Source organism: Spirosoma fluviale (assembly GCF_900230225.1).
Taxonomy (GTDB): domain Bacteria; phylum Bacteroidota; class Bacteroidia; order Cytophagales; family Spirosomataceae; genus Spirosoma; species Spirosoma fluviale.
Map to the genome: position 1 here is coordinate 230,069 of NZ_OCNH01000005.1, position 57,542 is coordinate 287,610.

The window sequence follows — 57,542 nt, forward strand, 5'->3', positions numbered from 1 at the left end:
CAATATACCCGATACAACCAAACCCCGGGTCGTCATTATCGGTGGTGGATTTGGTGGTATGAATCTGGCCAAAAGCCTCCGCAATACCGATGTGCAGGTGGTGCTGATGGACAAGCAAAATTACAATGGCTTCTGGCCACTGCTGTATCAGGTAGCTACCGCCGGTTTGGAGCCGGACGCCATTGCCGAACCGTTTCGGAAGATGTTTGATGGGTTTGAAGACTTTCATTACCGAATGGTGCGGGTCAACAAAATAGACCCGGCAACCAAAACGGTAACGACTCTGATCGGCGATTTACACTATGATTACCTGATTATCGCCAGCGGCACAAAGTCTAACTTCTTTGGTAATAAAGATATCCAGAAATATTCGTTTCCGCTGAAGACCATCCCGGAAGCACTCAACGTACGGAGTCAGTTTCTGCAATGCTTTGAGCAGGCCAGCGTCACGACCGACCCTGCCGAACGGGAGAGTCTGCTCACCTTCGTCATTGCCGGGGCCGGTCCAACAGGTGTAGAGATGGCCGGTTCGCTGGCCGAAATGCGCAAACACGTACTTCCCAGCGATTACCCAGGGCTGGATTTCAGCCAAATGCAGATTTATATCGTCGAAGGACTTGGTAAAGTCCTGCCGCCAATGTCGGAGGAGGCTGGTAAAAAAGCCCAACGGTATCTCGAAGATCTGGGCGTCATCATCAAACTGAACACGCTGGTGGAAGGGTACGATGGCGAAACGGTCACGTTTAAAGGTGGTGAAAAGATCAGAACGCAGACACTCGTTTGGGGTGCGGGCGTAACCGGTGCGCTGATCGACGGTATTCCGGCTGAATCCGTTGAGCGGGGCCGTATTCTCGTAGATCCCATCAACCGGGTGCAGGGTCTGACGAATGTATTTGCCATTGGTGATATTGCCTTGATGAAACTGGAGGATTACCCCAAAGGGCATCCGGGCGTGGCGCAACCTGCCATTCAGCAGGGTGAGCATCTGGCAAAAAATATTCGTCGCTTGATGAAGAACGAGCCGACGGAGCCGTTTAAGTATTTCGACAAAGGATCACTGGCCATTGTGGGCCGCAGCCGTGCCGTAGCGGATTTGCCGGGAAACATTCACCTGGGAGGTTTTGTGGCCTGGATGGCGTGGCTGTTCGTCCACATCTGGTATCTGGTGGGCTTTCGAAGCAAGCTCGTTGTGTTCAGCAACTGGGTATACCGGCTGTTTACCTACGAGCGAGGCACCCGGATTATTATCCGGCCGTTTATCCGGAAAGATGACAAAGTAGGGCAGGAGATCATGGCCCAGAGTGAGTAAGGTAATTGGTATTGAACACAAAGGCACGGAGAACACAGAGAAAAACTGAAACTCCGTGCCTCTGTGTTTCTAGCTGGCGCGAGCATTGGCTCGTGCTTTTTCATAAAGTCAGTATTCAGTGACGCCAGCGAACCGGAACGGCGCTGGCCAGCAGCGCCAGTCTCTGTCACCGCGCTAGTTTACAATACTAAACGGTTTACCCTAAATTCACGTTTTAGTATCGAACAGTACCATCCTCCTCGCTAATGTACCGTATCAAGCTTCATTCTTCCTTGCTGAAAATTATCTGCTGTGCGCTGTTAACGGCTGGCTCCGCTTTTTCCCAATCCACGCCATCAACGGCAGGGCCGTCAACGCCTGTTGATACAACGAAAGGCGGCCCGCTCGATCTGGGCAAAATGTGGACGTTCGACAGTCCGCCCTCCGCGTTTTTCAAAAAGACCTATAACTTCACTGCCGACGAAAAGTGGTTCGACGAAGCTAGGCTGGCTTCGTTGCGGTTCGCCGATTATTGCTCAGCTTCGTTTGTGTCGGCTAATGGGCTGGTAATGACCAACCACCACTGCGCCCGTGAATCGGGAACGGGCGTAACCCGCAAGGGCGAAGACCTGAACGCAACCGGGTTCTTTGCCAAAACACCCGCCGAAGAACGGAAAGTGGATGGCCTGTTCGTTGACCAGCTGGTGAAACTACAGGACATCACCAAACAGGTACAGGATGCCATGAGCAGCGCCACCTCCGAACAGGCGCAGTTGCAGGCTCGTGAGCAGGCGTTTACGGCGATTAAGCAGGAGTATGGAACCAGAGAAGGCTGGAAAGGACTCGAACTGCAAACCATCACGTTTTATAACGGAGGCCGTTATGCGCTATACGGTTTCAAACGCTATACCGATGTGCGGCTGGTGTTCATGCCTGAGTTGCAACTCGGCTTCTTCGGGGGCGATTACGACAACTTTACCTATCCTCGTTATGCCCTCGACTGCTCGTTTTTTCGGGTATATGACGGAGGTAAACCCTTACAGACGACCCACTTTTTCAAGTTCAACACAAACGGCGTCCGCGATGGTGAACCCATTTTTGTGATTGGCAACCCCGGCCATACCGAGCGGCTCAAGACCGTTGCCGAACTTGAATTTGACCGGGATTTGCAGACGCCCGCTACCATTCAGATGCTCCGAAACCGATCAGCGGCTTTACAGGCTTATAATGCTACGGCGAAGAATGACAGTGTATTGAACGAAATTTTCAGCTACGAAAATAGTCTGAAAGCCTACGGTGGTCAGCTCGAAGGGCTGCGCGATGCCAGCTTACTGGCCCGTAAAGCCGTGTTTGAAAAGCAGTTTAAAGCCGCAGCCAAAGCCAAAAACCTGCCCACCGACCAGCTAAAAACCTGGGACGAACTGGCCGCAAACACCGCTCAGTTACGGGCTCTTTTCAACGACGCCAACTACCTCGGGCCCAGCGAACGCACTATGGGCGAGTTGCTCACCTTTGCCAATGTAGTCACTCAGTTTAGTGAACTGTTGGCCACCCGCCCGCAGGATGCCGAACGCGCCCGCTCGCTGATGGTTACGCCGGAGGTTAAAAGTAAGGCGCTGGACGAAGCCTATCTGGCGGCCCACCTGACCGAAGCACAGCTTGGTTTAGGTAATGATGACCCGTACGTCAAAGCCGCTTTAACCGGAGCCAATGGCCAGCGGCTAACCCCCAAAGAAGCCGCTGCATATCTGGTGAAAAATACAAAGCTAACCGACGCGGCCTTCGTGAGTGAGTTATCCACCCGGCCCAATGCCGCAGCGGCCTCTAACGATCCCATGCTGGCGCTGGCCCGGATTGGTTTTCCCCGCTATCTGACAGCAGCCCGGCAGGCTCGCCAGATTTCGCAAAAGCAGGAGGTGCTTCGCGGGCAACTGGGCCGGATGCTGTACGATGTATATGGTACAGCCGTGCCACCGGATGCTACCTTTTCGCTCCGTATCAACGATGGCGTGGTGCAATCCTATGATTACAATGGCACAAAAGCACCCATCCTGACAACCTTCGCGGGCCTGTATGACCGCAATTACTCCTTCGCCGACAAAGCACCCTGGAATCTGCCCGCCCGCTGGAAGAATCCACCGCTTGAGTTACTGAAGCAGCCTATGTGCTTTATCTCGACTAATGACATCATTGGTGGTAATTCGGGGAGTCCGATGATCAACAAAAACCTCGAAGCCGTTGGTCTTGCCTTCGACGGAAATATGGAAAGCCTGCCCGGCGAATTCATCTTCGTCCCCGACCGTAACCGAACCATTTCAGTGCATACCGGAGGCATCATTGCCGCTATGCGGTACATTTATAAAGCGGATCGGCTGGTGAGTGAACTGACAGGTGCGCCGGTGACGGCGAAACCCAAACCGGCAAAAAAATAGAGAATTATTGCGCTATTGACATTTTAGGCCGCACAAACTCCCCGAAAGTTCAGTACTTTCGGGGAGTTTGTGTTTTGCCTTTATACGATAGTAATGACTAAGTCCGACATTCCGGTGATGCCAGAATTCTTCGACCGGTATATCAATCTGGCCGACAATGACTGGCTCCTTCTTGATGCCCTCACCCAGGGCGCATCGTTTGAAACCCTGATCCCTGCCGAAACGCTCGAAAAGCTGGGTGATCTCCGCTACGCCCCCGAAAAGTGGACGGTGAAAGATATTCTACAACACATCATTGATACCGAACGCATCATGAGCTACCGGGCCATGCGCATTGCCCGCAATGACAAAACGCCCTTACCCGGCTTCGATGAGGTGATGTTCGGTGAGTTTGCCAATGGTATCAACCGGACCATCCCGGACTTGTACGAAGAATATGGTCTGCTGAGACAAGCCAACATCGCTATGTTCAAGAGCTTCGACCACGAAATGCTGGTACGTTCGGGAACCTGTTCCGATCAGCCTATTTCCGTCATCGCGTTGGGTTTCGTGCTGGTAGGCCACGCCACGCATCACGTCAATGTCATCAACGAGCGGTATCTACCGCTTCTGGCTTAATCGTACCTACGGACTTTAGTCCGTGTTTCGTGCTACTGCCATTTACGGACTAAAGTCCGTAGGTACGTAACTTTTTCACCAACAACCAAATACAACCAGCACTTCATGAGAGCAACGTTTTTACTGCTTATTACTCTAGTGGCGCAGACGGTCTGTGCCCAGCAAAAGTCGAAAGTTACGGTTACCGACCTGACCCGCATTAAACAGGTTGGCGGAATCTCGTTGTCGCCCGATGGGCAGCGGGCCGTTTACGCCCTTGCTACTATTGAACCGAACCCGGACAATAAAGAAGAATATGAGTACAAAACCCATGTCTATTTAACCGGTCTGAAACCTGGCGATAGCAAAGCCCTGACACGCGGCCCGGAGTCGGCCCGGCAGGCCGTCTGGTCGCCCGATGGACAGCGGATCGCTTTTGTGCGGACCGTGAAAGGGAAAGGCCAGATTTTTATTATGCCGCTGGATGGGGGAGAAGCCTGGCAGCTAACGAACACGACTTACGGCGCATCGACGCCCCTCTGGTCGCCGGATGGAACTCGCATTTCGTTTACATCGGGCATTACAATGGCGCAGATGCTGACCGATTCGCTGGTGAATCCCGGCAAAAACACGCCCCTCTGGTCGCTTGAGAAACCGGGCTTTGTGAACAACAACTTTATCAAGAGTGATAAGAAAATAAAGCCTAATCCGGATGGGTCGCTGGCCGAGGTGCGGGCGTATCTGGAAAAAGACGTTGAGGATAAAAAAGCGAAAGTATTCAACCGGCTCAATTTCCAGGGTGAAGCGACGACGGAACCCGACATGTCGTTTACACACATGTATGTCGTAGACGTAAAGGAGGGCGCTACGCCCAAAGCTCTGACGCGCGGGTTTTATTCCTACCAGGGCGGCAACTGGCTGCCAAACGGGCAGGGGCTTCTGGTGGTTACCGACCGCGATTCGCTCAAACACCCCGACCGGGAGCAGGATAACATGATCGTCTATATTCCGGCCGACGGATCGGCTACCCGAAAAACACTTCTGTCGGAAGCCGGTAAAAGCTATCGCTCCCCCAGTATATCGCCTGATGGGAAGCAACTGGTGTTCATGGTAACGCCTTCGGAAGGTGTCAATTTTGCTCAGCTTGGGTTGGCAACGTTAAACGGTACCGCTGTGTCGGGCATCGAACTCGTCACCTTCGACCGGGCACCCAGCAGCATGGCCTGGACAACGACGCCAGCCCCGGCAAAAGGCAAAAAAGGAACCACTGGTTATGTTCTTTACTTTAATGCGTCGGCAAACGGTGGTTCGCCCCTGTACCGGCTCGACCCCGCTACAAAGCAAGTTACGCAGCTAACCGATTTTACGGCGGGCGTCACCAGCTTCGACGTAAGCGGCAACCGCTTAGTGCTGGCAAAGACCGAAGTAGCAAACCCGTCGGAACTATACCTGACCGATGCAACGGCCAAAACACAGACAAAACTCAGCAGTCATAACGATTGGGTAGCGCAGCGGCAGTTGAGTACGCCGGAGAAACGCACGTACAAAAATTCACTTGGGCAAACGGTCGATTACTGGATCATGAAGCCATCGTTTTTCGAGGGCAACAAAAAATACCCGCTGTTGTTAAACATGCACGGTGGCCCAACGGCCATGTGGGGGCCGGGTGAGCCATCCATGTGGCATGAGTTTCAGTACATGTGTTCGCAGGGGTACGGCGTAGTGTATGCCAATCCGCGCGGATCGGGAGGGTACGGCATCAATTTCCAGCGTGCCAACATTAAAGATTGGGGCACCGGCCCGGCCGAAGATGTGCTGGCCGCGGTTACCGATGCCGCCAAAGAAACCTGGGTCGATACCAGTCGGCAGGTGATAACGGGTGGTTCGTATGCCGGTTACCTCACGGCCTGGATCGTGGGCCACGACAACCGGTTTAAGGCCGCTTTTGCCCAGCGGGGCGTGTATGACCTCACGACTTTTTTGGGTGAAGGCAATGCTTGGCGGTTAATTCCCAGCTATTTTGCCTATCCGTGGTCGGCGGAGGCTAAAGTGCTGGATGCTAACTCGCCTTATACCTTCGTGCAGAACATCAAAACGCCCCTGTTGATCAAACATGGTGAAAATGACCTTCGCACCGGGCCAATCCAGAGCGAGATGATGTATAAAAGTCTGAAAATACTGGGTCGCCCGGTTGAGTACGTCCGCATGCCGGGCGCTACGCATGAACTGAGCCGCACGGGTAACGTTCGGCAGCGGATTGACCGTCTGCTGCGGATTTACGAGTTTTTTGAGCGGTATGTAGGAGCCGATGCCCAGGCGATTACACAGAAATAACCGACTCTGACCGATAAATTCAAAAAAAAGCCGATTACTCAAAGAAACGATTTGTCGGTCGTCGGATTAAGTTAATTTGTTCATAACCAATTAACAACTCAACTTAATCCGATGAACAGACAGCTTCTTATACTTGCTTTACTTCTTGTCACAACGGTTTCATTCGGGCAAATTGCCAACGATAACACGCTCAAAGCCCAGATCGACGGAAAGGAATTTGCTACTCAACCCCGCCGGGTCAGGATCGGTAATTTCTGGTGGATAACCGCTAATACGGTTAAACCCGATAAATCGCTACGGATCTGGCTCGGTAGTTACGACAAGCGTGAAATCATTGAAACCGGTACTTACCTCGTTGTCGATGCCGATAAACCCGATACCAAAGAGAATAAGAAAAAGGTAGAGGATTTAGGCAAGTACAAGGGTATTGCGGCCATCAAGTACGTGGAGGAAACCCGCGAACCCCGCATGGAGTACCACGTTGGCAAATCGCAGAACGGCGACGAAACAATAGAGGTCAAAATGGGTGCAGATGGGTTTCTGGAAGCAAAATTCTCGACCAACCTCGTTGGAAGCTACTGGAAAGAAAAAGGTACGGCGACGGTATTTGGCGGTATGGGACGGCTGATCAACAAAATGGAAGACAAAGCCATTACCAAAGCATCCGGCTACGATTCGGACATCGACCCGGAAGGCAACGGCTATAAAAAACAGGACAAACAGGACCAGATCGTTATAAAAGACGGGATGGTTAAGTTAAAAATGAAGTAGCCGAACCTCGCAACCAACATACCCGATACATCGTTACGTCTTTAATCTGACAAACATCAGGTTAAAGACGTTTTTTATGTAGTGACGACCGTCGATGCGTCGAACCGTCCCGGTCGGCACTACACACTTTATTGAAAAAGTTAAAACGTGGAAGCCGTTTTACACGTAACTAGCGGTATGAAAAACCACAAAGAATCGCTTGAGAATGCGCCCAAGTTTCGCTACTGGAAAAGCCAGGCCGAAGCCAATGGCTTAAAGATTAACGGTGTAAAGGACTTTTATATCCGTTACCGACATAACGGCGAAGTGTTGTTTGCCATGCTCGAAGTGGACGCCGACACACCCGAAGGCGACAAAATTCCACCCGCACTCTTCCTGAAAGGCCACGCCGTTTCGGTATTGGTATGTTTAATCGACAAAGAAACCCGTCAGAAATTCGTGGTACTGGTCAAGCAGCGACGTATTGCCGACGGCTCGCAAACGTACGAACACCCGGCGGGGATGGTCGATGCCAGCGACGCCCCCGACGAAGTAGCTGCCCGTGAACTCGGCGAAGAAATTGGGCTAACCGTTTCAGCCAGTGAGTTGACGAAGCTGAACCCGAGAGTGTGGCACCCCAGCACCGGCACCAGCGACGAGGGCATGCACTTCTTCTGTCTGGAGAAAGAAATGGCTCGCGAAGAGATTATGGCGTTCCACTTGCAGAACATGGGCAATCAGTCGGAGTTTGAGCGGATCACGAGTGTAGTGGCTACGCTGCCCGAAGCGCATAAATTGATTACCAATGTGAATGGCCTGCTGCTGCATTTCCTGTATCTGCAACACATCGGGGATTATGAGACAATGAAGCTGTTATAGTGTAGGATAAACCGAAATAATATGGATGAATTTATGCAGGAGGCCATCAACCAGGCCCGAAAGAGTTTGAGCGAAGGGGGCATTCCCATTGGCTCAGCTCTGATTAAAAATGGTGAACTGGTGGCGTCGGGTCATAACAAGCGGGTGCAGGAAAATAACCCCATTCTGCATGGCGAGATGGATTGTCTGAACAATGCCGGTCGGGTGGGATCGTTTCGGGACACGGTTATTTACTCGACACTGATGCCCTGCTATATGTGCGCTGGAACCATTGTGCAGTTCAAAATACCTAAAGTTATCGTTGGTGAGTCCCGCACATTTCCGGGTGCGCGGGCTTTTATGGAGGAGCATGGCGTTGAAGTGATTGATCTCGACCTGCCCGAGTGTGTAGACATGATGAACCAGTTTATTGCCGAAAAACCAACACTCTGGAATGAAGATATTGGCGAACTGTGAGTAACGCCTGGTTACCTTCCCTTTCGTCGTCCGTCACAGGGGTCTATCGTAATGATTTACCCCTGTGCGCTATTTGTGGTATTGGTTTAGTTTACTTAGCTGTATCGGCTACCCGTCAGGATCGCTGGCGCAACGTTCTGAAATATGGCGGGAGCGCCCCGGCACCTGGCTCCTGAACGGCGGTCTGGGGGTTACGCATTATCTGGGCGATTTGACCGAAGCGGGTAATCTGGGGTATCTTCGTTTAGGGGTAGCCATAAATGGGGCTGCTGCCTATCGGTATTCCCCCCAGCTAACACTCCGGGCGGAGGGACAGATTTATTACATCCGGGGTACGCACCAAAATACCCATCTGGAATACAACAACCTCTCGTTTCTCAGCATAAACCCAGACCTATGGGTGGGTGCACAGTGGGATTTCTGGCCCGCCAGTGACCCCAATCATGTCATTATTCCCTATGCGCTGGCTGGTGTGGGGCTTACGTATATGACACCAAGGGCAGTATTTAGCGGACAGCTCGTTAGCTTGGCCCCTTTGCAAACCGAAGAGGTAAAGTACAACCGGCTACCTTTTATTGCGCGTTACGGCCTGGGTGTTCCCATTCATACAACAGAGCGGTTTCGGTTGAATGTAGAGGCTACCTATACCCACGTTTTCAGCGATTACCTGGACGATGTGAGCACGGTATATCCCGACCTGATCAAGATGGATCCGTTTGCCGCAGCCTTGTCGGACAGGCGACTTGAGCTGGGCCTGAGGCCCAATGCGCCGGGCGCCCAACGCGGTAACAGTCAGTGTCGTGATGGCTATTTTATCCTGTCGGGTAGACTTATTTTTGTAATCAATACACCTTCTTACCGAAATTATCGACGGATATTTCCCCGTTAGGGTTTTGAGGTCTTTTGCTGTAATTTTGGCCGAAACGTAACCCTGCCGAATGAGTCCTGCTATTTTTATTGATGCACTTCAACAAGAACTTCAGTCTATACAATACGGGCAAAATCCGCCCGAACTCTACAATCCAATTCGCTACATAATGAGTTTGGGAGGTAAGCGAATGCGTCCGTTACTGACGCTGATGGGCGCTTACCTTTTTACGGATGACTGGAGAAAGGCCGTTCGCCCCGCCCTGGGCGTCGAGGTTTTTCACAATTTCACGCTCATGCACGACGATATCATGGATCAGGCTCCCCTGCGCCGGGGGCAACCAACCGTGCATGAAAAATGGAACGGCAACATTGCAATTCTATCGGGCGATGTTATGCTCGTCAATGCCTACCAGCTTTTGCTGAACGTCGAAGCCGATAAGCTGGCCGTTGCGCTGGCCCGGTTTAGCCGTACAGCCGCTGAAGTCTGCGAAGGGCAGCAGATGGACATGAATTTTGAAACCCGCTGGGACGTTTCCGAAGCCGAATACATTGACATGATTCGCCTTAAAACGTCCGTTCTGCTTGGTTATGCGCTGGAATTGGGCGGCTTGATTGGTGGCGCAGACGAAGAGACTACCTTACACCTCTACGAAGGCGGAATGAACATTGGCGTTGGCTTTCAATTAAAAGATGACTTACTGGATGTATATGGCGACCCGGTCAAGTTTGGCAAACAGGTAGGCGGAGACATTATTGCCAACAAAAAAACGTTTCTGCTCATCGAGGCTCTGGCGCAGGCCAAAGGTGCTCTTCGGGATGAATTAATCGACTGGCTCACCCGTACTAAATTTGATAAAGCCGAAAAAGTGAAGGCGGTCACGGCCATTTATGACCAATTGGGTATCCGGGAGCTAACAGAATCGCGCATCAATGACTACTTCGCCCGTGGATTTACTAACTTCGACCAGATTAATGCCCGACCCGAGCGAAAAGCATTATTAATTCAATTTGCCCGCCAACTAGTCGAACGGGAAAGCTAGATAGAGGGATGGATGAGGTATGATATAGGATGTATAATCATCCAGAGTCATCCCTCCTATGTCAAACCTCATCCATCCAAAGTCACACATCCAACTATGAGTATTACCCTAATTATCATTGTTGTCACGGTTATCATTAGTGTAGCCGCCTGGAACAACTATAACCTGATGAATCAGTGGATTATGAATCCCTATCAGGTAGCCAGCCGGGGGCAGTATTACCGGCTGATCACCTCCGGATTCCTCCATGCCGATTGGGGTCATCTGTTCTTCAATATGCTCAGCCTGTATTTCTTCGGCGGTTTTATCGAGCAGGTATTTACCATGTTGTTTGAGGGAAATGGGGCCCCTTATCTGATTGGATTCTATCTGGTTGCTATTCTGGTATCGGATATTCCCAGTTTTCTGAAACACCGGAACGACCCCGGTTACAACTCGCTGGGAGCATCGGGGGGTGTATCGGCGGTGATTTTTGCGGCCATTTTATTCCGGCCGCTAACACCGATCTACCTGTATTTTATTCCCATCGGAATCCCCGGATTCATTTTTGGTGCGCTGTATCTGGCTTATTCGTACTACGAATCCCGACGTGGAGCGGGCAATGTTAACCACGACGCGCACTTTTACGGTGCCTTGTTTGGGGTTGTGTTTATGATCATTGTATACCCTGCAGTGCTTCCCAGTTTTTTTGAGCAGATTGCAGGCTGGCGACTATTCTAGCTCGGTTTATATACCGCGCAGTCGTAACGCATTGGCCAACTTATTCGTTGTATTTAACGCATGGTTCGATTTCTTAGTCAACCCTATCCAATCGATTACTCGGCCCGGTCGCAATTCCGCAAGGCTACCTTAATTGGCTTATTTGTGGGGCTGTTCTTGCTCATATTCCAGCCATTCGGGATGAACTTGTGGGAAACGCCCAATAAGGCGCTCAAGATTCTGGGTTTTGGTGCGGTGACGTTTGCGGTTACCGCCTTTAATTTTATCATTCTGCGAAGGCTGTTTCCGCGTCTATACGTAGAAGAACAATGGACGGTTGGGCGGGAAATTGTGGCGTTAATGGTCAATATTTTATTGATCGCCGTGGCGAACCGGCTCTATCTGGGCTGGCTGCTGAACGAAGAAGAAAGTAGCGGGATGAGCTGGTCAGGAATGATTCTGGTTACGTTCCTCATCGGGCTATTTCCCGTAACAGGACTTGTATTTGTCAGCTACATTACCCAGCTCAAAAAATACAGCCAGGGCGCTGCCAGCCTGCCTATTCATGTGCATAACGACGTAACGACACTCGCCCGAAATGCTCCCGCCAGTCCGGCTCCTGAGCCCGTCGATGCAACCGTTACCCTCGTGGCAGATAATGAAAAAGATAGCGTCAGCGTCGACGCAGAAGATCTCCTCTTCATTGAATCGAGTGATAACTACTGCACCGTTACGTATCTCAGGGATAAGCAGGTAGCCAAACCGTTACTGCGCAGTAGTCTTAGCCGGTTAGAGAAACAGATTACGCAACCTTACGTTGTTAGATGCCACCGTTCGTACATCGTTAACCTCAATCGGGTGGAGCGGGTAACGGGGAATGCACAGGGCTATAAACTGCATCTATTGGCCGGGCAGTTTGTGGTACCGGTAGCCCGGCAATACAACGAGACCCTTATTGCCGAGCTAAAAGCTTTGTAGAACGTCCCACCATTCGTCCCAGTGGCCGTTTTGTTTTGTCAAACGCCCCAAACTGTGTCGTAGAACCCTATTTTTTGCCTAGTGCCCGTAGGTCGCCGTACGTTTGTCTCAACGAAAAACAAACCCGGCAACGGCCATGAAAACAGTAATTCTCTCTCTACTTATTCTCCACATTGCTACCGGCATCACGGCCTTGCTGGTTGGCCTCATCCCAATGATCGCTCAGAAAGGTGGCCGCCTGCATAACCGCGCCGGACTCATCTATGTCTATTGCATGATTGCGGTAGCCGTATCAGCCTTGTTGCTATGTGTCCTACAGCCGTTTAAGATGATGCGGTTATTTCTGACGGGCATCGCCGTGTTTAGCTTCTACCTGAGCATGACCGGCTGGCGGGCCACCAAACAAAAAAAGTCGGGGCCAACCACGGGCGATAAAGGGCTTACGTTCGTAACGCTGCTGGTCAGTCTGGCCATGATCGGCTTTGGGGTTTATTTACTGATACTGAACGGAGCGTCTTTCTTCCCCATCTTATTTACCTTCTTTGGCCTGTTGACCATGACGTTTGCCGGTCGGGATGTTCAGTCCATGACACGCCCTACCGAGAAGATGCATTGGTTCTTCCAGCATTTCACCCGCATGGGCGGCTCTTACATTGCTACGTTTACGGCTGCCCTGGTAACGAACGTGTCTCGGCTGTTACCCGCCAATGCTCCCGAATGGATGGCCACTGCAAGTTGGATCGCGCCGTCACTGGTAGGTGGGATGCTCATTGGCTTTACCGTTCGATACTACAAGCTGAAATTTAGTGGTTCTAAACGCCCTGCTGTTGCTTAACCATGCGTCGACTCATTATTACTCTGTTAAGTTTAGTGACCTGTTTAAAAGTAGGTAAAAGCCAGCCGGTTTTATCGCAGGAACAGCTTCGGGCCGATCTGAACCAGATGCGTACTGTGCTGGAATCCTGGCATCCCGGCTATGCAAATTACCAATCGCAGGGTAGTCTCTATCAAAAGTTTGAAACAATTGGCCGTCAGATTGAGCAGCCCATGACGGCCCGGCAGTTTATGCGTATTGCCCGGGTAGCGTCGGCGCAATTACAATGCCTGCACACAACGATCTCGCTGCCCGCCAGTGACTATCGGTCCATAAAGCCCGCCACAACCGTCTTCCCGATCAACGTTTTCCTGACCCCTTCCAATCAACTCGTCAATCGCGACACGGGCGATACCATCCGGCAAATCAACGGACGTTCGGCCAAAGTCATTGCTGATAGCCTGCAACTCTATTTCAGTAGTGACGGTCCCAATTCATCCCTGAAACGCTGGGCGGTTAACCGACAGTTCTCATCGCTATACGCGGTCCGTTTCGGCCTGGCCGACAGCGTACAACTAACGGTTGTTTCAACCAAAGGAGACGTGAGGGATATTCGGATGGCCAGCAAAGCCAAAGCAGATTCACCACCGGCGTATCTGGCCGACCAGCCGCATCGGGTTTTGTACCGGAGTACCCATTTTGCGCTTTATACGCTTTATAACCAGCCCGATGTGGCGGTACTGCAACTGCGTTCCGTAGGCGGTTTGCTGGATCATTTCAAGCTGAACCGAGCTATCCGGTTGCTTCAGAAACAGTCGATTCGACAGTTGGTGCTTGATGTGCGCAACAATACGGGTGGGCGGATCTGGACGGCCACAAGCTTGCTGAAACGACTGCTTCCGCAACCGACAACGCTGGCGTTTGAGCGGTATCGAAGGGCCAGCGGACGGGCATCGATTGGCTTGGGCAATCAATTGTTACGAGTTGTCTATAACGCCAAACTAACCCTACGAATGCCGGTAAGCCGGACGGAGCAGCGGGTACGCTACACCTACACGATACAACCCAAACGACAGCAGTTTGCCGGCCAGTTAACGGTCTTAACCAATGGCGGGACAGCCTCTGCGGCTTCGTTAATCGCGGCCTACCTACGCGAACAGAACCGGGCTACATTTATTGGCGAAGAGACCGGAGGAAGCCGGTTTGTGAGTGCTGGTATGCAGGTGCCTACCCTTCGGCTGAGCAATTCAGGTTTACAATTCAGAGTACCCATGTTTCAGGTAATACACACAACCCGACTGCTAAACGACGGCCACGGCGTTCAGCCCGACGTAGTTGTGAACGAATATGCATCCGGTAAAGATTTGATCATGCAGAAAGCACTCGAAAGGCCTGCCCAATCGAGTAAGCTTATCACCGAATGACCGTAGCGTCAGTGGCTCATCAGTTGTTTTACCACTGGCAATGCCTGTTTGGCCCACTGCTTCATTTGCTTTCCCGAGTAATGAAGTCCGTCCGATGCGAACTGACTTTCGTCGCCGGTGGCGGAGCGGGTCAGGGGGGTGATGTCGACATACGCAATACCGGCCTTCCCACATTCTTCCTTCACCAGGGTGTTGAACTGGTCGATTTCGCGGGTAATTTTGGTCCTGTCCCGATCAGCCGCAAACGGAGAATCGCCCCAGTCTGGAATAGACAATACAAAAACATGTGCCGACTCGCCACCGGCAAACTGAGTGGCCGTTTGCAGTAATTCCCGGAATTCTGTCCGATACTGGTCCAGGCCCTGTTCCCGGTACTGATTATTGACGCCAATCAGCAGCGAAACCAGATGGTAGGTTTTCTGATTTCCGTTGATGTTGATCGCTTCCTGCAATTCGGCCGTGGTCCAGCCTGTTTTGGCAATAATATCCGGATTGGTTATAGCGAGACCTTCCTCCCGCAGCATCCCGGCCAATTGAACGCTCCATCGCTCTACTTCGAACACACTCTCGCCAATAGTATACGAATCGCCGAGGGATAAAAACGTGTATTTGGCCTCCGGCGCGGTTGGGTTAACGCTGCTCATCAGGCTTTTAACGTGCTTTTTTGATCGCGCAAATTAATTGAAAAGGGTTTCATGGCTGGAACCAGTAAATGAATGCTCAGTAAAGCGATAAGGTAAGCGCTTCCACACACAACAAAAAGGATGTTGTAGCCAGTTGCGATACTGCCTATTGCCTTATAGGAATCCAGCAGAGAACCGACCAGTAGCGGAAAGAGTAAACCCCCAATTGAGCCAGCCATACCACCTATTCCCACAACCGAACTCACGGCTTTTTGAGGGAATAAATCCGAAACGAGTGTAAACAGATTGGCGCTCCAGGCCTGATGCGCTGCAACGGCCAGTCCGAGTAACGCAATCACCTGCCAGAGATCGGTTGCAAACTGAATGGCCATAATGGGAACAATACAAAGGGCAAATACCAGCATCGACGCTTTGCGTGCCCAGTTAACGGACCATCCTTTCCCCAAGAAATAACCGGAGATATAACCGCCCCCCACGCTTCCAATAGTGGCAGACGAATAGATCAGAATGAGGGGTAAGCTGGGCTTGGTTAGATTGATCTGGAAGGTAGATGCTAAAAAGGAAGGAAGCCAGAACAGAAAAAACCACCAGACCGGATCTGTTAAAAGTTTTCCGAGGATGAAAGCCCAGGTCTGCCGACGGTTCAATAGGTCGAGCCATTTAAGCGGAGGCTCAACGGTATTCGTTGGGATAGCTTCGCTAACGTAGTCCCGTTCTTCAGGCGAGATTTTTTTGTGAAGACTCGGCTTTTCATAGTACATCCACCAGAAGATCAGCCAGATAAAGCCGATGGCTCCGGTAGCCAGAAAAGCCGCCTGCCAACCATACTGCCCCAGAATCCAGGGGACCATGAGCGGAGCAACAACGGCCCCAATGTTAGTGCCTGAGTTAAAAATGCCCGTAGCAAACGCCCGGTCCTTCTGCGGAAACCATTCGGTAACCGTTTTAATAGAGGCCGGAAAATTTCCGCCTTCGCCTAACCCCAGCAGGGCTCTGAAAACGCCGAAACCAAACGTACTGCTGGCCGCAGCATGAAGCATGGCCCCAATACTCCAGACAAAGACGGATAGACTGTATCCGATTCTGGCACCAATCCGATCAATTGCCCAGCCAAAACCAATGAAACTGAGCGCGTAGGCACCCTGAAACGCCATAACGATATGGCTGTAGTCCGTTTCAGTCCACACAAATACTTTTTCCAATGTCGGTTTAAGCAGACTGATAACCTGCCGATCCAGGTAATTAATCGTGGTAGCTACAAAAAGCAAAGCGGTCATCTGCCATCGGTAGCTGGTTGGGAATTTAGGCATTGGGAAAGTGGTGTTAAATGGTAGGGTTCTCTTCAGAAGGGCAGTGTTCGTCCTTCCAGGCTGCTTTGTTGGGCGAGGGCAATGACACGGGCAATTTGTCGTATCTCATGGGGTTTTACCATCGGCTCGGCCCCGTCGACAAGGGAAGCATGCAGGCCCTCGTAAAAGGCGCCATATGTACCGACAAGGCTTTCAATCTGTTCTGATTGCCCGTTGGCGGTGAGTGTACCCCAACGATCGGTTGGTTCGTAGCCGAATGATGGCTCGTTGGGGAGCCTATTTTTCCGTAGTTCTTCTTCCTGAACATCCAGCCCACCTTTGACGAATGAACCCGCCGTACCGTGAACGCTAAAACGAAGTTGATTCTGGTGCATCATCAGACTCGACTTGAGCGTCACTTGTTTACCCGTATAGCCAAGCCGGATGGTAAACAAGTCTTCGATCCTGCTGTTGGGCCGTACAATCCTGACCTCTGCCGAAACGGATTCTGGCTTGCCGAATAACTGGAGTGCCTGATCGATCAGGTGAGGCCCGAGGTTATAGAGACTGCCCCGTCCTTCGCCCGGCTGCTCTTTCCATGATTGATTGCGACTGTCCACCGGCATCAGCCGATCATAGCGGGCTTCATAATCAAGTACGTCTCCCAATCGACTTTCGTCAATCAATTGTTTGACCGTCAGAAAATCAGAATCCCAGCGTCGGTTCTGGTAGGCGGTAGCCATCAATCCTCTTTTTTCGGCGAGTTCGAGCAACTGATCGGTTTCGGATTCATTCGTGGCAAAGGGTTTCTCGACAACAACATGCTTATTGTGCTCCAGAGCAGCCTTTGCATACTGGAAATGAGTTTCGTTGGGTGAACAGATAAAAATCAGTTGAATGGAGTCGTCGGCAAACAGCTCGTCGGCGGTAGATACCGTGCTTAATCCGGGGTCAAAGGTGGCCACTTCATCCGGGCGGCTGGTGACTACCTTTCGTAACTCAAAACCGGGGTGTGTCGATAAGAAGGGCGCGTGGAAATAGCGGCCCGATAAACCGAACCCCACCAGACCGACCGTTATTTTTTGCTGGGATATCATACAGTTAACGCAAGCAACAGGAGTTTAGTCGTTGTCATTTACCCGTTGCTCAGCGTTAATGAAGACATTTTAAATGATCTTTTACTTAAATTCTGCATTCTGAGCCACTTTTAAATCTTTTAACAGAGCAGGCACCAGGGTGTAAGGGTCGTACGGTTTGTTTTTGACGTACAAGGTTTCAACAGGGATACAGCCCCGGTAACCACTTTTTTTCAGAATCTTCATCAGGCGGGGAATATTGGTGAAAATATCGCTGCCAATCCCAAATAGGCTGTAAAAACGGATGAAAAAAATAGGGTATATACTGGAGAGGGGATAATAAATACCTGATGAGCAATACCCCTTCCGTTTGGGCCGGTATAGACCGCTGTTGGTTTGCTGCCTATGGTAAGGTAAATGTGAAAGTTCGGAAAAAAATTAATGCCGCCCACCACCAAAGAGGGTAATGGGCGGCAGACTTTCTGCACTAACTGCGCATTGACTCTATAGTAGACATGTCCCGTTACCAGGCAAATCCATACGGCCAGGACTTACTCCTGCTCCAGCAGAAACGCCTTGATAAACGGGTCGAGGTCGCCATCGAGTACGGCTTCCGTGTTCGACGTCTGGTAACCGGTACGGTGGTCCTTCACCCGACGGTCATCGAGGACGTACGAACGGATTTGCGAACCCCACTCAATCTTTTGCTTGCTGGCTTCTACTTCGGCCCGGGCGGCATTGCGTTTCTGAACCTCAATTTCGTATAGCTTGGACTTGAGCAGTCGAATGGCCACTTCTTTGTTCTGCAATTGGCTCCGTTCCTGCTGACATTCGATAATCAGGCCGGATGGTTTGTGTTTGAGACGAACGGCCGTTTCAACTTTGTTTACGTTCTGGCCACCCGCACCCCCCGACCGGAATGTATCCCAGTCAATATCCGCCGGATTTACTTCAATGTTGATCGTATCGTCAATCAATGGATACGCATAAACGGAGGCAAATGATGTATGCCGACGGGCGTTGGAATCGAACGGCGAAATACGCACCAGCCGGTGAACGCCGTTCTCGGATTTCAAAAATCCATAGGCCAGCGGACCATCGACTTCAATCGTGGCGGATTTAATGCCCGCCGTATCGCCTTCCTGATAATCGACCTGCTTCAGTCCGTAGCCGTGTTTTTCGGCCCAGCGCATGTACATCCGGTACAGCATATCGGCCCAGTCCTGGCTTTCTGTACCACCTGCCCCAGCGTTTATTTCGAGAACGGCGCTAAGCTGGTCCTCTTCATTACCGAGCATTTTCTTGAGTTCGAGTTCTTCGAGGGTAGTAGTCACCTTGCGGCCCTCTTCGTCGACCTCTTCTTCCGTTACATCGCCCGCTTCGTAAAATTCAAACAAGGTTTCGAGGTCGCCGAACTGGCTGTTCAATTTCTCGTAGCCGGTGGTCCAGCCTTTCAGGCCGCGTACCTGTTTCATGACGCCTTCGGCACGGGCCGCATCGGTCCAAAACTCAGGTTGAAATGTTTGCTGTTCGAGTTCAGCTAGTTGTTCTTTCTTATTATCGTAGTCAAAGATACCCCCTCAGGGCCTCTACTCTGGCTCTCAAGTCGGTCAACTGGTCGGTTGTCATGAACTTGTCGTACTTGTTTGAAAAATTGGATTTTGACACAGAGATGCACCAAGGAGCACAAAGAGACACTAAGGTATTTTTCTAATCTTTCTCTGTGAGTCTCTGTGCTCCTTGGTGCATCTCTGTGTCGTACCACAAAGATAGAACAAAACAAGCTGGGGTAAGGGTTTACGTCGGGTATCAACTTTTCAGCCTACCTTTGCGTTCTCTTTTTAAGACGAGTTTATTTATTCATTCTACATTATTCATTCATTAACTAATGGCTTCACAGTACGATGTAATCGTTGTGGGTAGCGGGCCGGGCGGCTATGTGGCCGCTATCCGGGCGTCGCAGTTGGGTCTGAAAACGGCCGTCATCGAGCGCGAAAGCCTCGGCGGCATTTGTCTGAACTGGGGCTGTATCCCAACCAAAGCCCTGCTGAAATCGGCGCAGGTTTTTGAATATATCAAGCACTCGGCAGATTATGGGATCACCATTTCGGGCGAGTCGAAAGCTGATTTTGGTGCCGTCATCAAGCGGAGCCGTGGCGTTGCCGACAGCATGAGCAAAGGTGTTCAGTTCTTGATGAAAAAGAACAAGATTGATGTCATCAACGGCTTTGGTAAAGTAAAAGCAGGTAAAAAAGTAGAGGTAACGGCTGCCGATGGTACCGTTACGACCTACGATGCTAAACATATTATCATTGCTACCGGAAGCCGTGCCCGTCAATTGCCCAGCGTCCCCATTGATGGGAACAAAGTAATTGAGTACCGGAAGGCCATGACGCTCGAAAAGCGCCCTGACAGTCTGCTGGTCATTGGTTCCGGCGCTATCGGTGTTGAGTTTGCTTACGTCTACGCCAGCATGGGTACTAAAGTGACCATTATCGAGTTCATGCCCAATATAGTGCCTATCGAAGACGAAGAAATTTCGAAAGAACTGGCCAAGCAGTACAAGAAGCTCGGGGTCGATATTTATACGAAGTCTGAAGTAACCAAAGTAGACACCAGCGGCAACGGCTGCAAAGTGTTCGTAAAAACACCAGACGGAGAGAAAACTTTCGACGTCGATATTGTGCTTTCAGCCGCCGGTATTGTCGCTAACGTAGAGAATATAGGCCTGGAAGAACTGGGTATTTCGGTCGACCGGGGCAAGATTGTCACGGACGATTACTATCGCACGAATGTAGAAGGTTTCTACGCCATCGGTGACGTAACGAAAGGCCAGGCCCTGGCGCACGTAGCTTCTGCCGAAGCGATTATCTGTATCGAGAAAATTGCCGGTTTACCCCACGTTGAACCACTCAACTACAACAACATTCCAGGCTGTACGTACTGCTCTCCTGAAATTGCTTCGGTTGGCTATACTGAAAAAGCCGCGCGTGAAGCGGGTTACGAGCTGAAAGTGGGTAAGTTTCCGTTCTCGGCATCGGGTAAAGCGAAAGCTGGTGGTGTTCCGGAAGGTTTCGTGAAAGTTATTTTCGATGCCAAGTACGGCGAGTTCCTAGGCGCTCACTTCATTGGAGCGAACGTAACGGAAATGATTGCCGAAGTGGTAACGGCTCGTAAACTGGAAACAACGGGGGAGGAAATTCTCAAAGCGGTTCACCCGCACCCAACCATGTCGGAAGCCATCAAAGATGCGACCGAAGCGGCTTACGGCGAAGCCATTCACCTGTAGTAAGCTGTTCAATTAGTAACACAAAACGGCCGCGTTGACATGTCAACGCGGCCGTTTTTTATGTAGTACCGACCGTCCCGGTCGGGTGTGAAAAGATAACTCACCCGACCGGGACGGTCGGCACTACACAAAACTCCTACTTCAGTACTTTCCAGTTAAACAAACCAAGCTTGGTCAGGAAATAAAGGAAAGAAGTCCGCAACACACCGAGCCCGTAGATGGAACTACGCCGGAAGTTGATGGAGGAGGCTTCTTTAAAATATTTGGTTGGACAGGTCACTTCGCCGATTTCGTAGCCTTTGTAGAAAATCTGGGCTACCATTTCGTTGTCGAAGATGAAATCGTCGGAATTGTGGGTAAAATCCAGACTGCGGAGCACTTCCCCCGAAAAAGCCCGATACCCCGTGTGGTATTCAGACAGTTTCTGGTTCATCAAGACGTTCTGTGATAAGGTAAGAAAGCGGTTAGCGATGTATTTATACATCGGCATGCCCCCTTTCAGGGCCCCTTTTCCTAAGATTCGAGACGCGAAGACAACAGGATATAATTCATTGCCAATAATGGAAATTATAGCCGGTAAAAGCAGGGGAGTGTATTGGTAATCAGGGTGAAGCATAACTACAATGTCGGCCCCGAGTTCGAGGGCTTTGGCATAGCAGGTTTTCTGATTTCCGCCATACCCCTTGTTGCGATCATGCCGGATTATGTGCCGGATGCCCAATTGCGTAGCTACCTCAACGGTATTGTCTGGGCTGGCATCATCAACTAAAATGACATCGTCGACTAAATCGAGCGGAATTTCTCGGTAAGTACGTTCCAGCGTTAAGGCTGCCCGGTAGGCGGGCATCACGACAATTACCTTCTTATTGTTAAACATTAGAGCAAAATTAAGCGGTGGGTGTTATCTAGCCAATAAATTTGACAATTAAAGCCATTTCGTATGACATAATGGCCGTAGATTTGTTGTTTAACCGGGAGCACCATTGGGCCAAAGGCTTCATTATCTGTTCATTTTTACATCATGTTATCTAGCGAAACCATTTTTTTCCTTGCCTTTGCTGCCTTTGTTCTAATTATAATGGCGTTGGATCTGGGCGTTTTTTCCAAGCGTAAAAGCCACGTTGTTCAGTTCAAAGAAGCGGCTATCTGGAGTGCAATCTGGGTTGCCTTATCAATCGCTTTTTATTTTTTCCTGCAAAATTACGGGTATCTGGTTCATGGTATTACCGATATGGCGCGGCTTCAGGAAGTGCGCAATAAATACGCTGAGCATGTTGAGTTAATCCCCGGCAATTTTTCGGCCAGTTTAGCACGTTTTCAGGCTAACATGTCGCTGGAGTACATCACGGGTTATCTGGTGGAGTATTCGCTGTCGGCCGATAATATCTTTGTATTTATCCTGATTTTCAGCTCGTTTGGCGTTCGTGAACGGTACTATAAAAAAATTCTGGTGTGGGGTATTCTGGGTGCCATTGTTCTTCGCTTCGTTTTTATTTTCCTGGGGTCTGCTTTGATTCAGCGCTTTGAATGGATCATGTACCTGTTCGGAGCTTTTCTGGTATATACGGGTGTTCAGTTGTTTTTTCAGAAAGAGGAAGATGAGAAAATTGACCCGTCAAATCACCCGGTGGTCCGTTTTGCCAGCAAATACCTGAATGTGTATAACCGAAATGTTACCGATAATTTTTTTATTCGCCGAAAATCGGATCAAAAGCTTTTCGTAACCCCGCTATTTCTAATTGTGATTGTAGTGGCTTTTACGGACTTAGTGTTCGCCGTTGATTCCATTCCGGCTATTTTTTCGATTACGAAAGACCCCTACATTGTCTTTTTCTCGAACGTATTTGCCATTATGGGCTTACGGTCGATGTTCTTTTTCCTGTCCAGTATCATGGATCAGTTCCGTTTCCTGAAAGTAGGTCTGGCTGTATTGCTGACTTTTATTGGAGCGAAAATGCTGGCCGAGCACTGGCTGGCCGAGCAAGGGTTTAAGCCGGTCTATTCCCTGTATATCATTATTGCTATTTTGGGTATCAGTGTTTTAGCCTCCTGGCTCATCCCCGAAAAGAAAGAAGCAGGGGCGTAAACCAAGCAATTTGCAGAGTGCATGCAGAAGCCGTCGAGAGTTCTATCTCGACGGCTTTTTATCTTATTTTTTACCTATATCAATAATTGCTATAAACTTTCTGATAAAGATGTACGAGTAATCACCGTGTTTCTACTTTTGTATTAGAATTAGTCTAAATAAGAATGAAAACACTTTTCTATACATATCGACACTATATAACAGCCTTGGGTTTGCTGTGGGGAACTTTAGGAAGTCTGGTGAGCCTGGCGCAAACCAATGGAACCATTACGGGGCGGGTTCTTGCCGTCGACGCTCAACCAATGGCACAGGTAACCGTACGGCTGACCAATGGCCGTACAGGGACGTTGACGAACGAACAGGGCGAGTTTACACTCAATCATGTTCCCGCCGGTACGCACACACTGTTGATTAGCCGGATGGGGTACAGCCGCATTCGACAATCGGTGACGGTAGGCGCCGGAGAAACCGTAACCCTGACTGATATTACTCTGATGGAAAGCAGTGAGTCGCTTCAGGAAGTGACGGTCGAGGGCAAAAACTCTTACAAAGCTGATATTCCTTCTTACAGTTTGCGAGTGAAAACGCCCCTCATTGAACTGCCCCAGAACATTCAGGTTATCAATCGGCAGCTTATTGCCGATCAGCAGATCTTCGATATGCTGGAAGGTGTTTCGCGTAATGTAAGCGGGGTGACCAAACAGGAACACTGGGACAATTATGCTCGGCTGAACATGCGCGGTTCTCGCGTGGCACCCTTTAGAAACGGGATGAATGTCCAGTCGACCTGGGGGCCGCTGGCGGAAGATATGTCGATGGTCGAGCGGATTGAATTTGTAAAAGGCCCTGCAGGTTTCATGATGGCCAACGGCGAACCCAGTGGTTTTTACAATGTAGTGACCAAGAAACCAACGGGTGTCTCGAAAGGTGAAGTGAACATGACAACGGGAAGTTTCGACACTTACCGCGCCACCCTCGATCTGGACGGCAAACTCAAGCAGGACGGTAGCTTATTGTATCGGCTGAACGTAATGGGGCAGGCAAGGGGCTCGTTCCGCGATTTTGAGTACAACAACCGCTACACGGTGGCACCTGTACTAAAATACAAATTGAGCGAGCAAACGTCGATAACGGCCGAGTATACGTACCAGTATTCACAAATGTCCGCCATTGGTTCGGCTTATGTTTTCAATGCCACGGGCATGGGTAATCTTCCCCGTGCCTCAACCGCGGCCTCAGCGAACCTCGACCCAACGAACGTCCATGACCACAGCGCCTTTCTGATTCTGGAGCATCAGCTTAACCCGAACTGGAAGCTGACCGGCCAACTGGCTTATTTTAACATGAGTCAGGCAGGTAGCTCCATCTGGGCCGACTCCGCTAAAGCGGATGGCACGGTCTACCGAAATACCAGTATCTGGGACGCGGCCAACGAAGGGAAATTTGCCCAGATTTTCGTGAATGGTGATGTAAAAACAGGCGGTATCACCCACCGCATTCTGGCCGGTCTTGATTTAGGTAATAAAAAATACATGGCCGACTGGGGCCAGAGTTTCCCGCTCTATAGCAAGGAGTTCGTTTTCAACGTTAATGCACCTAATTATTACTTGCCATCTAGTCTACTGCCCAAGTTCGACCGGACGCAAAGCTTGCGAAACCGCGCCGGAGCCAATGTGCTAAGCCAATCCTACAGCGGTATCTATTTGCAGGACGAGTTACGCTTTTTGCAGGACCGCATTCGCCTGACGCTAGCTGGACGCGTAACCTCGGCAAAAGATAGCCAATATGGCTCGGGAACAAACGAAACCGTCTTCACGCCCCGTGTCGGTATTAGCGCATCGCTCACGAAACAAACCTCACTCTATGCGCTTTACGATCAGGCGTTTGTTCCCCAGGCGGGTGTCGACCGGGCTGGAAATGCCTTCAAGCCAATTACTGGCAACAACATGGAAGTTGGTCTAAAGAGAGACTGGGCTGGTGGACGCTGGAATTCGACCCTGTCGTTGTATCAGATCACGAAAAATAACGTGCTCACCACCGATCCAACCAATCCCAACTACTCCATTCAGCTCGGTCAGACGGAAACGAAAGGTATTGAATTTGACCTGCGGGGCGAATTATTGCCGGGCCTGAATCTGGTCGCCAACTACGCGTACACTGACTCAAAAATCACGAAAGACACTAGATCGGAGAATGTAGGGATGCCGGTACCGGGCTATAGCAAGCACATAACCAATGCCTGGCTTGCCTACCGCGTACGGGAGGGAAATTTGCAGGGTCTGGGCGTTTCGCTCGGGTATCAGTGGCAACTCGACCGGTATGCCTGGTTTTCAGATGCCACGTCAAAAGAGCCGACCTTACCGAATACCTTCCGGGCAGACGGTGCTATTTCGTGGCAGAACAGCCGTGTTAACATCGCGCTTAATGTCAATAATCTCTTCGATGCCTACCTGTATTCGGGAGCTTATTACCCATACGGCGGCTATTACTACTATCAGGCAGAAGCCCCGCGCAATTTCCGTTTGAGCATGGGGTATAAATTTTAATGAGTTAACTGACTAACCATGACAGCGAAAAAACTGATTGGTAAAGTACACCTCTGGCTCGGACTCTCGTCCGGGCTATTGGTGTTTGTAGTGGCCATTACGGGCTGCGTGCTGGCGTTCGAGCAGGAAATCAAGACCGTGCTGCGGCCTTATCAATTTATCGAACCGGTTGCGAATGGGGTTGTACTGCCACCCTCTCAGCTAAAAGCCATTGCCGGGAAAGTTGTGCCGGGTAAGCCTGCTAAAGCCGTCATTTACGGAGATGGGGAGCATAGTGCCATCGTGCCTTTTTATGGGGTTGCCCCGGATTCCTACTACCAGGTGTACATCAATCCATATACGGGCAAGGTGCTGCATGTACACGATGAGGAAACAGATTTCTTTCACTTCATCCTCCACGGGCATTATTACTTGTGGCTGCCCGAAACGATTGGCCAGCCGGTGGTAGCTTACGGGACGCTGGTATTTGCGGTGATGTTGATTACCGGTCTAGTGTTGTGGTGGCCCAAAAACCTAAAAAAGGCCAACCGGGAGAAAAGTTTCCGCATCAAGTGGAAAGCTAAATGGCGTCGGGTCAATTATGACCTGCACAATGTTCCCGGTTTTTACGCGCTGTCCATCGGTCTGGTACTGGCGTTGACGGGAATGATCTTTGGTATTCAGTGGTTCGCCGATTCTGTATATTGGGTTAGCTCCGGTGGGAAAACAGCCCCGGTCTACCAGTTACCATTGTCCGATACAACGGCCGTTCGACGGTTTTCTGCACCGGAAGACCGCGTCTGGCAACAGCTGTCGAAAGGTAAGCCGAATACGGCCGGGCTGTACATCTCCTTCCCTGAGAAAGCGTCGGAATCCATTTACGCGTTTGTCAATTACAAACCCGGCACGTACTACAAAATGGATTACTACTCGTTTGACCAGAACACGCTAAAGCCGTTGATTAGCGAAGGGCCTTATTCTGGCACGTACGCAAAAGCTGGTTTTGGCGATAAGCTTCGCCGGATGAACTACGACATTCATACGGGAGCCATCTTGAGTTTGCCCGGCAAAATACTGGCTTTTTGTGCCAGTTTGATCTGTGCCAGTTTACCCGTAACCGGAACGATTATCTGGTGGGGGCGCCGGAAGAAGAAGTCGCCTAACATAAAACAGCACTCCAGTTCACGGGTCAGGGAAAAAGTCTGAGGTAGCAGACGAATGATTTAGCGGATTTTTCTGGATTTTGCGTTATAATCCTGCCTATCAGAAAAATCCTGTGGAAATCCCGGTCCAGACTGTATTAAAGACATTCCGTCGACGCTTAACCAACCTCAGCAGCCGTAATCGGTCGCTTTTACTGACAAGCTTACCGGCTGGTCAATATCTGGATTTACAGGAAACGGATTTCCTGCTCAACAAACCGGCCTTCACCATTATTACCGACCTGATTGGTCGGAAAAGCTCGATATCGTTGTGCGATGTGCTCGACCCCCGTCAGGAGCGCAGCAACGAAGTAAGCAAAAAACTACGGCGTATTGACCGAACCGCCCGTTTTATTGAAGAGGAGCGGGGCACGGAAGATTTATACGTGGGCTGGCCTTTTGTAAAAGGTAAATTTCTTGATGAGTCGGTGGTTCACGGGCCGCTTTTGTTCTTCCCCGTTCAGATTGAGCAGCAGGGTAAATGCTGGAAACTTACTCGTCGGGGCGATGAGCTGGCGTTTCTGAATCCAACCCTTTTACTGGCCTACGGGCAATTCAATCAGATAAAGCTCACGGAAGAAGTCATCGAGAAATCCGTCGATGATTTCGACCGCGACCCGCTCGTATTTCGTACTCAACTCTACGAATGGCTCAAAGCCAGTCCGCTGGAGCTGAATTTCAATCAAGAGCTGTTCACCGACAAACTTCAGTTTTTCAATAAACAAAGTGCCAAAGACCTCGCCCAGCTCGAACATTCCGGCGAGTTAAAACTCTACCCTGAAGCCGTTCTTGGCATATTTCCGCAAGCGGGATCGTTCCTGGTCCCTGATTACGAGAAGCTGCTAGAAAGGAGCGAGGAGCGAGGAGCGAGGACGGGGCCGCCCGGCGGTGAGGAGCCGTCCGGTGGTGAAGAACCATCCCGCGGGCGGGAGCTAGTAGTTGGTGAAGAACTCTCCAACTCACTTTTTTCTTTTTTGCTCCCGGACGGCTCCTCACCGCCGGGCGGCCCCGTCCTTGCTCCTCGCTCCTCGCTCCTTAAAGAGCGCCAGCTCCACACCCCCCTGCCTCTCGATGCGTCGCAGGAGACGGCGGTTCGGGCGGTGAAAGAAGGGCAGTCGCTGGTGGTGCAGGGACCGCCGGGAACGGGGAAGTCGCAGCTGATCGCGAATCTCATGGCCGACGCGGCAGCGGCCGGGAAACGAGTGTTGCTGGTGTGTCAGAAACGGGCCGCGCTGGATGTTGTACAGCATCGTCTTGAGGAAGTGGGCATGGCTCCCTTTCTGGCACTGGTACACGATTTCCAGAATGACCGGCGGGCGCTTTTCACCCAGATCGCAAGCCAGATTGAGCGGATCGACGCCTATCGTCAGCAGAACAATGGCCTAAACGCCGTTTTGCTGGAGCGGGATTTCGACGTGGAGAGCCGCCGGATTGACGACGCCATTGCCGAGTTGCAATCCTTCAAAACGGCTCTGTTCGACACCGCTGAAAGTGGCGTCTCCGCCAAAGAGTTGTACCTGACATTGCTTTCCGGTGACAGTTATCAACAGCTAATCGATCTTAATGGTAGTTATCCACAGTTTCGTCTGGATAATGTGGATAACTATCGGCAACGCTTAACCAATTATGCAGCTTATCAACAGGCATTAGGCCTCAATCATAGCTGGGCGGATCGGGTTAATTTTTCGTCATTTACCAATGCCGATTTAGGTAAGGCAGATCAAACCATTATAGGTTGGCAGCAAGTCCGACAAATAATTATCGACCAAATGACGACTCTCCTGGGTCAGCCACTTTCGCTTACCAACCTTCTGAATTGGCAGGCGCATGATTGGGAGTTAACGGCTCTTTTGCATCTTCTCGATGCACCCGACGCTTCTAGATTATGGGCAACTACCCGGCATTTACTGGCCAATACCGCTCACTCGGTTCTAATTATCGACGAAACACGGTTCGATCAATTGGCCGAACGTTGGGAAGAAACTTTACTGCCGCCTGGCCCGGAAACTTCATTATCGACCAGTGAATTAAGGGCTTTTCGTGATCTTCTGGCTGATGCCCTGAGCGCCCGGTCGTCGTGGGTGAGCTGGAACTGGTGGCAGTTGACCCATTCGGGAAAGACGCAACTTCAAACGGTTGTCTCGGCTAACGGCCTGACGCTTTCCGAATCCGATTTGCAAACCCTTGCCACAAAGGTTAATCAGCGAATTTTGCTGGAAGCGATACGTCACGAAGCCAATTCATTACTGGCCGGTTTGTCGCTCACCGAGGCTCCGGAGAGTTTACGGCTTCTGCATCGTGCGCGCCATCTGGCCGAACGCTTAACGACCCTGACCGTCTTGCGATCATTGCCTGAAACGCATTGGCAGACGCCTACAGTATTTGCAGAGAGTGTTCGAACGATGAGCCAACTGGCCACTACGGTTGCCCGGCAACAGGCTGAATCGGCCACGTACCTCACGGCTGAACAACTGGTGAAAAGCTGGGAAGATACTGTCTATGCTGCCGAACTCCGCCGAACACTTCGGGCTGATTTCGATTTGCTCGTTGAAGCAGATCGCTTGCAGGAAGGCTTTTCTACCGTTGAACGAACGGTTATTGACCAATTGAGTACCCACAAACCCGAACGTTGGGTTGACATATTCATGGATAGCCTGCGGACCGCGTGGCTCGATCATATTGAGCGACAATATCCTGAACTTCGTGCCGTATCATCGCTTAAAATGGCCCAGCTTGAACAGACGTTACAGGCCAGTATTCGGCGGAAACAGGCATTAAGCCGGGAAAACCTGCTGGTTAAACTTCGGGAGCAGACGTATCGAAACCTGACGTTCAACCGCCTGAACAACGTGGTTACCTACCGCGATCTGCAGCATCAGGTGACTAAAAAACGCAGTGTGTGGCCGGTACGGAAGCTGATGGAATCCTTCGCCGATGAGGTGTTCAAACTGGTGCCCTGCTGGCTGGCTTCGCCCGAGTCGGTATCGGCAATGTTTCCGCTTCGGGAAGGACTTTTCGATCTGGTCATTTTTGATGAAGCCTCGCAGTGCTTTGCCGAGAATGGCATTCCGGCCATGGCGAGGGGCAAGCAGGTCGTCATTACCGGCGACAGCCAGCAGCTTCGCCCGAGCGATCTCTACCGAATCCGCCTGGATGATGAGACCGACGAGGAAACGCCAGCCGCCCTCGAAGTGGAGTCGTTACTTGAACTGGCCGCTCAATACCTGCCGCAGGTGTCGCTGACCGAACACTACCGGAGCCATTCGCTCGATCTGATCACCTTCTCGAATGAGCATTTTTACCAAAATAAACTGTCGTTGCTACCGCATTTCGACGACATTAACCGGCGTGAACCGGCTATTCGGTACATGAACGTGAAAGGCGTCTGGCAGCATAATACGAACCGGGCCGAAGCAGAGGTTATTCTAACCCTCCTCGACAAGCTGGCGGTTGAGCTTCCCGGCCGCTCTATTGGCATTGTTACGTTCAACTATCCCCAACAGCAATTGATTCAGGACATGCTGGAGGGAAGTGTAGCCGGGCAACCCCAGGCTGCAGAACCGCCCCGAAGATATCCGGCGTCGCTCTTCGTCAAAAACATTGAGAACGTACAGGGTGATGAACGGGACGTTATCATTTTCTCCGTTGGCTACGCACCGGATGAGCGCGGCCGCTTGGCTATGCAGTTTGGTAGCCTAAACGCCAAAGGGGGCGAAAACCGACTCAACGTCGCCGTGACGCGGGCGCGGGAGCGGGTGTATGTAGTTACCAGCCTCTGGCCCGAACAACTTACCGTAGCCGATACGGCCAACGACGGCCCCCGATTCCTCAAAGCGTACCTCACCTACGCACTTGATGTGGCGCAGGAGCGGTTTCGACCAATGCCCAAACCACAACAAATTATCCCATCGGGGACGTTGTTAAAAGATAAATTGGCTGCTCAGCACACCAACTGGCAACCTGAACTTCCCTTTGCCGATCTGACGGTGAAGGCAACGAATGATACGTATGAATCCATCATCCTGACTGATGACGATGCCTATTATCAGCAGACGACGAAGCAGGCTCATGCGTATCTGCCCATGGCGTTGCAAGGCCGAAACTGGCCCTTTCAGCGCATCTGGAGCCGTGAATTCTGGCGGGCAAATACATAGTGCATCGGAAATAAGAGGTAGTATGCGTTCAATGACAGGCTTTTAGCTAATATTGCATACTCCTTCATCTTGTAGCGCTCTCAAGCCAAACGCGTATGGTATCATCACCTATACAAGCCACCAATTCGCCGGAAAAGCTACAGGTTCTATGGGCGGGTGTCCGTCGGCAGCACTACCAAAGCCTGACGGAGCTTTATCAGCAGATGTATACCGATCTGCTAAACTTCGGGTTGTTCTTCGGTCACGACAGCGTCGCTGCAAAAGATGCGGTCAATCAGATATTCCTCGAAATCTGGGAGCGCGGTAACAGTTTGCCCGCTGTTGACAATGTACGCTCCTATCTGATTACTTACCTCCGCCGGAAGCTCCTCCGCGAGTTCGAACACGGAAACCGGTTTGTTGAGTTGACGGATAGCGAAATCATGAGCCAGCGTTCGTACGAAGAGGTTATCGTGCAGGCTCAGCAGGAGGAACGTATCAAAAAACGGTTACAGGCCGCCCTTGCCGAACTAACGCCCCGCCAGAAGGAGCTGATCGAGATGCGGTTCTTTCGAAATTTATCCAACGAGGCCATCAGTCAGGAAACGGGTATGCACATCAACACAGTGTATAACACCACTTCGTCGGCTCTAAAAACGCTTCGGCAACAGTTAGGGCAGGAAGATTATTATAATCTACTAACGGTGTGGCCATTGCTGTTTCCGTTGCTTTTTCAGGCCGATTCGCTGACCTATAGCTGAAAATTTTATAAAATTCTCTGTGAGATTCCCGTTGGTTAGCGCACTATAAGGTAGTACACCTCATCAACAGAAATTTTAGTTACGGACTACGGTCTATTTAACAAATGAATTACGAAAACTACACGGTCGACGACTTTCTGATGGACGATCAGTTTCTGGCGTACTGTCAGGGGAGCGATTCGGCGGCCGTGTTGTTTTGGGAGACGTGGCAATTGGGGAAACCGCCCAACATCTTTGCTTTTCAGGAAGCTGAAAGATTATGCAGGCTCCTGAATGGGCAAAAGCCACGGCTGAACGAATCGCTGCGAGAGTTGGACGATCTGATTCGCAGCCGGGATCGTCCGGTGCCGATTATCCCATTGCCCGTGTCCCGTGGCTTTCAGCGATGGGTCGTGGCGGCATCGGTTTTACTCGCTATAGGGCTTTGCTGGGCTGGATACCAGTACTGGAACAATCAGTACATCAGCTACGAAACGGGCTACAACCAGCAACGTACGGTTTCTTTGCCCGATGGGTCGCGCGTGGTACTCAACAGCCATTCGGTGCTGCGGCATCGACGAAATGGATTTTCGGGTAACGAACGGGTCGTTGAACTAACAGGCGAAGGGTATTTCTCCGTTCGGCACCTGGTGCCGCTTACGCCTTTTCGGGTCGTAACCAACGATGCCTTCGATGTGCAGGTGTTAGGAACGGAGTTTACCCTGTCTAACCGACCGACTCTCCACCGTGTTGTGCTGAATTCCGGTCGTATACGGGTCAGCTTTCACGACAACCGTCCGGCGGTGGTGATGCAGCCCGGTCAACTGGTCGAGGTAGATGACAGCACCCGGAGGCTTCGGCAGCGTGCTGTTCGGGCCGATCAGTATAATGCCTGGCTTCGCAATCAGTTCTTGTTCGACAACACCAGCCTAACAGACGTGATCCACCAAATTGAAGAGCAGTTTGGCGTAACCGTGCAAATTGACGGCGACAAACTCGCGGAACAAACCGTAACGGGTATTCTACCGATCAGCAAGCCCGAAACGGTGCTGGAGGCCGTTGCTGCGTTGGCTCAGTTAAAGGTTCGCAAGACGAAGAACGTGTTTATCCTTAGCAAAAATTAATTGCCGTTACAAAAGCACTCTATGTTATCTGCTCTGATTGGGCGGGTATTAGCTATTACCTGGCTTACGGGTAATCTGCTGGCCGTTGGCTCCATCGCCTTCGGGCAGACCCCTATGCCCCTGCGGGATGGTTTGAAAAAATTAAATCAGAAACGGGGTACCTATTTTTTATACGACCCCAAACTAATTGATGGCCAGCTTATAAGGGATCAGCCTAACTGGAAAGCCGATACCGAGCCACTGTTGACCCAGCTTTTAGCTGGAACACATTTATCCTTCCGCAAAGTTGGTGATTGCTACGTTATCGAACCGCTAACGGAAAAGGTTAACCCGTTGCCCATTCGGCCCAAAATCACCCGGCAGTTTACCATCAGCGGCTTCGTTAAAGAACAGCATAGTGGTGAGCAACTGATTGGTGCAACGGTTTTTGTTGACGGTAAATCGGGGACTGTTACGAATAATTACGGTTTTTATGCCTTCTCCCTCCCCGAAACCGATGAGGTAGAGCTGATTGTTTCACTGGTTGGCTATCAGCGGGCGTATCGGCGGATTCGGTTAGACCAGCCCGTATCACTTACCGTCGAACTGACCCCCGATGATCTCCTCGATGAAGTTATTCTCACGTCCGATGCCACGGAACGAGCCGGGGCAAACCCACAAACGAGCCAACATACCGTCCCTATTCCGTTGGTGCAGAGTGCTCCGGCGGTTGCGGGCGAAAAAGATGTGTTGAAAACGCTTCAGTTTCTTCCGGGTATTCAGAAAGGACTCGATGGGCAGGCTGGGTTGCATGTGCGGGGGGGAGGAGCCGACCAGAACCTGCTTATCCTGGACGAAGCACCCGTTTATAATGCCAACCACCTGTTTGGATTTGTGTCGGTTTTTAACGTCGATGCGCTCAAGAACGTCCGGTTGCAGAAAGGTGGTTTTTCGCCCCGCTACGGCGGTCGATTATCGTCGGTGGTGGAAATGAACATGCGAGAGGGTAGTAAAGAAAGTTTGCACGGTGAGGTAGGCACTGGCCTGATTACCTCCCGGCTCATGCTCGAAGGGCCACTCATTCGCAATAAGGCATCGTTTCTGCTCACAGCCCGGCATACCAACTTTAGTTCGCTGCTGGGAGGATTTGTGGCCGGTTTGGTAGGAAATTACACCGGCACAAACTGGAAAGCGAATTTTTATGACCTGAACGCCAAGGTAAATTTTCAGTTGAACCGCCGAAACCAGCTTTACCTGAGCGGCTACTTCGGGCGCGATTTCTTCGGCGGGGGTGATAGTCTGGACCGAAATCGTCGGTGGGAGAATGTCGTGCGCTGGGGTAATTCAACGGGTACGCTGCGCTGGAATCACCTGTTTAGCGAACGCCTTTTCTCCAACCTGTCGCTCATTTATAGCAACTACGATTTCACGACGCACACCAAATACATTCCCATCGATCCGTCAGACCCGACGGTAAGCCAGAATACCTGGCGGTATTTCGATGGGGTAACGGATTTCACCCTGAAATATGACCTCGATTATTTCCCGACGCTTAAGCACCAGATTCATGCCGGTTTTACAACCACGCAACGGTCGTTTCGGCTCAACGGGTACGACGTGATCGCTTCTGCCGAACAAATTCACCGGACGCACCACGAAGCTAGCCGATCTACCGAAACGTCGGCTTATGCCGAGGATAACTGGGAGGTCAATTCCTGGCTGAAGGCCCTCATCGGTGCCCGAGCTACAGTCTACCAGATGCAGGATCAATTGTACACACGGGTAGAACCCCGGCTTTCGCTGTCGGCCAAGATGAGTGGGAGCACGGCCGTACGAGCCTCGTACTCGGTCATGAACCAGTTTATCCACCAATTGTCTAATACCGGCGAAGTGCTTCCTACCGATCTCTGGGTTCCGGCCACGGCCCAGGTAAAACCGCAGCAATCACAGCAGGCAGTACTGGGCATTGTGCATGACCTGACGCCAAAATGGCAGCTGACTGTAGAGGCCTATCAGAAAAGGATGCGACATATTATAGGCTATCACCAAAATGCCGACTTTATCGGAATTACCAATGCCCAGCGGGCCGAGGGAATACAGTGGGAGAAAAACGTGACCAGTGGTAACGGCGATGCGTACGGCGTTGAACTGATGCTTCAGCGAAAAACGGGCCGGTTATCGGGCTGGGTAGGCTACACCTGGGCATTGACACGCTTGGTTTTGGATGAACTCAACAACGGGCAGCCGTTTTACCCCGCTCATGATCGTCGGCATACGCTAACCTGGGTAGGAGCCTATGAATTCACTTCTTCGTTGAAGTTATCGGCGTCCTGGTCATACAGTTCGGGCAATCCGCAGTCGCTTCCAGTATCGGGCGTACCCAGTTTTGGCCACTTAGGGCTGGGAAAGGGTGATAGTCCGGTTACCCCGGCCGATCAGCTTTTTGGCACCGAAGGTCCGCTGGTACAGGTTCGCCGGTCGTACAACAGTTTCCGGGCAGAGCCCTTTCATCGGCTCGATCTCAGTCTGCAAAAGACGTTTACGGCCCGTCGGGTCAGGCATGTACTGGAAGCAACCGTTGTCAATGTCTATGGACGCCGGAATCCTTTCTATTATGATCTGCAAGTCGATAACGCCAGTCAACTGACGCTCAGGCGGGTTTCGCTGTTCACCTTTCTGCCCTCCATCAATTACACATTCCGATTCTAAGCCGATGCGGGTTTGGGTTGCTTTCATACTCTGTCTGATAATGGCCGGTTGTCTCAAAACAACGGATCAGGTGGATATTGGCTTGCTGCTTCCGGAACGAGATTCAAAATTGTATGTCATCTGCTTTATTTCTCCGCAGGATACCGTGCTGGCGGCTAAAGTGGCCCTGTCAGATCCGGCTGTCAGCCCCACGGCTGAACCGTCATTGCTGGTTGAAACGGCTACCGTTACCATTACCGATGAGCAGACCAGCGTTCGTTTACCGTACGACAATGCGCTGGGGTATTACCGATTGAAAATAGGAAGTAAGTTTTCAATAAAAGCGGGCCAAACCTACCAACTCACCGTTCAACTAGGCGAGGGACGTCGGGTAACGGCTCAGACTACCGTGCCAATGGCCGTGCCCATCCAGCGGGTTCAGCGGGATTCATCCATTACGGCAACGGCTACGAATCAGTCTATTCTTTACAGAACAACTATTTTCTGGAATGCGCCGGGGGGTGTTAATTATTATCGGGGATATGGTGAGGTTCGTCAGTCGATTGTTAACCAGCAGGGTGCTTTGCTGGAAACGCGTGTCAGTCAGCCTTCGTTTTTTGTTGACCGCGAAACCAGCCCCGGCCCTGCAATTCGTTCGCTTACCGGCACACATACGCTTGTTATACCGTTGAATGCCAGTGTTCGAACGGGCGTGTCGCGAATCGGGCTGTTCACTACCGATTTAAATTACTACCGCTATCACGAAACGCTACGGGATCAGATCAATGCGCCCAATAATTCATTTGCCGCATCGACAGTGTTGTTTTCCAATATAGTGGGAGGATACGGTGTTTTTGCTGCTTACAACGCAATGTACATAACGTTATGAATAAAAATAAGGAGCAGGTAATACCCGCCCCTTATCTGTCCCACCGAGCTTCCATTTAAGGTAATAAGACCTGATTGATTACGTGTACAATGCCGTTGCGGGTTATTACATCGCCGATTACTACGTTCGAAGGAGTTGCATTCCCATTTCCTTTAACCGTTATGGCCTGATTAGGCCCCACGGCTACCAGAACATCCAGACCCCGTAAGGTCGTTACTTGTCCACTACGTAACGTAGACGAAAGTTCGCGTCCTGCCACAACATGATACGTCAGGATACGGGCGAGCACATCCGGATCTGCCGCCCGAACAGCCTCGATTGTCGGGAAGCCCGCTGCCTGAAACGCACTATTAGTTGGCGCAAAAACGGTTAAGGCACCCGCCGAGGCAACTGTTTGCACCAGTCCGGCCCGTTGCAGAGCGGCTACCAGATACGTCAGATTCGGATTAGCTGCGGCCACTTCGGCCAGATTTCCGGTAGGCGGAATAAGCACTTTGTTGATGACATGAATAACCCCGTTGGTTGCCTGTATATTGGCTTGTTCAACAAATATGCCGTTTACCGAGATGTTTTGCCGTTTGGCAACGAATACTTCATCGCCCTGAAGCGTTTTGTAGCCCGTAACGTTCGTTGACAGGATTTGGGTTGGGAAACGGTTGCCAACAACGTGGTAAAGGAGAATGTTACGCAATACGTTTACATCGGCGTTGTTGATGGCGTCGGTATTAGCAAAGCCAGCCGCCTGAAAAGCCGCATCCGTTGGCGCAAAGACAGTCAGGTTTCCGGTTGCCAGCGCACCGGCAAGTCCGGCTTTTATCACGGCGGCTTCCAACAGGGAGAAGGCAGGATTCGCTACCACAATATCTGTGATGGATGTTGTTATGGTGCCGCCATCGGGGAGTAAAACCTGGTCAATCACATGAACTACCCCGTTTGTTGTCACTATATCCGACAACAGAACAGACGCTGGCGAACTGTTGCCCAGCCCCTTCACTGTTGCTTTGGCGGGTGTTTTGGTTGTTGCCAGTGCGTTGCCCTGAATGCTTGTGAGGCTTCCTTCACTAAGCTGAGAGGAAAAGAAACGACTCCGAACAATGTGATAACGGAGAATGCGGCCCAGCACGTTTGGATCGACGGCTCTGATCGATTCTATAGTTGGAAAGCCAGCGGCCATAAAAGCGGCATTAGTTGGCGCAAATACCGTGAACCGTTCACTTAGCAGAATCTGTAAAACATTGATCTCTCCCTGACTGGCACGCTGAACAGCCGCCACCAGATAGGTGAGATTAGGATTGGCAACGGCCACCTCGACGGTGTTCCCGGCGGGGGGTAGCAGCACTTTGTCGATCACGTGAATAACCCCGTTGTTGGTGTTCAGGTCCGCTTGCGACACCGGGACACCATTTACAGAAAGACCTCCTAACCGGGTGGCAAATACTTCCTGGCCCTGTAGCGTGGTAAAGCCCGTCAGGTTTTCGGAAATCCGGTCTTCGAAGAACCGTTCTGTCCCAATAACATGATAGAGCAGAATGTTACGCAGTGCGTTTACATCAGCATTGTTAATGGCATCGGCATTAGCAAACCCGGCCGCCTGAAAAGCCGCATCTGTTGGGGCAAAGACAGTCAGGTTGCCACTAGCCAGCGCATCTGCCAGTCCTGCTTTTATCACCGCAGCTTCTAATAGAGAAAAATTAGGGGAATTGACAACGACTTGAGTAATTGTTTGATTGAATTGAATCCGGGCACCAGATTTCCGGGCTGGTTCCTGTGGTTGAATGGCCCTGTCGCAGGCACCAATGGTTAGCAGAGTCAGGAAGAGTAGCCCTACGCATTGCGAAAAAAGGGTTAAGTGTTTCATAAAATCGGTGAACAGTTTTAGTTGAAGATGTAGTTAGTGCGTCCGGTCTGTCAGGAAGCGTTTCAACGGATAGTGCCACGGATTCACCTTATCTCACAAAAATTTTTGAGAAATTTTACACGGAATAACTAAAGCTGGGTAACCGGCTAACCTTTACTGCTTTGTTTTTGCGTGTGTACAGCAGGCCTTACTGACTGATTAGCAGGGGCATATCATAAAAAGAGCCGCCTTGATTTATTTCAAGGCGGCTCTTTTTATGATATACTCTAGGCTTTCTACTCCTTCATCATCCCTACAAACTGGTCGAAGAGGTAATGTGAATCGTGCGGACCGGGCGACGATTCGGGGTGGTACTGCACCGAAAACGCTGGTTTATCCTTCCGGCGGATACCTTCAATGGTATTGTCATTCAGGTTGATGTGCGTTAGCTCAACGTTGGCGTGATCCATCACTTCTTCTGCCCGAACGGCAAAGCCGTGGTTTTGGGAGGTAATTTCACAAAGGCCGGTTGTTAGGTTTTTCACAGGATGATTCAGACCACGATGACCATTGTGCATTTTATACGTTGAAATGCCACTGGCCAGGGAAAGAATCTGGTGACCCAGGCAAATTCCGAACAAAGGTTTATCAGTTTCCAATGCCTGCTTTACGGTTTCGACGGCATAGGGCATGGCCGCTGGATCGCCAGGGCCGTTGGCGATGAAGTAGCCGTTGGGTTTCCAGGCTGCTAGTTCGGCATGAGACGTCCGGGCCGGAAATACCTTACAGAATACACCCCGCTCATTAAAGTTGCTCAGAATGCTTCTTTTGACGCCTAAATCAAGTACCGCAACGCGCAGATCGGCTTCCGGGTTGCCCTGTTCATACGCTTCTTTCGTGCAAACCTCGGAGGATAGCTCCAGACCGTCCATGTCAGGCACTTTATTCAACTCGGCGAGAAGGATAGCAGGGTCCAGAATCTCGGATGAGATAATGCAGTTCATGACGCCTTTCGACCGGATATAACGTACCAATTGCCGGGTATCGACCCCGTGAATACCAACTATATTAGCGCGTTCGAAGTATTCCTGCAACGATCCGTCGGCCGTATAGCGTGAATGGATATTCGAGAAGAAGTTACAAACCATGCCCCGGATCTTCACACTACCCGATTCCTGTTCGGCATTGTTCAACACACCATAATTGCCAATGTGCGAGGTTGTGTTGATAATTACCTGACCATAGTACGATGGGTCGGTGTAAATTTCCTGGTAACCGGTCATGCCGGTGTTGAAGCATATTTCACCTCCGGCTGTACCAATCTTACCAAGTGCCAGGCCTCGGTAAACGGTTCCGTCTTGTAAAACCAACAGGGCTTCAGGTTGCTGTGTATGTTTCATTGTTCGGTTTGACTTGATAGGCTAAAAAAAAGGGCTAACCGTTTCCGGCTAACCCATTTTCTATATGATATGTGTGTAAATCACTCAGTTTTTCGCTTTATAAGCTAACGACCTTACGCTTCTTTGGGTTCATCCGACGAATCAGATGGAGTGATTTGTTCATCCTGTGTCGGTGCTTCTTCAGCAGCCGATGCCTCAACGGCTGGTGTTTCTTCAACCACTTCGGCTTCGGCAATGGGCGTTTCAACCACCTCAGCAGCAGCAACGGGTGCAGCCGCATCAGCTTTAGCACCTGATCCACGACGGCTACGACGAGTTTTCGTGGTGGTAGCAGCTGTTTTCTCAGCAGCAGCGGCCAGCAACAGTTCGTTGAAGTCAACCAGTTCGATCAGGCAGGTATCAGCGTTATCACCTAACCGGTTGCCCAGTTTGATGATGCGGGTGTATCCGCCGGGACGGCTGGCGATTTTGTCAGCTACCGTTCCGAACAATTCCTTCATGGTCTCTTTGTCATTCAATGACCGAAACACAATCCGACGATTCTGAAAGGTATCGTCTTTGGCCCGTGTCAGAATGGGCTCCACAAATTTGCGGAGTTCTTTTGCTTTCGCGACCGTGGTTTCGATTCGCTTATGCAGGATGAGCGACGACGCCATGTTCTGCAACATCGCTTCGCGGTGCGAATGTGTGCGACTTAGGTGATTATCTTTTTTACCGTGTCTCATTATCTTTTTGGCTTAGGGCTTGGGGCATAGGGTAGGAGTTTGAACCCCTGTGCCCCAAGCCCTATTCCCAAATCTTAGTCTTCGTCTAGTCTGTACTTAGCGACGTCCATACCGAACGTCAGGTTTTTTTCTGCAACAAGTTGCTCAAGTTCCGTTAGCGACTTCTTACCGAAGTTGCGGAACTTCATCATGTCGGAAATTTCTAACCGAACAAGATCACCCAATGTCCGAACGTCAGCCGATTTGAGACAGTTGTAAGCCCGTACCGACAGATCGAGATCTGCCAATGACGTTTTCAGAAGCTTGCGCATGTGCAGTACTTCTTCATCCACAACATTTTCTTCTTCCGGTTTAGCCGTTTCAAACGTCATCGTCTGATCTGAGAACAGCATGAAGTGCTGAATCAGGATGTAAGCCGCACCTTTCAGCGCTTCTTCCGGGTGAATAGATCCATCCGTTTCGATGTCTAACAGCAACCGCTCGTAGTCGGTTTTCTGCTCAACCCGAGTATTTTCAACACTATATTTCACGTTTTTGATTGGCGTGTAAATAGCATCGATTGGAATATGACCGAAAGGCAGTTCATTAATCCGTGGCTCATCGGATGGAACGTATCCACGACCTTTTTCCACGAAAATTTCCATTTCCAGGTCACGCGTGTCGTCGATGTGGCAGATTTCCAGTTCTGGATTCAGCACCTCGAACGAAGGCGAAAACTTAGATATATCACCGGCTTTGAGAACCGATTGTTTCTTTATATTGACGGTGATCTTGTTGTCGACCATGTCATTGATCTTCTTGAAGCGAACCATTTTCAGGTTCAGAATGATCTCCGTCACGTCTTCAACGACGCCCTCAATTGATGAAAACTCATGCAACACACCGGGAAATTTTACGCTTGTGATGGCGTATCCTTCCAGTGATGACAGCAAAATACGCCGAAGCGCATTACCGATTGTTACACCGTATCCTTTTTCAAGGGGTTTGAATTCAAACACCCCGTGAAAGTCGTCAGCTTTCTCCACTACGACTTTGTCGGGCATTTGGAACGCTAAAATTGACATACGTTTCGTATTTTACAGCAGTTCTCTGCCTTGGCGTGAAGACTGAAATTGTGTTTACGGTTTTCAGGTCTTCGGTTTCTATACTCTCTTGGGTTAATGACTAGCCTCCAACTGAAAACCAATCACCCGTAACCGTAAACTATATAAAGGCGGCAGATGCCGGAAGCATCTGCCAACCCAATGAATTACTTCGAATACAATTCGACGATGGCTTGCTCGTTGAAGTTCTCAGGAATTTGATCGCGCTCAGGGTAACTGATGAATTTGCCAACCAATTGCTGACCATCCCATTCAACCCAGTTGTACCGCTTGGTGTTCCGGGCCGACAAGCTTGTCGATACGGCTTCCAGCGACTTCGATTTTTCACGAACGCCGATCAGCTGACCTGGCTTCAGTGAATACGAAGGAATGTTAACAACTTCGCCATCGACGATGATGTGCTTGTGAGATACTAACTGACGAGCAGCCCGGCGAGAAGAAGCAATGCCCATGCGATAAACGGTATTATCTAAACGGGCTTCGCACAATTTGAGCAGGTTTTCACCCGTAATTCCCTCGCGAACCTGTGCCCGGTGGAACAAGGCACGGAACTGACGCTCCAGGATACCATATGTATATTTTACCTTCTGCTTTTCCAGAAGTTGGAGCGCATATTCGGATTGTTTCCGCTTGCGACCCCGACCGTGCATACCCGGTCCGTAATTCTTTTTCTGAAGCGCTTTGCTCGGGCCCATAATTGGCTCTCCGAACTTGCGCGAAATTTTGGCTTTTGGCCCAATGTAACGTGCCATTCTTCAATGAATGAATAAGTGTGAAACAATGAACAGACACAACCTAATGTCACCTGTTCCTATTCATGCCATCCGTGTTATACGCGACGACGTTTTGGCGGCCGGCACCCATTGTGCGGCAGCGGGGTAATGTCACGAATCGTGGTTACTTCGATTCCCGAATTCTGAATGGTACGGATAGCCGACTCACGACCTGATCCTGGACCTTTCACGAAAACTTCGGCTTTCCGCATACCCAGATCATGGGCAACGGCAGCACAGTTAGAAGCGGCAGTTTGTGCAGCGTACGGCGTGTTCTTCTTAGAACCACGGAAGCCCATTTTACCGGCCGATGCCCAGGAAATAACCTGGCCGTTCATGTTGGTGATCGAGATGATGATGTTGTTGAACGTAGCCCGGATGTGTACCTGACCAACGGGTTCAACAACTACCACCCGCTTTTTCGCTTTGTCTTTGCGTTTTGCTTGAGCCATTGTTTGTAGGTAATCGTCAATGTGTCACCGGTGTCATTACTTGCCAGTTGATTAGTTAACCAACCAGCCACAAATGGTCCGTATGACGATGAGCGACCGATTTATTATTTCGTTACTTTCTTCTTGTTAGCAACAGTCTTCCGCTTACCTTTCCGGGTACGGGAGTTGTTTTTGGTATGCTGACCACGAACCGGCAGACCTTTACGGTGCCGCAGACCCCGGTAGCAACCGATGTCCATTAGTCGTTTAATGCTCAGCTGCACTTCGGAGCGCAACTGACCTTCAACCTTGTATTCGTTCGAGATGGCGTTACGAACGGCACTCGCTTCTTCATCAGACCATTCGCTGGCTTTCTTATCAACGCTGATACCAGCGTCGGTCAGAATTTTTTTCGCCCGACTACGGCCGATGCCAAAAATGTATGTGAGCGCAATCTCGCCACGCTTCTTGTCTGGAATATCAACACCTGCAATACGTGCCATGCTTAGCCTTGTCTTTGTTTATAACGGGGATTCTTTTTGTTGATCACGTACAGCTTTCCTTTCCGACGGATCACGATGCAGTCTTCGCTGCGCTTCTTGATTGACGCTTTAACTTTCATCTGTTTGGAGTTAAGAGTAAAAATTGATGAGTAATGAGTGAAAATTGAAGAGAAATTACATACTGACGTAATAGCCCTTGATTCTCAATTGGTAACTCTTCATTCTCTACTTACTTGTATCGGTACACAATTCGCGCCTTACTCAAATCATAAGGCGACATTTCTAATTTTACGCGATCTCCAGGCAAAATCTTGATGTAGTTCATCCGCATTTTGCCAGAGATGTGAGCAATTACTTCATGCTTGTTGGCCAATTCGACCCGAAACATTGCATTCGATAATGCCTCCAAAATCACACCGTCCTGTTCTATAGAATTCTGCTTTGCCATATTCGCTTTAAGCCGCCATCATTTCTTGTGTGTCGACCATCAGACTTGTGTTCGCGGTCACTGCTTCTATGTATTCAAAAGTGGTCAGGATTTCGGCTTTCCCTTTCCGTACAGCTACTGTGTGTTCAAAGTGAGCTGATGGTTTACGATCTACCGTTCGAATGGTCCAGCCATCCCGTTCCTGAACAACCCCTTTCTTACCAAAGTTAATCATTGGCTCAATCGCTAAAATCATTCCTTCTTTTAGCTTGGGACCTTGTCCACGTTTACCATAGTTAGGTACTTCCGGAGCTTCGTGCAGATTCTCACCTACGCCGTGGCCTACCAGTTCCCGAACTACTGAATACCCGAATTTTTCGGCATATGTCTGAATCCCGTAACCAATATCCCCAACTCGGTTTCCATCTATCGCTTGTTCAATACCGATATAAAGGGATTCCTTGGTGCGGGTGAGTAATCGGCGTACTGCCGGGTTTACGTCGCCCACGGGATATGTGTAAGCGCTATCACTGTGATAGCCGTTCAGTTTTACACCGCAGTCAATCGAGATAATATCACCGTCTTTTAGTTCGTAGCGGCTTGGGAAACCATGTACCACTACGTCGTTGACCGAAATACAGAGTGAAGCTGGAAACTTGTTGTATCCTAAAAATGAAGGAGATCCTCCATTATCTTTGATAAACGTTTCGGCAACCTTATCAAGTTCCTTTGTGGCTATGCCGGGTCGGATAAGTTTTGCCACTTCTGCATGGGCTTTGCCAAGCACCTGTGCACTGATTCTAATCAAAGCGATCTCTTCGTCGCTCCGGAGAAAAATCGTTTTATCCTTCTTATCGGAACTACTCATTTTGTTAGACGGCTACTGTCTCGCTATTAGCACGTCCCTGTACACGACCTGATTTCATCAGACCTTCGTACCGGCGCATCAATAGATAGCTTTCTACTTGTTGCAGTGTGTCAAGTACTACACCTACCATGATTAGCAATGATGTGCCGCCAAAGAACTGAGCAAAGCCACTAGTCATGCCTAATAAATTGGCAATGGCTGGCAGGATAGCTACAATAGCGAGCATTACAGCACCTGGTAAGGTAATCCGGTCCAGTACAGTTCCTATGTACTCTGATGTCTGAAGACCAGGCTTAACGCCTGGAATGAATCCACCACTACGCTTCATGTCATCAGCAATCTGAACGGGGTTAACCGAGATAGCTGTGTAGAAGAATGTAAAGATGATAATCAGCAGAGAAAATAACAGGTTGTACTGCCAGGTCGTGTAGCTTTGAAACGCGTTTTGAACACTAGCGGCAAAATCGCTCTTCTCAGCAAACAGTCCCGCAACGTAAGTTGGAATAAACATCAGTGCCTGAGCAAAGATGATAGGCATAACGCCAGCTGCATTTAACTTTAGAGGTAAATACTGCCGCTGACCGCCTACAACTTTGTTGCCTATTACCTGTTTTGCGTATTGGATAGGAATGCGTCGAACAGCTTGCGTTAACACAACCGCACCCATAATAACGAAGAACAGACCAACTAATTCCAGTACGAAAATCAACGAACCGCCTGTACCGCGTGATAACGCTTCACCGTAGATAGCACCTGGCAGCCGTGACACGATCCCGATCATAATGATCATCGAGATACCGTTACCAATTCCTTTGTCGGTGATCCGCTCGCCCAACCACATACAAAATATGGTACCAGCGGTTAAGATGAACAACGATGAAATGGTAAATAAGCCGCGGTCAATCAACAGCGCTTCGGCTGGAATCGTTGTCCGAACGTAGGTAATTGCCTGTACAGCCGTTACACCAATCGTTAGTACACGCGTGATTTGATTCAATCGCTTACGTCCTGATTCGCCTTCCTTCTGCATTTTCTGGAAGTAAGGCAATGCCAGCGTTAATAATTGAATAGCAATCGAAGCCGAGATGTACGGCATGATTCCCAACGCAAAAATTGACGCTTTGCTGAACGCACCACCTAAAAAGGTATCCAGCAAACCAAGTAATCCTTGCGGATTAAGGTTGAGTTTGTTTGGATCAACACCAGGCAGTACAATAGCCGAGCCAAGACGGAATGCCGTTATGAACAACAACGTGTTCAGGATTCGACCCCGCAACTCGTCAATTGCAAAAATATTTTTAAACGTGGTGATGAGTCGATTCATAGAAGTAGGTCGGACGTTACAGTGATCACAACTTAGTTAGCTGCTTCCTCTTTCGCTTGCTTAACGGGAACAATTGCTTTGCCCCCCGCTTTTTCAATCGCTTCTTTTGCGCTGCTGGAGAACGCATGGGCATGAACTTCAACAGCTGCTGTCAGCTCACCCCGGTTTAATACTTTCACAAGGTCTTTCTTGCTTACCAGGCCATGCTGGAGCAGGAAGTCCATGTCAACTACAGTTGCTTTGGTTTCTTCAACCAGTGCCTGGATAGAGTCCAGGTTAAGAGGCTTGTATTCGACGCGGTTGATGTTTTTGAAGCCGAATTTAGGAACACGACGTTGAAGCGGCATCTGACCACCCTCGAAGTGTACTTTACGACTGTATCCTGAGCGCGACTGCGCTCCTTTGTGACCACGCGTGGACGTTCCGCCCATGCCTGATCCCTGCCCGCGTCCGACTCGCTTGCGCTCTCTGACGGAACCTTTTGCCGGTCTAAGGTTGCTTAAATTCATTTGATTTGCTGGACTAAAGAAGGTAAACTAAGTTTGAGAGTAGTCATAAATAAATTACTCTCTTTCCAAGTTTGCTGCTCGCATCCGTATTTAGATGTAAAAAAGATGATTCTTTTGGCCTTTCGGCACGCCTTATTAAAGCCAAGACTGCCTGAAAACCAAAAGAATCGCAAAGATACTTAAATTTCTTCAACCTTCACCAAGTGCTGCACCTTAATGATAGCACCTTTCAACGCGTCGTTATATTCTAATTCGACGCTGCGGTTGATTTTGCCCAAGCCTAACGACTTGATAGCGTTTTTCTGAGATAGCGGTCGTTTGATGGTGCTGCTGACCTGCGTGATGCGTACTCGTGCCATGTCTGTTGCTCCTGTTTATTAACCGTTAAATACTTTAGCCAGGCTGATCTGACGCTGGAACGCTACCTGGTGAGGTAAACGCATTTTCAGCAGTGCAGCAAGCGTTGCTTTTACTACGTTGTGTGGGTTTGACGAACCTTTCGATTTAGCCAGGATGTCGTGGATACCAGCTGATTCAAGAACAGCTCGCATAGCACCACCAGCAATCACACCTGTACCAGGAGCAGCTGGTTTCAGCAGGACAAAGCCACCGCTGAATTTACCTTCCATCTCGTGAGGAACTGTACGCTTCAAAAGAGGAATCTGAACCAGATTCTTTTTCGCGTCTTCCACGCCTTTGGCGATAGCGTCCGTTACTTCATTGGCCTTGCCTAATCCGTAACCAACGACACCGTTACCGTCGCCAACCACGACAATAGCCGAGAAGCTGAACCGTCGGCCACCTTTTACCACCTTCGCTACGCGGTTGATGGCTACAACCTTTTCTTTAAGGTCGGCTTCGTTAAATTTTGTCGGTCTTGCTGAATTGATGTTCATCGCTTAGAACTTAAGGCCTCCCTCGCGGGCTGCATCGGCCAATGCTTTTACTTTACCGTGATATAAGTAGCCGTTACGGTCGAACACAGCCGCGCTGATGTTCTGTGCAACTGCTTTTTCAGCCAACCGCTGGCCTACTTTTTTCGCCGTTTCGATGGTGTTGCCATCAGCTTCGCTCTTCAATTCTACCGATGATGCAGCTGCAAGCGTGCGGCCGGCAATATCGTCGATGAGTTGTGCGTAGATCGCTTTGTTAGAGCGGAAAACGGACAGACGGGGGCGTTCTGCAGTACCCGATACTTTCGCCCGGATACCAAACTTGATCCGCTGTCTTCTTTCTTGTTTATTCGTTGCCATGTTATTTGATTCCGACCAAATAGGCGTTTAAAATGTATTTGGTAATGCGTTTTCGGTTCGAAGCTGTGAAGACAAACCTCAAACCGAAAACCATAGACCAACGTATTATTTCTTGGACGAAGATTTACCAGCTTTCCGGCGAACTTGCTCACCAATGAAGCGGATACCTTTGCCTTTGTACGGTTCAACTTTACGGAGCGAACGGATTTTAGCCGCTACATCGCCAAGAAGTTGCTTATCCGAACCTTCCAGATATACCTTAGGGTTCTGACCTTTCTCAGTTACGGCTGTTACTTTAATCTCTGTTGGAACGGCCAGATACACATTGTGTGAGTAGCCAAGTTGCAATTCGAGAATGTTGTTCGCAACAGATGCTTTATAACCAACCCCGATTACTTCGAGATTCAGTTTAAAACCTTCACTCACACCCACAACCATATTGCTCACCAGCGAACGGTATAGACCGTGCAGGGCTTTGTGACGCTTCTGTTCTGTGGGGCGTGATACCTGAATTTGACCTTCTTCAACGGCTACCGAAATATCCGGATCAACCACTTGAGTCAAGGTGCCTTTAGGCCCTTTTACCGTGACGATGTTTTGATCGTCGACAGACAATGTTACATTGCTGGGTAGGGCGATGGGTTTCTTACCTATACGTGACATCGTTCGTTCGGATTAATATACGTAACACAATACTTCTCCGCCGACGTTCAGCGTCTTGGCTTCTTTATCCGTCATTACACCTTTGGAGGTAGAAATGATAGCGACACCCAAGCCATTCAGGATACGCGGCAGATTGTCGGCACCCCGATACTGGCGCAGACCTGGACGACTGATGCGTTGCAGATCAACGATAGCAGGCTGCTTCGTAGTTGGGTTGTACTTGAGCGCTATCTTGATAGAGCCCTGTGGGGTGCTGTCGTCGAACTTATAGTTCTGGATGTACCCTTTTTCGTACAAAACCTTGGTAATTTCTTTTTTTATGTTGGAAGCAGGGATCTCTACAACCCGGTGCTTAGCCCGGATGGCGTTTCTAACGCGGGTGAGAAAGTCTGCTATTGGGTCTGTATTCATTCGTTGCGTTGCGTTACTTGCAAACCCCTGTTTTTTAGAAAGTTCGCAAAATTACGGAAACTGAATTACAAATAGAAATGGAATCTGGAATTACCAGCTTGCTTTGGTTACACCCGGAATCTTCCCTGCCGATGCCATTTCCCGGAATGTTACCCGTGAAATACCAAACTTACGCATGTAGCCCCGAGGACGACCTGTTAGTTTGCAACGGTTGTGCAGACGTACAGGAGACGAATTCTTAGGCAGTTTATCCAGACCGATGTAATCACCGGCGGCTTTTAAAGCGGCCCGCTTGGTAGCATATTTCGCTACCATTGCTTCGCGTTTCCGTTCCCGTGCTTTTATTGATTCTTTTGCCATTATCTTAACCTTTAAATCGGTTGTTATTTACCACTTTTAGCAAACGGCATACCCATCGCTTTCAGCAACTCGTAACTCTCATTATCGGTGTCGGCAGTCGTCACAAATGTGATGTCCATTCCCGAAATGCGGGCTACTTTATCAATGCTGATTTCAGGGAAGATAATCTGCTCCTGCACCCCGAAGGTGTAGTTGCCACGGCCATCAAACCCTTTATCGCTAATGCCTTTGAAGTCACGAACACGGGGCAACGATACAGTTGTTAACCGGTCCATGAACTCATACATCTTCACACCACGCAGCGTAACTTTCGCACCGATGGGCATTTTCTCCCGCAGTTTGAAGTTCGAGACAGCCTTTTTCGACAGCGTCGGAACGGCTTTCTGGCCCGTGATGGTCGTCAATTCTTCGACGCCCACGTCCACCAATTTTTTATCGGCGACAGCGGCTCCAATACCTTTGTTGATGACAATTTTGCTCAGGCGGGGCACTTGCATGACCGACTTGTACTGAAATTTGTCTTTCAACTGAGGTACGACTTCGCTTAAGTATTTTTCTTTAAGTCTTGGCGTTGCCATTTTCTTAGACCTGCTTAAGGTTATTTACGACCCGCCTGGGCGGACTGATCAGGGATGAAGTTGCCTGTCTTCTTGGAGAAGCGCTGTAACTTACCCTTTTCGTTTACTTTACGTCCCGTGCGGGTAGGTTCGCCGGTGGCAGGATCAACCAGTTTCAGATTACTGATGTGGATAGAACCTTCCGTTTTTACCAGGCTCCCCTGCGGGTTAGAAGCCGTTGGCTTCATGTGCTTGGTAATCATAGCGACGCCCTCAACCCGAGCACGATCTTTTTCTACGATTACTTCTGTCACTACACCGCGCTGACCTTTCGAGTTACCACCAATCACGACGACAGTATCGCCCGATTTGATGTGAAATTTGTGTTTCGGTAGCGTTATTTTCTTCTCCATTGCTTACAATACCTCCGGGGCTAACGATACGATTTTCATAAACTGCTTCTCACGCAATTCACGGGCTACTGGCCCGAAAATCCGGGTGCCGCGAGGCTCATCGTTGTTATTGAGCAATACGGCGGCATTGTCTTCAAAGCGGATATACGATCCATCTTTCCGACGCACTTCCTTCTTGGTCCGAACAACTACGGCTTTCGAAACCGTACCTTTCTTCATACTGCTGGACGACAGGGCTTGTTTCACCGTCACGACAATCTTGTCACCGACTGATGCATACCGCTTACCTGTACCGCCCAGGACGCGGATAACGAGCACTTCTTTAGCGCCACTGTTATCGGCTACTCCTAATCTTGATTCTTGCTGTACCATGGCTTACTTCGCTTTTTCGATGATTTCGACTAAACGCCAACGCTTATTCTTGCTCAATGGGCGGGTTTCCATAACACGAACCGTGTCGCCGATACCACACTCATTTTTCTCGTCATGAACCGTCAGTTTTTTCGTCTTGTTCATGAACTTGCCATACATCGGGTGTTTCACCTTGCGATCAATCGCTACAGTGATGGTCTTCTGCATTTTATTGCTGGTCACCCGTCCGATACGCTCTTTCCGAGCGTTGCGCTCCGAAGCCGCTACAGTGGCGCTCGTTGTGGGAGCGGCTGTGGTAGGCTGTTCTGTTGCTGCTGCCACCGGGGTTACTTCCTCCTGTGGTGCTGGTGCTTGTTGCTCTTCCATCGTCGTGTCTTATTAGGCTTGCCGCGATTTAACCGTCAGTTCAGTGTTCAGGCGAGCAATCCGTTTGCGGCTCTCGCGGATGCGCATTGGGTTCTCGATTGGAGAGACCGCATGCGCGAACTTGAGTTTTAACAGTCGGTCCTGTTCTGCACCAATCTCGGTGCGGATCTCGTCGGCCGACAACCCTTTCAAATCTTCTTTTTTCATTTTGTTCGTCGCTTAGGGGTACTAGTCTTCGACTTGCTCCTGATAATCACGCCGGACAACAAACTTGGTCCGAACTGGCAATTTCTGAGCCGCCAGGCGCAGGGCTTCCATACCCGTTGCCAGATCAACGCCCGTCGTTTCGAACATAATCGTGCCGGGCTTTACTACGGCTACCCAATACTCGGGTGCACCTTTACCTTTACCCATCCGAACTTCGGCTGGTTTCTTGGTGATTGGTTTGTCGGGGAATATGCGAATCCAAACCTGGCCTTCGCGTTTCATTGCCCGCGTTACGGAAATACGAGCGGCTTCAATCTGGCGAGCGGTAATCCGACCTGGTTCCAGTGATTTGATACCGAACGTTCCGAAGGCGATTTCGTGACCGCGTGATGCGATGCCTGGAATCCTGCCTTTATGTTGTTTACGGAATTTAGTTCTTTTTGGCTGTAACATAGCTCTGAAAGTTAGCGTCGATAGTGGTTAGTTGTTTGTCGCTGTAGTTTGTGAACTGACGACTGTGAACTGACAACTGACGACAGAATTTATCGTCTTGGTCCGCCACCACCGCGGTTGCCACCCTGGCCACCAGCGCCACCCCGGTTGCCGCCTGGGCCGCCACCACGATTACCGCCCTGACCACCACCAGCAGCACCACCACGGGCGTTGCCACCCCGGTCACCACCGCGATCTCCGCCACGGCCACGACCACCACGGTCGTTACCATCCCGGTCACCACGTGGGCCACGACGGTCGCCACGATCGTTTGCCGAAGCAGTACGCTCACCGGCTTGCGCCTGGCTCATCATAGCTGCCGGAGACAGATCACGCTTACCGTAAACCTCACCTTTGAAAATCCACACTTTGATGCCGATTTTACCGTATACGGTTTGGGCTTCAGAGATAGCATAGTCAATATCAGCACGCAATGTGTGCAGCGGTACACGACCTTCTTTGTATTGTTCCGAGCGGGCAATTTCTGCACCACCTAAACGACCTGACACTTTCACTTTGATACCCTGAGCACCTACCCGAATCGCCGATTGGATAGCTTGCTTCATGGCACGACGGAATGAAATACGAGCCTGTAACTGCTGGGCAATTGCTTCGCCAACCAGTTTAGCATCGATTTCAGGGCGTTTGATTTCGAAGATATTGATCTGGACATCTTTGCCCGTGATCTTTTTCAGCTCTTCTTTGATCTTGTCGACCTCTCCACCACCTTTACCGATAACAATACCCGGACGAGCCGTGTGAATTGTTAGGGTTACGCGCTTCAGGGTACGCTCGATAACGACCCGCGCAATGGCGCCTTTCGGGATACGGGCTGCTACGTATTTCCGGATTTTCTCGTCTTCAACAAGTTTCTCCGAAAACTCTTTGCCGCCGTACCAGCTCGACTCCCAGCCCCGAACAATACCAAGTCGCAGGCCAATTGGATTTATTTTTTGTCCCATTTCTGTCTATTGTTCATTTTCAGGGGTAGAAACTTCAGCCTGGCTCAATACCGTATCAGCAGCGCTGTCTACCACAAGTGTAATGTGGTTTGACCGCTTCCGAATCCGGTGGCCACGGCCTTGTGGTGCTGGCCGAAGACGCTTCAGCATCGGACCGCCATCAACAAAAATCGTTTTTACATACAGATCGGCATCTTCAATGCGCTGATCTTCGTTCTTCTGCTGCCAGTTGGCAACGGCCGACAAAAGCACTTTCTGCAATACGTCGGCACCAGCCTGTGGCTGATATTTTAACAGGCCCAACGCCCGGCTAACGCGCTGACCACGAATGAGGTCGGCGATTAACCGCATCTTACGGGGCGACGTGGGCACATCTTTAAGTTTTGCTACTGCTTCCATGTTTGTATGGCTTTGGGTTCGGGGCAGAGGGTGGAGGGCTTAATACCCTTGGCCCAATGCCCAACGCCCTATGCTAGTTTATCGTTTGCCCTTGTCTTTCTTTGCGGTGTGACCCCGGAAGTTGCGCGTTGGTGAAAATTCACCGAGCTTGTGACCTACCATGTTCTCCGTTACATAAACCGGGATAAACTTGTTGCCGTTATGCACAGCGAAGGTGTGGCCTACGAAATCCGGCGAAATCATCGAACGACGCGACCAGGTTTTGATGACCGATTTCTTGCCCGAATCATTCTGAGCCTGAACTTTATTGTCCAGACGGAAATCAATATATGGGCCTTTTTTGAGTGAACGTGCCATGTTTATCTGTTACTTTTTGCGTCGGCTAATAATCATGCTTTCAGATGCCTTGTTCTTGTTACGGGTCTTCTGACCTTTCGCGAACTGGCCATTGCGTGAGCGTGGGTGACCACCCGATGCCCGACCTTCGCCACCACCCATTGGGTGATCGACAGGGTTCATAACTACCGCACGAACACGGGGACGACGACCTAACCAGCGATTACGGCCAGCTTTACCGACGACAACGTTCATGTGGTCGGGGTTCGATACCGAACCTACCGTTGCCATGCCTGCGCTCAGAACCCGACGTGTTTCACCCGAAGGTAAACGCAGGATAGCGTACTTGTCTTCACGACCAACCAACTGGGCGTATGTGCCAGCCGAACGGGCCATGGCACCACCTTTACCTGGTGTCAATTCAATGTTGTGAACGATGGTACCGATTGGCATCAGAGCCAGTGGCAGTGCGTTACCAACATCGGGAGTTGACCCTTCGCCCGACCGGATGGTCTGGCCTACGGTGATACCCTGTGGTGCGATGATGTAGCGTTTTTCGCCGTCAGCATATTGCACCAAAGCGATGCGTGCTGTACGGTTTGGATCGTATTCTACAGTCAAAACTTCGGCAGGCTGGCCGACTTTATCGCGCTTGAAGTCAATAATACGGTATTGCCGCTTGTGACCTCCTCCAATGTAGCGCATAGTGCGGTGACCTTCGTTATTACGGCCACCGGTTCTCTTAATGGGCTCCAGCAGACTTTTTTCTGGCTTGGAGGCTGTTATTTCCGCAAAGTCGGGTGCCACGCGAAAACGTGTACTCGGCGTTATTGGTCTTAGTTTTTTAACTCCCATGACTGATTAATTGGTAGAGCAGTGCTCGGTTTACAGGTCAGCGTAGATATCAATTACTTCGCCTTCGGCAACCGTAACAATTGCTTTCTTAGTGGTTGGGGTCTTGCCCGATACAACACGTCCGTTGATGTTCTTGCTGCGTTTCTTTCCGTATACCCGGAAGGTGTTGACAGCTTCAACGTTTACGCCATACATTTTCTCGATGGCTTTGCCGATTTCGAGTTTGTTGGCTTTTAGTTCAACCTCAAAAGCATACTTCCCCTGCTTGTTAAGGCCCGTCATTTTTTCAGTGACGATTGGTCGTTTTAGTACGCTCATGGTTTATTTGTCGAACAACGTTTGGATGGTTGACAGCGCGTCTTCGCTGATGAGCAGTTGGTCGGCGTTCATCAGATCGTAGGTGTTCACCTGCGAAGCTGTCGTAACTTTCGCCTTCTGTACGTTCCGGCTCGACAACACAACATTGGTGTTTACGTCGGGCAGGATCAGCAGCGTTTTCTTGCCCGTTACATTCAGATCGCTCAGGAACTGGATGTAATCTTTCGTGCGGGGAGCTTCCAGCGCAATGCTGTCGATAACTGAAATCTTTTCAGCTTTTGCTTTAACGGCGTAAGCCGACTGGCGAGCCAGTGCTTTCACTTTCTTGTTCAGTTTGAAGCTGTAATCACGGGGGCGAGGTCCGAAAATTGTACCACCACCAATGAATACCGGCGACTTGGCGCTACCGGCACGGGCACCACCTGTACCTTTTTGCTTCTTCAGTTTGCGGGTTGAGTGGGCATTTTCAGCACGCTCTTTCGCTTTGTGCGTTCCCTGGCGCTGATTGGCCAGGTATTGTTTCACGTCGAGGTAAATCGCGTGTTGGTTCGGCTCAATACCGAAAACCTCTTCCGGAAGCGTGACCTTTTTGCCTGTGTCCTCGCCTTTGCTGTTATATACGATTACTTCCATGACCTACTTCTCGATAATAACGTATGAATTTTTGGCTCCTGGAATTGAACCGCTAACAACGAGCAGGTTTTGCTCAGGCAGAACACGCAAAACGCGTAGGTTTTGAACCTTCACACGGTTGCCGCCCATACGGCCGGCCATCCGAAGACCTTTGAACACACGCGATGGGAACGAACAGGCACCGATCGAACCTGGGTGACGACCCCGGTTATGCTGACCGTGCGTTTGACCGCCTACACCACCGAATCCGTGACGTTTCACAACGCCCTGGAAACCACGACCTTTTGCTGTTCCAACTACGTCAACGAAGTCAGTTTCTGCAAATACGTCGGCTACCGTAAGTGTTGCACCTAGAGCCAGTTCCTGTTCGAATTCTTTGAATTCAACCAGTTTCCGCTTAGGTGTGGTGCCCGCTTTTTTGAAGTGGCCCATCTCCGGCTTGTTGCTGTGCTTTTCTTTTTTGTCGCCATAACCCAGCTGCACAGCTGTGTAGCCATCTTTCTCGACGCTACGAACTTGAGTTACGACACAGGGACCCGTCTCAATCACTGTACATGCCAGAGCCTGCCCGTCCGCATTGTACACGCTGGTCATCCCGATTTTCTTGCCAATTAAACCAGACATTTGTGTTTGTTTAAAGTAAGCAGGTAAAAAATAGGTATTCATTTCCCCGTTCGGACCTTCCGAATCGGGGCGCAAAGGTAGGAAAATAATCAGACGAATCCTATATCTGCTTAACAATCAGTCCCAAAACGACATAAAAAAAGGTCGGGCGCAAAGCACCTGACCTCAAATGGCAGACAGCACGATGCACTGCAACGTTCGCTTGCCGAAAAAGTCAGATGTGGTTTCCTTGCGGACCTTCATCCTCGTATGTCGTTAGACTCGATGTTCCGAGTTTGGGAGTGCAAAAGTATGAAATAGTTAGGAGAAATAGAAAATTTATTTTAAAGAAAGTTTTTTGAAGGCAGATCATACAGTCTATAGCTACGACGTCGCTGTTATAGTCATTACCAATTAGTTTAACGGATAAGTCGTGTTTGAGCATAAAGAGCTGATGATCCTGGTTATAGTAGGGCTTTACATAAAAGCGCGTCAATTCTGAGCAGATACTAGGTAGCGTAGGCTGGGAAAACGATTGTTGCGTCGCTACGCGACTTGGAGCCTTAATGGGATACGGTTAGGCTACAGACATTTCGTCGCTAACGCGACATCCTGGGGTACTTTTGAGTTAGTTTAATCCGGGCAAAAGGGTAACGTTTCTGTCGCATAGCGACCTGATGTTTGTAGCTCAAGATAGTAACCAGTTTCTTAAGTCGCGTAGCGACGAAATACAAGTATCAGCCACTATTCCAATGGCTTAAAGAGATAGCGATCATCATAGGGCACGTCAAACTTTTGTAAGAATGCTGTATACTCTTCTGCAAAAGTGCGCTTTCGATGATGCTCTTCCTGACTTAGAATATACTGTATGACCCCATCAATCTGTGAGTGGCCATACGAAAAGGCACCATATCCAGATTGCCACTCAAAATATCCTTTGACAATACCCTTTTCGTTAATCCACTTCGATGAACTGCCTTTGAGGTCTTGCATCATATCAGAAATGGATTGTTTAGGATTGATGCCTATGAAAACGTGAACATGATCTGACATTCCATTGATGGCTAGTAATTTATGCCCCTGATTTTGCACGATGCCAGTCATATATCTGTACAAATCTTCCTTCCAAGGTTGTAGTATGAGGCCATAACGGTGCTTGACCGCAAATACGGTGTGTAAATAAATTTGAGTGTAGGTGTTTGGCATGTTTCTTAGACGGGGATACATCCGTTCGGTCGCTATGCGACTATAAATAGGGTTGATTCATCTTGGTGCTACAACTATCAAGTCGCTAACGCGACTAAGTGGGGGGATGAGTAGGTAATTGGGTTTAGTTAGCGGTTAACGCTTTAGTCGCGTTAGCGACCTAATGTTTATAGCCTATTATAGTTCAACTACGTTCTCAAGTCGCGTATCGACGAAACTCTGTGATATAGGGCCAAGGTTGATATTGTTGGAAACCCTTCATCGTTAAGATAACCTGAATAGGCTCCCCTATTTAAAATCTTACCGATAGTACTGTACAGTAGGTTTGCCCTATTTCTTCATTTATTATAGGTATTCCAAAAACGCCTGAATTCTTAGCTCTTCATGTCTCAATCTGTAACTCGCCGTCAAACGCTCGCGGCTCTGACTGCCTCTGTAGGCGCATCACTATCGACCAATTCGCTGCAAGCCATGCCTGTGCCAGCCGCTCAGTCTCCGTTCACGATTTGCCTGAACATGAGTACCATTCGGGGGCAAAAGCTTGGCTTTGTGAAAGAACTAGAAGCCGCTTCGAAAGCTGGGTTCCGGTCGGTTGAAATATGGATTGAGACGTTACAGACTTACCTGAAAAACGGCGGAACAACGGCAGAGGCTCGCCGGATTCTGAGTGATAACGGAATAAAGGTTGAAAATGCCATTGGCTTTGCTCCCTGGATCATCGACGATGAAACGGCCCGCGCCAAAGGACTTGCTCAACTGAAGAGCGAGATGGAAATGCTGGCCGAAGTCGGTTGCAAGCGCGTCGCGACTCCGCCCATTGGCGCACAATCGCCGGGGAGCCCCAAAGTCGATCTATATAAAGCGGCCGAACGCTACCGGGCTATTCTCGAAATAGGCGACAAAACCGGTGTGGTGCCGCAACTGGAACTATGGGGTTTTTCTCCTAACCTGAGCCGACTGGGCGAGGTGATGTTTGTTGCCATTGAAAGTGGCCACCCATCGGCACGGGTA

The 57,542-nt window shown here is 50.1% G+C and carries 61 protein-coding genes (2 of these 61 running past the window's edge); 23 read left to right on the forward strand and 38 right to left on the reverse strand.

The window, feature by feature from the left end:
- The 13 genes from CRO74_RS24100 to CRO74_RS24160 all read left to right on the forward strand — a co-directional run.
- Positions 1-1,309: the 3' portion of an NAD(P)/FAD-dependent oxidoreductase gene (locus tag CRO74_RS24100; RefSeq protein WP_097129692.1), read on the forward strand. 26 nt of this gene lie to the left of the window's left edge; the window shows 1,309 of its 1,335 coding nt (coding positions 27-1,335); its start codon lies off the left edge, out of view; the stop codon is at positions 1,307-1,309.
- 245 nt (positions 1,310-1,554) lie between these two features.
- Entirely contained in the window at positions 1,555-3,720 is a 2,166-nt protein-coding gene (locus CRO74_RS24105; RefSeq protein ID WP_097129694.1) for a S46 family peptidase, read from the forward strand.
- Positions 3,721-3,813: 93 nt separating this feature from the next.
- Complete coding sequence (locus CRO74_RS24110) at positions 3,814-4,338, forward strand: DinB family protein (RefSeq protein WP_097129695.1); 525 nt, start codon at positions 3,814-3,816, stop codon at positions 4,336-4,338.
- Between the two features lie 105 nt (positions 4,339-4,443).
- Complete coding sequence (locus tag CRO74_RS24115) at positions 4,444-6,651, forward strand: S9 family peptidase (protein WP_097129696.1); 2,208 nt, start codon at positions 4,444-4,446, stop codon at positions 6,649-6,651.
- 111 nt (positions 6,652-6,762) lie between these two features.
- Complete coding sequence (locus CRO74_RS24120; RefSeq protein WP_097129698.1) at positions 6,763-7,422, forward strand: hypothetical protein; 660 nt, start codon at positions 6,763-6,765, stop codon at positions 7,420-7,422.
- 177 nt (positions 7,423-7,599) lie between these two features.
- Positions 7,600-8,280: an NUDIX hydrolase gene (locus tag CRO74_RS24125; protein ID WP_097129700.1), complete on the forward strand. Its 681-nt coding sequence runs from the start codon at positions 7,600-7,602 to the stop codon at positions 8,278-8,280.
- A 21-nt stretch (positions 8,281-8,301) separates the two neighbouring features.
- A complete protein-coding gene (locus CRO74_RS24130) occupies positions 8,302-8,736 on the forward strand; it encodes a nucleoside deaminase (RefSeq protein ID WP_097129702.1) in 435 nt (144 codons plus the stop codon).
- A gap of 64 nt (positions 8,737-8,800) precedes the next feature.
- Positions 8,801-9,625: an outer membrane beta-barrel protein gene (locus CRO74_RS24135; protein WP_245877972.1), complete on the forward strand. Its 825-nt coding sequence runs from the start codon at positions 8,801-8,803 to the stop codon at positions 9,623-9,625.
- A gap of 49 nt (positions 9,626-9,674) precedes the next feature.
- Positions 9,675-10,646 carry a polyprenyl synthetase family protein gene (locus CRO74_RS24140; RefSeq protein ID WP_097129704.1) on the forward strand — a complete coding sequence of 324 codons (972 nt, stop codon included), beginning with the start codon at positions 9,675-9,677 and terminating at the stop codon, positions 10,644-10,646.
- Between the two features lie 96 nt (positions 10,647-10,742).
- Entirely contained in the window at positions 10,743-11,366 is a 624-nt protein-coding gene (locus CRO74_RS24145) for a rhomboid family intramembrane serine protease (protein ID WP_097129705.1), read from the forward strand.
- A 60-nt stretch (positions 11,367-11,426) separates the two neighbouring features.
- Positions 11,427-12,323 (forward strand): LytR/AlgR family response regulator transcription factor, encoded by an 897-nt coding sequence (locus tag CRO74_RS24150; RefSeq protein WP_097129707.1) that lies wholly within the window; start codon positions 11,427-11,429, stop codon positions 12,321-12,323.
- 136 nt (positions 12,324-12,459) lie between these two features.
- Positions 12,460-13,158, forward strand: a complete 699-nt coding sequence (locus CRO74_RS24155; protein ID WP_097129708.1) for a DUF2306 domain-containing protein — start codon at positions 12,460-12,462, stop codon at positions 13,156-13,158.
- A 2-nt stretch (positions 13,159-13,160) separates the two neighbouring features.
- A complete protein-coding gene (locus CRO74_RS24160; RefSeq protein ID WP_097129710.1) occupies positions 13,161-14,561 on the forward strand; it encodes a S41 family peptidase in 1,401 nt (466 codons plus the stop codon).
- Positions 14,562-14,569: 8 nt separating this feature from the next.
- On the opposite strand, the gene CRO74_RS24165 is transcribed toward CRO74_RS24160, so the two are convergent.
- The 5 genes from CRO74_RS24165 to prfB all read right to left on the reverse strand — a co-directional run bounded on the left by CRO74_RS24165 (position 14,570) and on the right by prfB (position 19,199).
- Positions 14,570-15,205 carry an SGNH/GDSL hydrolase family protein gene (locus CRO74_RS24165; protein ID WP_097129711.1) on the reverse strand — a complete coding sequence of 212 codons (636 nt, stop codon included), beginning with the start codon at positions 15,203-15,205 and terminating at the stop codon, positions 14,570-14,572.
- Positions 15,205-16,515 (reverse strand): MFS transporter, encoded by a 1,311-nt coding sequence (locus CRO74_RS24170; protein ID WP_097129713.1) that lies wholly within the window; start codon positions 16,513-16,515, stop codon positions 15,205-15,207. The genes CRO74_RS24165 and CRO74_RS24170 overlap by 1 nt, the downstream gene beginning before the upstream one ends.
- 32 nt (positions 16,516-16,547) lie before the next feature.
- Complete coding sequence (locus CRO74_RS24175; RefSeq protein ID WP_097129714.1) at positions 16,548-17,591, reverse strand: Gfo/Idh/MocA family oxidoreductase; 1,044 nt, start codon at positions 17,589-17,591, stop codon at positions 16,548-16,550.
- Between the two features lie 81 nt (positions 17,592-17,672).
- Positions 17,673-17,816, reverse strand: a complete 144-nt coding sequence (locus tag CRO74_RS24180; protein ID WP_179830290.1) for a hypothetical protein — start codon at positions 17,814-17,816, stop codon at positions 17,673-17,675.
- 305 nt (positions 17,817-18,121) lie between these two features.
- Positions 18,122-19,199, reverse strand: a protein-coding gene (gene prfB / locus CRO74_RS24185) for a peptide chain release factor 2 (RefSeq protein ID WP_144035973.1) whose coding sequence is annotated in 2 segments (ribosomal slippage) — positions 18,122-19,138 and positions 19,140-19,199 — 1,077 coding nt in all. Because the reading frame shifts where the segments join, the coding sequence is not laid out codon by codon here.
- Positions 19,200-19,458: 259 nt separating this feature from the next.
- Here prfB and lpdA point away from each other — a divergent pair.
- Entirely contained in the window at positions 19,459-20,859 is a 1,401-nt protein-coding gene (gene lpdA / locus CRO74_RS24195; protein ID WP_097129720.1) for a dihydrolipoyl dehydrogenase, read from the forward strand.
- A 136-nt stretch (positions 20,860-20,995) separates the two neighbouring features.
- On the opposite strand, the gene CRO74_RS24200 is transcribed toward lpdA, so the two are convergent.
- Complete coding sequence (locus CRO74_RS24200) at positions 20,996-21,736, reverse strand: glycosyltransferase family 2 protein (protein ID WP_097129722.1); 741 nt, start codon at positions 21,734-21,736, stop codon at positions 20,996-20,998.
- A 144-nt stretch (positions 21,737-21,880) separates the two neighbouring features.
- Between CRO74_RS24200 and CRO74_RS24205 the strand changes: the two genes are divergently transcribed.
- The 8 genes from CRO74_RS24205 to CRO74_RS24240 all read left to right on the forward strand — a co-directional run bounded on the left by CRO74_RS24205 (position 21,881) and on the right by CRO74_RS24240 (position 36,225).
- A complete protein-coding gene (locus CRO74_RS24205) occupies positions 21,881-22,945 on the forward strand; it encodes a TerC/Alx family metal homeostasis membrane protein (protein ID WP_097129723.1) in 1,065 nt (354 codons plus the stop codon).
- 164 nt (positions 22,946-23,109) lie between these two features.
- Positions 23,110-25,491, forward strand: a complete 2,382-nt coding sequence (locus CRO74_RS24210; protein ID WP_097129725.1) for a TonB-dependent receptor — start codon at positions 23,110-23,112, stop codon at positions 25,489-25,491.
- Positions 25,492-25,509: 18 nt separating this feature from the next.
- The gene (locus CRO74_RS24215; protein ID WP_097129727.1) at positions 25,510-26,676 is read left to right on the forward strand and encodes a PepSY-associated TM helix domain-containing protein; all 1,167 of its coding nucleotides are present in this window, start codon (positions 25,510-25,512) and stop codon (positions 26,674-26,676) included.
- 70 nt (positions 26,677-26,746) lie between these two features.
- Entirely contained in the window at positions 26,747-30,826 is a 4,080-nt protein-coding gene (locus CRO74_RS24220; protein WP_394341911.1) for an AAA domain-containing protein, read from the forward strand.
- Between the two features lie 95 nt (positions 30,827-30,921).
- Positions 30,922-31,566, forward strand: a complete 645-nt coding sequence (locus CRO74_RS24225; protein WP_097129731.1) for an RNA polymerase sigma factor — start codon at positions 30,922-30,924, stop codon at positions 31,564-31,566.
- Between the two features lie 104 nt (positions 31,567-31,670).
- Positions 31,671-32,669: a FecR family protein gene (locus CRO74_RS24230; protein WP_097129733.1), complete on the forward strand. Its 999-nt coding sequence runs from the start codon at positions 31,671-31,673 to the stop codon at positions 32,667-32,669.
- Positions 32,670-32,690: 21 nt separating this feature from the next.
- A complete protein-coding gene (locus CRO74_RS24235) occupies positions 32,691-35,357 on the forward strand; it encodes a TonB-dependent receptor (protein WP_097129734.1) in 2,667 nt (888 codons plus the stop codon).
- 40 nt (positions 35,358-35,397) lie between these two features.
- A complete protein-coding gene (locus CRO74_RS24240; RefSeq protein WP_179830291.1) occupies positions 35,398-36,225 on the forward strand; it encodes a DUF4249 domain-containing protein in 828 nt (275 codons plus the stop codon).
- Positions 36,226-36,280: 55 nt separating this feature from the next.
- Here CRO74_RS24240 and CRO74_RS24245 read toward each other — a convergent pair whose 3' ends face one another.
- From CRO74_RS24245 to tnpA, 32 genes are all read right to left on the reverse strand, one after another.
- Entirely contained in the window at positions 36,281-38,083 is a 1,803-nt protein-coding gene (locus CRO74_RS24245) for a fasciclin domain-containing protein (protein WP_097129737.1), read from the reverse strand.
- Positions 38,084-38,358: 275 nt separating this feature from the next.
- Positions 38,359-39,462 (reverse strand): glutamine-hydrolyzing carbamoyl-phosphate synthase small subunit, encoded by a 1,104-nt coding sequence (gene carA, locus CRO74_RS24250; RefSeq protein WP_097129739.1) that lies wholly within the window; start codon positions 39,460-39,462, stop codon positions 38,359-38,361.
- Positions 39,463-39,575: 113 nt separating this feature from the next.
- Positions 39,576-40,187 (reverse strand): 50S ribosomal protein L17, encoded by a 612-nt coding sequence (gene rplQ, locus CRO74_RS24255; RefSeq protein ID WP_097129741.1) that lies wholly within the window; start codon positions 40,185-40,187, stop codon positions 39,576-39,578.
- Positions 40,188-40,261: 74 nt separating this feature from the next.
- On the reverse strand, positions 40,262-41,251 hold the full coding sequence (locus CRO74_RS24260; protein ID WP_097129743.1) for a DNA-directed RNA polymerase subunit alpha: 990 nt from the start codon (positions 41,249-41,251) through the stop codon (positions 40,262-40,264).
- A gap of 185 nt (positions 41,252-41,436) precedes the next feature.
- Positions 41,437-42,042, reverse strand: coding sequence for a 30S ribosomal protein S4 (gene rpsD / locus CRO74_RS24265; RefSeq protein WP_097129745.1), 606 nt, complete (start codon positions 42,040-42,042; stop codon positions 41,437-41,439).
- Between the two features lie 77 nt (positions 42,043-42,119).
- Positions 42,120-42,515: a 30S ribosomal protein S11 gene (rpsK, locus tag CRO74_RS24270; protein ID WP_093827728.1), complete on the reverse strand. Its 396-nt coding sequence runs from the start codon at positions 42,513-42,515 to the stop codon at positions 42,120-42,122.
- 104 nt (positions 42,516-42,619) lie between these two features.
- Positions 42,620-42,997, reverse strand: coding sequence for a 30S ribosomal protein S13 (gene rpsM / locus CRO74_RS24275; RefSeq protein ID WP_012930220.1), 378 nt, complete (start codon positions 42,995-42,997; stop codon positions 42,620-42,622).
- Between the two features lie 2 nt (positions 42,998-42,999).
- Positions 43,000-43,116 carry a type B 50S ribosomal protein L36 gene (gene ykgO / locus CRO74_RS24280; RefSeq protein ID WP_009284800.1) on the reverse strand — a complete coding sequence of 39 codons (117 nt, stop codon included), beginning with the start codon at positions 43,114-43,116 and terminating at the stop codon, positions 43,000-43,002.
- A 110-nt stretch (positions 43,117-43,226) separates the two neighbouring features.
- Positions 43,227-43,445 carry a translation initiation factor IF-1 gene (gene infA / locus CRO74_RS24285; RefSeq protein WP_009284801.1) on the reverse strand — a complete coding sequence of 73 codons (219 nt, stop codon included), beginning with the start codon at positions 43,443-43,445 and terminating at the stop codon, positions 43,227-43,229.
- Between the two features lie 7 nt (positions 43,446-43,452).
- Positions 43,453-44,292, reverse strand: a complete 840-nt coding sequence (gene map, locus CRO74_RS24290; RefSeq protein ID WP_097129746.1) for a type I methionyl aminopeptidase — start codon at positions 44,290-44,292, stop codon at positions 43,453-43,455.
- A 4-nt stretch (positions 44,293-44,296) separates the two neighbouring features.
- A complete protein-coding gene (gene secY / locus CRO74_RS24295) occupies positions 44,297-45,616 on the reverse strand; it encodes a preprotein translocase subunit SecY (RefSeq protein WP_097129748.1) in 1,320 nt (439 codons plus the stop codon).
- Between the two features lie 32 nt (positions 45,617-45,648).
- Positions 45,649-46,125, reverse strand: coding sequence for a 50S ribosomal protein L15 (gene rplO, locus CRO74_RS24300; RefSeq protein WP_097129750.1), 477 nt, complete (start codon positions 46,123-46,125; stop codon positions 45,649-45,651).
- Between the two features lie 179 nt (positions 46,126-46,304).
- The gene (rpmD, locus tag CRO74_RS24305) at positions 46,305-46,484 is read right to left on the reverse strand and encodes a 50S ribosomal protein L30 (RefSeq protein WP_097129752.1); all 180 of its coding nucleotides are present in this window, start codon (positions 46,482-46,484) and stop codon (positions 46,305-46,307) included.
- An 18-nt stretch (positions 46,485-46,502) separates the two neighbouring features.
- Positions 46,503-47,021, reverse strand: coding sequence for a 30S ribosomal protein S5 (rpsE, locus tag CRO74_RS24310; RefSeq protein WP_097129754.1), 519 nt, complete (start codon positions 47,019-47,021; stop codon positions 46,503-46,505).
- Positions 47,022-47,024: 3 nt separating this feature from the next.
- Complete coding sequence (rplR, locus tag CRO74_RS24315; RefSeq protein ID WP_097129756.1) at positions 47,025-47,378, reverse strand: 50S ribosomal protein L18; 354 nt, start codon at positions 47,376-47,378, stop codon at positions 47,025-47,027.
- 105 nt (positions 47,379-47,483) lie between these two features.
- Positions 47,484-48,041 carry a 50S ribosomal protein L6 gene (rplF, locus tag CRO74_RS24320; protein ID WP_097129758.1) on the reverse strand — a complete coding sequence of 186 codons (558 nt, stop codon included), beginning with the start codon at positions 48,039-48,041 and terminating at the stop codon, positions 47,484-47,486.
- Positions 48,042-48,053: 12 nt separating this feature from the next.
- On the reverse strand, positions 48,054-48,452 hold the full coding sequence (rpsH, locus tag CRO74_RS24325; RefSeq protein ID WP_046577835.1) for a 30S ribosomal protein S8: 399 nt from the start codon (positions 48,450-48,452) through the stop codon (positions 48,054-48,056).
- Positions 48,453-48,542: 90 nt separating this feature from the next.
- Entirely contained in the window at positions 48,543-48,812 is a 270-nt protein-coding gene (rpsN, locus tag CRO74_RS24330; RefSeq protein WP_012930229.1) for a 30S ribosomal protein S14, read from the reverse strand.
- 23 nt (positions 48,813-48,835) lie between these two features.
- A complete protein-coding gene (gene rplE, locus CRO74_RS24335; RefSeq protein WP_012930230.1) occupies positions 48,836-49,390 on the reverse strand; it encodes a 50S ribosomal protein L5 in 555 nt (184 codons plus the stop codon).
- 20 nt (positions 49,391-49,410) lie between these two features.
- Positions 49,411-49,782, reverse strand: coding sequence for a 50S ribosomal protein L24 (rplX, locus tag CRO74_RS24340; RefSeq protein ID WP_097129759.1), 372 nt, complete (start codon positions 49,780-49,782; stop codon positions 49,411-49,413).
- A gap of 3 nt (positions 49,783-49,785) precedes the next feature.
- Positions 49,786-50,154 carry a 50S ribosomal protein L14 gene (gene rplN / locus CRO74_RS24345; protein ID WP_018618706.1) on the reverse strand — a complete coding sequence of 123 codons (369 nt, stop codon included), beginning with the start codon at positions 50,152-50,154 and terminating at the stop codon, positions 49,786-49,788.
- 3 nt (positions 50,155-50,157) lie between these two features.
- A complete protein-coding gene (gene rpsQ / locus CRO74_RS24350) occupies positions 50,158-50,520 on the reverse strand; it encodes a 30S ribosomal protein S17 (RefSeq protein ID WP_097129761.1) in 363 nt (120 codons plus the stop codon).
- Between the two features lie 12 nt (positions 50,521-50,532).
- The gene (gene rpmC / locus CRO74_RS24355; RefSeq protein ID WP_012930234.1) at positions 50,533-50,727 is read right to left on the reverse strand and encodes a 50S ribosomal protein L29; all 195 of its coding nucleotides are present in this window, start codon (positions 50,725-50,727) and stop codon (positions 50,533-50,535) included.
- Between the two features lie 21 nt (positions 50,728-50,748).
- Positions 50,749-51,180 carry a 50S ribosomal protein L16 gene (gene rplP / locus CRO74_RS24360; protein ID WP_012930235.1) on the reverse strand — a complete coding sequence of 144 codons (432 nt, stop codon included), beginning with the start codon at positions 51,178-51,180 and terminating at the stop codon, positions 50,749-50,751.
- An 89-nt stretch (positions 51,181-51,269) separates the two neighbouring features.
- Positions 51,270-52,181: a 30S ribosomal protein S3 gene (gene rpsC, locus CRO74_RS24365; RefSeq protein ID WP_097129762.1), complete on the reverse strand. Its 912-nt coding sequence runs from the start codon at positions 52,179-52,181 to the stop codon at positions 51,270-51,272.
- Between the two features lie 6 nt (positions 52,182-52,187).
- A complete protein-coding gene (gene rplV, locus CRO74_RS24370) occupies positions 52,188-52,580 on the reverse strand; it encodes a 50S ribosomal protein L22 (protein WP_012930237.1) in 393 nt (130 codons plus the stop codon).
- A 78-nt stretch (positions 52,581-52,658) separates the two neighbouring features.
- A complete protein-coding gene (gene rpsS / locus CRO74_RS24375; RefSeq protein WP_012930238.1) occupies positions 52,659-52,937 on the reverse strand; it encodes a 30S ribosomal protein S19 in 279 nt (92 codons plus the stop codon).
- 9 nt (positions 52,938-52,946) lie between these two features.
- Positions 52,947-53,771: a 50S ribosomal protein L2 gene (gene rplB, locus CRO74_RS24380; RefSeq protein ID WP_012930239.1), complete on the reverse strand. Its 825-nt coding sequence runs from the start codon at positions 53,769-53,771 to the stop codon at positions 52,947-52,949.
- A 30-nt stretch (positions 53,772-53,801) separates the two neighbouring features.
- Entirely contained in the window at positions 53,802-54,089 is a 288-nt protein-coding gene (rplW, locus tag CRO74_RS24385) for a 50S ribosomal protein L23 (RefSeq protein WP_012930240.1), read from the reverse strand.
- A gap of 3 nt (positions 54,090-54,092) precedes the next feature.
- On the reverse strand, positions 54,093-54,722 hold the full coding sequence (gene rplD / locus CRO74_RS24390) for a 50S ribosomal protein L4 (RefSeq protein ID WP_097129764.1): 630 nt from the start codon (positions 54,720-54,722) through the stop codon (positions 54,093-54,095).
- 3 nt (positions 54,723-54,725) lie between these two features.
- Positions 54,726-55,346, reverse strand: a complete 621-nt coding sequence (rplC, locus tag CRO74_RS24395) for a 50S ribosomal protein L3 (protein ID WP_097129765.1) — start codon at positions 55,344-55,346, stop codon at positions 54,726-54,728.
- A gap of 723 nt (positions 55,347-56,069) precedes the next feature.
- Positions 56,070-56,531, reverse strand: a complete 462-nt coding sequence (gene tnpA / locus CRO74_RS24400; RefSeq protein WP_097129978.1) for an IS200/IS605 family transposase — start codon at positions 56,529-56,531, stop codon at positions 56,070-56,072.
- Positions 56,532-56,915: 384 nt separating this feature from the next.
- Here tnpA and CRO74_RS24405 point away from each other — a divergent pair, with 384 nt between their 5' ends.
- Positions 56,916-57,542, forward strand: the 5' portion of a protein-coding gene (locus CRO74_RS24405; RefSeq protein WP_097129767.1) for a sugar phosphate isomerase/epimerase family protein. The gene runs 318 nt beyond the window's last position; only the first 627 of its 945 coding nucleotides appear in the window; its start codon is at positions 56,916-56,918; its stop codon lies off the right edge, out of view.

Bases quoted from the DNA above. Each gene is read 5' to 3' on its own strand.
- CRO74_RS24105 (WP_097129694.1), top strand. From the start codon at position 1,555: ATGTACCGTATCAAGCTTCATTCTTCCTTGCTGAAAATTATCTGCTGT.
- CRO74_RS24110 (WP_097129695.1), top strand. From the start codon at position 3,814: ATGACTAAGTCCGACATTCCGGTGATGCCAGAATTCTTCGACCGGTAT.
- CRO74_RS24115 (WP_097129696.1), top strand. From the start codon at position 4,444: ATGAGAGCAACGTTTTTACTGCTTATTACTCTAGTGGCGCAGACGGTC.
- CRO74_RS24120 (WP_097129698.1), top strand. From the start codon at position 6,763: ATGAACAGACAGCTTCTTATACTTGCTTTACTTCTTGTCACAACGGTT.
- CRO74_RS24125 (WP_097129700.1), top strand. From the start codon at position 7,600: ATGAAAAACCACAAAGAATCGCTTGAGAATGCGCCCAAGTTTCGCTAC.
- CRO74_RS24130 (WP_097129702.1), top strand. From the start codon at position 8,302: ATGGATGAATTTATGCAGGAGGCCATCAACCAGGCCCGAAAGAGTTTG.
- CRO74_RS24140 (WP_097129704.1), top strand. From the start codon at position 9,675: ATGAGTCCTGCTATTTTTATTGATGCACTTCAACAAGAACTTCAGTCT.
- CRO74_RS24145 (WP_097129705.1), top strand. From the start codon at position 10,743: ATGAGTATTACCCTAATTATCATTGTTGTCACGGTTATCATTAGTGTA.
- CRO74_RS24150 (WP_097129707.1), top strand. From the start codon at position 11,427: ATGGTTCGATTTCTTAGTCAACCCTATCCAATCGATTACTCGGCCCGG.
- CRO74_RS24155 (WP_097129708.1), top strand. From the start codon at position 12,460: ATGAAAACAGTAATTCTCTCTCTACTTATTCTCCACATTGCTACCGGC.
- CRO74_RS24160 (WP_097129710.1), top strand. From the start codon at position 13,161: ATGCGTCGACTCATTATTACTCTGTTAAGTTTAGTGACCTGTTTAAAA.
- CRO74_RS24165 (WP_097129711.1), bottom strand. From the start codon at position 15,205: ATGAGCAGCGTTAACCCAACCGCGCCGGAGGCCAAATACACGTTTTTA.
- CRO74_RS24170 (WP_097129713.1), bottom strand. From the start codon at position 16,515: ATGCCTAAATTCCCAACCAGCTACCGATGGCAGATGACCGCTTTGCTT.
- CRO74_RS24175 (WP_097129714.1), bottom strand. From the start codon at position 17,591: ATGATATCCCAGCAAAAAATAACGGTCGGTCTGGTGGGGTTCGGTTTA.
- CRO74_RS24180 (WP_179830290.1), bottom strand. From the start codon at position 17,816: ATGAAGATTCTGAAAAAAAGTGGTTACCGGGGCTGTATCCCTGTTGAA.
- lpdA (WP_097129720.1), top strand. From the start codon at position 19,459: ATGGCTTCACAGTACGATGTAATCGTTGTGGGTAGCGGGCCGGGCGGC.
- CRO74_RS24200 (WP_097129722.1), bottom strand. From the start codon at position 21,736: ATGTTTAACAATAAGAAGGTAATTGTCGTGATGCCCGCCTACCGGGCA.
- CRO74_RS24205 (WP_097129723.1), top strand. From the start codon at position 21,881: ATGTTATCTAGCGAAACCATTTTTTTCCTTGCCTTTGCTGCCTTTGTT.
- CRO74_RS24210 (WP_097129725.1), top strand. From the start codon at position 23,110: ATGAAAACACTTTTCTATACATATCGACACTATATAACAGCCTTGGGT.
- CRO74_RS24215 (WP_097129727.1), top strand. From the start codon at position 25,510: ATGACAGCGAAAAAACTGATTGGTAAAGTACACCTCTGGCTCGGACTC.
- CRO74_RS24225 (WP_097129731.1), top strand. From the start codon at position 30,922: ATGGTATCATCACCTATACAAGCCACCAATTCGCCGGAAAAGCTACAG.
- CRO74_RS24230 (WP_097129733.1), top strand. From the start codon at position 31,671: ATGAATTACGAAAACTACACGGTCGACGACTTTCTGATGGACGATCAG.
- CRO74_RS24235 (WP_097129734.1), top strand. From the start codon at position 32,691: ATGTTATCTGCTCTGATTGGGCGGGTATTAGCTATTACCTGGCTTACG.
- CRO74_RS24240 (WP_179830291.1), top strand. From the start codon at position 35,398: ATGGCCGGTTGTCTCAAAACAACGGATCAGGTGGATATTGGCTTGCTG.
- CRO74_RS24245 (WP_097129737.1), bottom strand. From the start codon at position 38,083: ATGAAACACTTAACCCTTTTTTCGCAATGCGTAGGGCTACTCTTCCTG.
- carA (WP_097129739.1), bottom strand. From the start codon at position 39,462: ATGAAACATACACAGCAACCTGAAGCCCTGTTGGTTTTACAAGACGGA.
- rplQ (WP_097129741.1), bottom strand. From the start codon at position 40,187: ATGAGACACGGTAAAAAAGATAATCACCTAAGTCGCACACATTCGCAC.
- CRO74_RS24260 (WP_097129743.1), bottom strand. From the start codon at position 41,251: ATGTCAATTTTAGCGTTCCAAATGCCCGACAAAGTCGTAGTGGAGAAA.
- rpsD (WP_097129745.1), bottom strand. From the start codon at position 42,042: ATGGCACGTTACATTGGGCCAAAAGCCAAAATTTCGCGCAAGTTCGGA.
- rpsK (WP_093827728.1), bottom strand. From the start codon at position 42,515: ATGGCTCAAGCAAAACGCAAAGACAAAGCGAAAAAGCGGGTGGTAGTT.
- rpsM (WP_012930220.1), bottom strand. From the start codon at position 42,997: ATGGCACGTATTGCAGGTGTTGATATTCCAGACAAGAAGCGTGGCGAG.
- ykgO (WP_009284800.1), bottom strand. From the start codon at position 43,116: ATGAAAGTTAAAGCGTCAATCAAGAAGCGCAGCGAAGACTGCATCGTG.
- infA (WP_009284801.1), bottom strand. From the start codon at position 43,445: ATGGCAAAGCAGAATTCTATAGAACAGGACGGTGTGATTTTGGAGGCA.
- map (WP_097129746.1), bottom strand. From the start codon at position 44,292: ATGAGTAGTTCCGATAAGAAGGATAAAACGATTTTTCTCCGGAGCGAC.
- secY (WP_097129748.1), bottom strand. From the start codon at position 45,616: ATGAATCGACTCATCACCACGTTTAAAAATATTTTTGCAATTGACGAG.
- rplO (WP_097129750.1), bottom strand. From the start codon at position 46,125: ATGAATTTAAGCAACCTTAGACCGGCAAAAGGTTCCGTCAGAGAGCGC.
- rpmD (WP_097129752.1), bottom strand. From the start codon at position 46,484: ATGGCACGAGTACGCATCACGCAGGTCAGCAGCACCATCAAACGACCG.
- rpsE (WP_097129754.1), bottom strand. From the start codon at position 47,021: ATGAACATCAATTCAGCAAGACCGACAAAATTTAACGAAGCCGACCTT.
- rplR (WP_097129756.1), bottom strand. From the start codon at position 47,378: ATGGCAACGAATAAACAAGAAAGAAGACAGCGGATCAAGTTTGGTATC.
- rplF (WP_097129758.1), bottom strand. From the start codon at position 48,041: ATGTCACGTATAGGTAAGAAACCCATCGCCCTACCCAGCAATGTAACA.
- rpsH (WP_046577835.1), bottom strand. From the start codon at position 48,452: ATGAATACAGACCCAATAGCAGACTTTCTCACCCGCGTTAGAAACGCC.
- rpsN (WP_012930229.1), bottom strand. From the start codon at position 48,812: ATGGCAAAAGAATCAATAAAAGCACGGGAACGGAAACGCGAAGCAATG.
- rplE (WP_012930230.1), bottom strand. From the start codon at position 49,390: ATGGCAACGCCAAGACTTAAAGAAAAATACTTAAGCGAAGTCGTACCT.
- rplX (WP_097129759.1), bottom strand. From the start codon at position 49,782: ATGGAGAAGAAAATAACGCTACCGAAACACAAATTTCACATCAAATCG.
- rplN (WP_018618706.1), bottom strand. From the start codon at position 50,154: ATGGTACAGCAAGAATCAAGATTAGGAGTAGCCGATAACAGTGGCGCT.
- rpsQ (WP_097129761.1), bottom strand. From the start codon at position 50,520: ATGGAAGAGCAACAAGCACCAGCACCACAGGAGGAAGTAACCCCGGTG.
- rpmC (WP_012930234.1), bottom strand. From the start codon at position 50,727: ATGAAAAAAGAAGATTTGAAAGGGTTGTCGGCCGACGAGATCCGCACC.
- rplP (WP_012930235.1), bottom strand. From the start codon at position 51,180: ATGTTACAGCCAAAAAGAACTAAATTCCGTAAACAACATAAAGGCAGG.
- rpsC (WP_097129762.1), bottom strand. From the start codon at position 52,181: ATGGGACAAAAAATAAATCCAATTGGCCTGCGACTTGGTATTGTTCGG.
- rplV (WP_012930237.1), bottom strand. From the start codon at position 52,580: ATGGAAGCAGTAGCAAAACTTAAAGATGTGCCCACGTCGCCCCGTAAG.
- rpsS (WP_012930238.1), bottom strand. From the start codon at position 52,937: ATGGCACGTTCACTCAAAAAAGGCCCATATATTGATTTCCGTCTGGAC.
- rplB (WP_012930239.1), bottom strand. From the start codon at position 53,771: ATGGGAGTTAAAAAACTAAGACCAATAACGCCGAGTACACGTTTTCGC.
- rplW (WP_012930240.1), bottom strand. From the start codon at position 54,089: ATGAGCGTACTAAAACGACCAATCGTCACTGAAAAAATGACGGGCCTT.
- rplD (WP_097129764.1), bottom strand. From the start codon at position 54,722: ATGGAAGTAATCGTATATAACAGCAAAGGCGAGGACACAGGCAAAAAG.
- rplC (WP_097129765.1), bottom strand. From the start codon at position 55,346: ATGTCTGGTTTAATTGGCAAGAAAATCGGGATGACCAGCGTGTACAAT.
- tnpA (WP_097129978.1), bottom strand. From the start codon at position 56,531: ATGCCAAACACCTACACTCAAATTTATTTACACACCGTATTTGCGGTC.